Annotated in this window: 58 protein-coding genes, 1 rRNA gene, 1 other RNA gene and 1 riboswitch; of the genes, 21 read left to right on the forward strand and 39 right to left on the reverse strand. The window is 63.4% G+C overall.

Annotated elements, in window-relative coordinates; translation table 11 throughout:
- Positions 1–281: 281 nt before the first annotated feature.
- The 12 genes from B0T39_RS19510 to B0T39_RS19565 all read left to right on the forward strand — a co-directional run bounded on the left by B0T39_RS19510 (position 282) and on the right by B0T39_RS19565 (position 12,706).
- Complete coding sequence (locus tag B0T39_RS19510) at positions 282–1,124, forward strand: isopenicillin N synthase family dioxygenase (protein WP_081549554.1); 843 nt, start codon at positions 282–284, stop codon at positions 1,122–1,124.
- A 160-nt stretch (positions 1,125–1,284) separates the two neighbouring features.
- A complete protein-coding gene (locus tag B0T39_RS19515) occupies positions 1,285–1,515 on the forward strand; it encodes a DUF2061 domain-containing protein (RefSeq protein WP_019102374.1) in 231 nt (76 codons plus the stop codon).
- A gap of 118 nt (positions 1,516–1,633) precedes the next feature.
- Positions 1,634–2,161 (forward strand): GbsR/MarR family transcriptional regulator, encoded by a 528-nt coding sequence (locus tag B0T39_RS19520; protein ID WP_081549556.1) that lies wholly within the window; start codon positions 1,634–1,636, stop codon positions 2,159–2,161.
- Positions 2,162–2,276: 115 nt separating this feature from the next.
- Entirely contained in the window at positions 2,277–2,648 is a 372-nt protein-coding gene (locus B0T39_RS25715; RefSeq protein ID WP_081549558.1) for a hypothetical protein, read from the forward strand.
- A complete protein-coding gene (locus tag B0T39_RS19530) occupies positions 2,645–3,484 on the forward strand; it encodes an NAD-dependent epimerase/dehydratase family protein (RefSeq protein WP_081549560.1) in 840 nt (279 codons plus the stop codon). Before B0T39_RS25715 ends, B0T39_RS19530 begins: the two co-directional genes overlap by 4 nt.
- Positions 3,481–3,849 (forward strand): DoxX-like family protein, encoded by a 369-nt coding sequence (locus B0T39_RS19535; protein ID WP_081549562.1) that lies wholly within the window; start codon positions 3,481–3,483, stop codon positions 3,847–3,849. The genes B0T39_RS19530 and B0T39_RS19535 overlap by 4 nt, the downstream gene beginning before the upstream one ends.
- A complete protein-coding gene (locus tag B0T39_RS19540; RefSeq protein ID WP_081549564.1) occupies positions 3,846–4,316 on the forward strand; it encodes a DUF2269 family protein in 471 nt (156 codons plus the stop codon). Before B0T39_RS19535 ends, B0T39_RS19540 begins: the two co-directional genes overlap by 4 nt.
- A 78-nt stretch (positions 4,317–4,394) precedes the next feature.
- Positions 4,395–6,551: a UvrD-helicase domain-containing protein gene (locus B0T39_RS19545; RefSeq protein ID WP_081549566.1), complete on the forward strand. Its 2,157-nt coding sequence runs from the start codon at positions 4,395–4,397 to the stop codon at positions 6,549–6,551.
- A gap of 85 nt (positions 6,552–6,636) precedes the next feature.
- Positions 6,637–8,349 carry a tetratricopeptide repeat-containing response regulator gene (locus B0T39_RS19550; RefSeq protein WP_081549568.1) on the forward strand — a complete coding sequence of 571 codons (1,713 nt, stop codon included), beginning with the start codon at positions 6,637–6,639 and terminating at the stop codon, positions 8,347–8,349.
- Positions 8,337–9,077 (forward strand): LytR/AlgR family response regulator transcription factor, encoded by a 741-nt coding sequence (locus B0T39_RS19555; RefSeq protein ID WP_081549570.1) that lies wholly within the window; start codon positions 8,337–8,339, stop codon positions 9,075–9,077. The genes B0T39_RS19550 and B0T39_RS19555 overlap by 13 nt, the downstream gene beginning before the upstream one ends.
- Before the next feature lie 228 nt (positions 9,078–9,305).
- Positions 9,306–11,006, forward strand: coding sequence for a hydrogenase maturation protein (locus tag B0T39_RS19560; protein ID WP_081549572.1), 1,701 nt, complete (start codon positions 9,306–9,308; stop codon positions 11,004–11,006).
- A gap of 242 nt (positions 11,007–11,248) precedes the next feature.
- Positions 11,249–12,706: a sensor domain-containing diguanylate cyclase gene (locus B0T39_RS19565; protein ID WP_176219609.1), complete on the forward strand. Its 1,458-nt coding sequence runs from the start codon at positions 11,249–11,251 to the stop codon at positions 12,704–12,706.
- Positions 12,707–12,729: 23 nt separating this feature from the next.
- On the opposite strand, the gene B0T39_RS19570 is transcribed toward B0T39_RS19565, so the two are convergent.
- The 7 genes from B0T39_RS19570 to B0T39_RS19600 form a co-directional block, all read right to left on the reverse strand.
- The gene (locus B0T39_RS19570; RefSeq protein WP_081549576.1) at positions 12,730–14,085 is read right to left on the reverse strand and encodes a nucleobase:cation symporter-2 family protein; all 1,356 of its coding nucleotides are present in this window, start codon (positions 14,083–14,085) and stop codon (positions 12,730–12,732) included.
- A 111-nt stretch (positions 14,086–14,196) separates the two neighbouring features.
- On the reverse strand, positions 14,197–14,700 hold the full coding sequence (locus tag B0T39_RS19575; protein ID WP_081549578.1) for an ureidoglycolate lyase: 504 nt from the start codon (positions 14,698–14,700) through the stop codon (positions 14,197–14,199).
- 42 nt (positions 14,701–14,742) lie between these two features.
- Positions 14,743–15,783: an allantoicase gene (gene alc, locus B0T39_RS19580; RefSeq protein WP_081549580.1), complete on the reverse strand. Its 1,041-nt coding sequence runs from the start codon at positions 15,781–15,783 to the stop codon at positions 14,743–14,745.
- Positions 15,784–15,841: 58 nt separating this feature from the next.
- Positions 15,842–16,459, reverse strand: coding sequence for a LysE family translocator (locus B0T39_RS19585; protein WP_081549582.1), 618 nt, complete (start codon positions 16,457–16,459; stop codon positions 15,842–15,844).
- A 24-nt stretch (positions 16,460–16,483) separates the two neighbouring features.
- The gene (gene uraD / locus B0T39_RS19590; protein WP_081549584.1) at positions 16,484–16,996 is read right to left on the reverse strand and encodes a 2-oxo-4-hydroxy-4-carboxy-5-ureidoimidazoline decarboxylase; all 513 of its coding nucleotides are present in this window, start codon (positions 16,994–16,996) and stop codon (positions 16,484–16,486) included.
- Entirely contained in the window at positions 16,987–17,925 is a 939-nt protein-coding gene (gene puuE, locus B0T39_RS19595; RefSeq protein ID WP_254894606.1) for an allantoinase PuuE, read from the reverse strand. The genes uraD and puuE overlap by 10 nt, the downstream gene beginning before the upstream one ends.
- Before the next feature lie 17 nt (positions 17,926–17,942).
- A complete protein-coding gene (locus B0T39_RS19600; protein ID WP_081549588.1) occupies positions 17,943–18,686 on the reverse strand; it encodes a GntR family transcriptional regulator in 744 nt (247 codons plus the stop codon).
- Between the two features lie 177 nt (positions 18,687–18,863).
- Here B0T39_RS19600 and uraH point away from each other — a divergent pair, with 177 nt between their 5' ends.
- The 3 genes from uraH (at position 18,864) to B0T39_RS19620 (ending at position 21,866) form a co-directional block, all read left to right on the forward strand.
- Positions 18,864–19,217: a hydroxyisourate hydrolase gene (gene uraH, locus B0T39_RS19605; protein WP_081549590.1), complete on the forward strand. Its 354-nt coding sequence runs from the start codon at positions 18,864–18,866 to the stop codon at positions 19,215–19,217.
- Between the two features lie 33 nt (positions 19,218–19,250).
- Positions 19,251–20,501, forward strand: a complete 1,251-nt coding sequence (locus B0T39_RS19610) for a urate hydroxylase PuuD (RefSeq protein ID WP_081549592.1) — start codon at positions 19,251–19,253, stop codon at positions 20,499–20,501.
- Positions 20,502–21,416: 915 nt separating this feature from the next.
- Positions 21,417–21,866 (forward strand): hypothetical protein, encoded by a 450-nt coding sequence (locus B0T39_RS19620; RefSeq protein ID WP_081549596.1) that lies wholly within the window; start codon positions 21,417–21,419, stop codon positions 21,864–21,866.
- A 151-nt stretch (positions 21,867–22,017) separates the two neighbouring features.
- Here the strand turns inward: B0T39_RS19620 and B0T39_RS19625 are convergent, their stop codons facing one another.
- The 3 genes from B0T39_RS19625 to B0T39_RS19635 all read right to left on the reverse strand — a co-directional run bounded on the left by B0T39_RS19625 (position 22,018) and on the right by B0T39_RS19635 (position 25,245).
- Complete coding sequence (locus B0T39_RS19625; RefSeq protein WP_081549598.1) at positions 22,018–22,644, reverse strand: hypothetical protein; 627 nt, start codon at positions 22,642–22,644, stop codon at positions 22,018–22,020.
- A gap of 185 nt (positions 22,645–22,829) precedes the next feature.
- A complete protein-coding gene (locus tag B0T39_RS19630; RefSeq protein ID WP_081549600.1) occupies positions 22,830–23,291 on the reverse strand; it encodes a YiiD C-terminal domain-containing protein in 462 nt (153 codons plus the stop codon).
- Entirely contained in the window at positions 23,272–25,245 is a 1,974-nt protein-coding gene (locus B0T39_RS19635) for a S9 family peptidase (RefSeq protein WP_217806294.1), read from the reverse strand. Before B0T39_RS19635 ends, B0T39_RS19630 begins: the two co-directional genes overlap by 20 nt.
- Positions 25,246–25,482: 237 nt before the next feature.
- On the opposite strand from B0T39_RS19635, the gene B0T39_RS19640 reads away from it, so the two are divergent.
- Complete coding sequence (locus B0T39_RS19640; RefSeq protein ID WP_081549602.1) at positions 25,483–25,998, forward strand: YcnI family copper-binding membrane protein; 516 nt, start codon at positions 25,483–25,485, stop codon at positions 25,996–25,998.
- 217 nt (positions 25,999–26,215) lie between these two features.
- Here B0T39_RS19640 and B0T39_RS19645 read toward each other — a convergent pair whose 3' ends face one another.
- The 8 genes from B0T39_RS19645 to B0T39_RS19680 all read right to left on the reverse strand — a co-directional run bounded on the left by B0T39_RS19645 (position 26,216) and on the right by B0T39_RS19680 (position 33,783).
- Complete coding sequence (locus B0T39_RS19645; RefSeq protein ID WP_254894607.1) at positions 26,216–26,719, reverse strand: YidB family protein; 504 nt, start codon at positions 26,717–26,719, stop codon at positions 26,216–26,218.
- A complete protein-coding gene (holA, locus tag B0T39_RS19650; RefSeq protein WP_081549606.1) occupies positions 26,629–27,633 on the reverse strand; it encodes a DNA polymerase III subunit delta in 1,005 nt (334 codons plus the stop codon). The genes B0T39_RS19645 and holA overlap by 91 nt, the downstream gene beginning before the upstream one ends.
- The gene (locus B0T39_RS19655) at positions 27,614–28,033 is read right to left on the reverse strand and encodes an LPS-assembly lipoprotein LptE (RefSeq protein WP_439896897.1); all 420 of its coding nucleotides are present in this window, start codon (positions 28,031–28,033) and stop codon (positions 27,614–27,616) included. The genes holA and B0T39_RS19655 overlap by 20 nt, the downstream gene beginning before the upstream one ends.
- Positions 28,034–28,250: 217 nt before the next feature.
- A complete protein-coding gene (gene leuS, locus B0T39_RS19660; RefSeq protein ID WP_081549610.1) occupies positions 28,251–30,869 on the reverse strand; it encodes a leucine--tRNA ligase in 2,619 nt (872 codons plus the stop codon).
- Positions 30,870–31,061: 192 nt separating this feature from the next.
- Positions 31,062–31,451 carry a hypothetical protein gene (locus B0T39_RS19665; protein WP_141111317.1) on the reverse strand — a complete coding sequence of 130 codons (390 nt, stop codon included), beginning with the start codon at positions 31,449–31,451 and terminating at the stop codon, positions 31,062–31,064.
- A gap of 71 nt (positions 31,452–31,522) precedes the next feature.
- Positions 31,523–32,476 (reverse strand): prolyl aminopeptidase, encoded by a 954-nt coding sequence (gene pip / locus B0T39_RS19670; RefSeq protein ID WP_081549614.1) that lies wholly within the window; start codon positions 32,474–32,476, stop codon positions 31,523–31,525.
- Positions 32,477–32,515: 39 nt separating this feature from the next.
- Complete coding sequence (locus B0T39_RS19675; RefSeq protein WP_081549616.1) at positions 32,516–33,325, reverse strand: sulfite exporter TauE/SafE family protein; 810 nt, start codon at positions 33,323–33,325, stop codon at positions 32,516–32,518.
- Positions 33,319–33,783, reverse strand: a complete 465-nt coding sequence (locus B0T39_RS19680) for an EVE domain-containing protein (protein WP_081549618.1) — start codon at positions 33,781–33,783, stop codon at positions 33,319–33,321. The genes B0T39_RS19675 and B0T39_RS19680 overlap by 7 nt, the downstream gene beginning before the upstream one ends.
- Before the next feature lie 128 nt (positions 33,784–33,911).
- Here B0T39_RS19680 and B0T39_RS25720 point away from each other — a divergent pair, with 128 nt between their 5' ends.
- Positions 33,912–34,085: a hypothetical protein gene (locus tag B0T39_RS25720; RefSeq protein ID WP_162835138.1), complete on the forward strand. Its 174-nt coding sequence runs from the start codon at positions 33,912–33,914 to the stop codon at positions 34,083–34,085.
- 4 nt (positions 34,086–34,089) lie between these two features.
- Here B0T39_RS25720 and B0T39_RS19685 read toward each other — a convergent pair whose 3' ends face one another.
- The 8 genes from B0T39_RS19685 to B0T39_RS19720 all read right to left on the reverse strand — a co-directional run bounded on the left by B0T39_RS19685 (position 34,090) and on the right by B0T39_RS19720 (position 39,069).
- On the reverse strand, positions 34,090–34,422 hold the full coding sequence (locus B0T39_RS19685) for a DUF1294 domain-containing protein (protein ID WP_081549620.1): 333 nt from the start codon (positions 34,420–34,422) through the stop codon (positions 34,090–34,092).
- The gene (locus B0T39_RS19690) at positions 34,413–35,039 is read right to left on the reverse strand and encodes a 5-formyltetrahydrofolate cyclo-ligase (protein WP_081549622.1); all 627 of its coding nucleotides are present in this window, start codon (positions 35,037–35,039) and stop codon (positions 34,413–34,415) included. The genes B0T39_RS19685 and B0T39_RS19690 overlap by 10 nt, the downstream gene beginning before the upstream one ends.
- Positions 35,040–35,049: 10 nt before the next feature.
- Positions 35,050–35,233, reverse strand: a non-coding RNA gene (ssrS, locus tag B0T39_RS19695) — 6S RNA.
- Between the two features lie 31 nt (positions 35,234–35,264).
- Entirely contained in the window at positions 35,265–35,576 is a 312-nt protein-coding gene (locus tag B0T39_RS19700; protein WP_019101793.1) for a cell division protein ZapA, read from the reverse strand.
- Positions 35,573–35,782, reverse strand: coding sequence for a hypothetical protein (locus B0T39_RS19705; RefSeq protein ID WP_019101794.1), 210 nt, complete (start codon positions 35,780–35,782; stop codon positions 35,573–35,575). Before B0T39_RS19705 ends, B0T39_RS19700 begins: the two co-directional genes overlap by 4 nt.
- Positions 35,783–35,803: 21 nt before the next feature.
- Entirely contained in the window at positions 35,804–36,676 is an 873-nt protein-coding gene (locus B0T39_RS19710; RefSeq protein ID WP_081549624.1) for a cobalamin-binding protein, read from the reverse strand.
- Positions 36,673–37,206: a bifunctional adenosylcobinamide kinase/adenosylcobinamide-phosphate guanylyltransferase gene (cobU, locus tag B0T39_RS19715; RefSeq protein WP_081549626.1), complete on the reverse strand. Its 534-nt coding sequence runs from the start codon at positions 37,204–37,206 to the stop codon at positions 36,673–36,675. Before cobU ends, B0T39_RS19710 begins: the two co-directional genes overlap by 4 nt.
- 12 nt (positions 37,207–37,218) lie before the next feature.
- Positions 37,219–39,069 (reverse strand): TonB-dependent receptor domain-containing protein, encoded by a 1,851-nt coding sequence (locus B0T39_RS19720; protein ID WP_176219610.1) that lies wholly within the window; start codon positions 39,067–39,069, stop codon positions 37,219–37,221.
- 181 nt (positions 39,070–39,250) lie between these two features.
- Positions 39,251–39,494: riboswitch (cobalamin riboswitch) on the reverse strand.
- A gap of 149 nt (positions 39,495–39,643) precedes the next feature.
- Here B0T39_RS19720 and cobT point away from each other — a divergent pair.
- From cobT to B0T39_RS19740, 4 genes are all read left to right on the forward strand, one after another.
- On the forward strand, positions 39,644–40,687 hold the full coding sequence (cobT, locus tag B0T39_RS19725) for a nicotinate-nucleotide--dimethylbenzimidazole phosphoribosyltransferase (RefSeq protein WP_081549630.1): 1,044 nt from the start codon (positions 39,644–39,646) through the stop codon (positions 40,685–40,687).
- The gene (locus B0T39_RS19730) at positions 40,684–41,286 is read left to right on the forward strand and encodes a histidine phosphatase family protein (protein ID WP_081549632.1); all 603 of its coding nucleotides are present in this window, start codon (positions 40,684–40,686) and stop codon (positions 41,284–41,286) included. The genes cobT and B0T39_RS19730 overlap by 4 nt, the downstream gene beginning before the upstream one ends.
- The gene (gene cobS / locus B0T39_RS19735) at positions 41,274–42,002 is read left to right on the forward strand and encodes an adenosylcobinamide-GDP ribazoletransferase (protein WP_081549634.1); all 729 of its coding nucleotides are present in this window, start codon (positions 41,274–41,276) and stop codon (positions 42,000–42,002) included. The genes B0T39_RS19730 and cobS overlap by 13 nt, the downstream gene beginning before the upstream one ends.
- An 89-nt stretch (positions 42,003–42,091) precedes the next feature.
- Positions 42,092–42,556 carry a GNAT family N-acetyltransferase gene (locus B0T39_RS19740; RefSeq protein WP_081549636.1) on the forward strand — a complete coding sequence of 155 codons (465 nt, stop codon included), beginning with the start codon at positions 42,092–42,094 and terminating at the stop codon, positions 42,554–42,556.
- A 31-nt stretch (positions 42,557–42,587) separates the two neighbouring features.
- Here B0T39_RS19740 and speB read toward each other — a convergent pair whose 3' ends face one another.
- From speB to rrf, 13 genes are all read right to left on the reverse strand, one after another.
- Positions 42,588–43,553 (reverse strand): agmatinase, encoded by a 966-nt coding sequence (gene speB / locus B0T39_RS19745; RefSeq protein WP_081549638.1) that lies wholly within the window; start codon positions 43,551–43,553, stop codon positions 42,588–42,590.
- A gap of 146 nt (positions 43,554–43,699) precedes the next feature.
- Complete coding sequence (locus B0T39_RS19750; RefSeq protein ID WP_019100843.1) at positions 43,700–44,479, reverse strand: YoaK family protein; 780 nt, start codon at positions 44,477–44,479, stop codon at positions 43,700–43,702.
- A 146-nt stretch (positions 44,480–44,625) separates the two neighbouring features.
- A complete protein-coding gene (locus B0T39_RS19755) occupies positions 44,626–45,441 on the reverse strand; it encodes an SPOR domain-containing protein (RefSeq protein ID WP_081549640.1) in 816 nt (271 codons plus the stop codon).
- The gene (locus B0T39_RS19760) at positions 45,438–46,154 is read right to left on the reverse strand and encodes a type III pantothenate kinase (protein ID WP_081549642.1); all 717 of its coding nucleotides are present in this window, start codon (positions 46,152–46,154) and stop codon (positions 45,438–45,440) included. Before B0T39_RS19760 ends, B0T39_RS19755 begins: the two co-directional genes overlap by 4 nt.
- A complete protein-coding gene (locus B0T39_RS19765) occupies positions 46,151–47,116 on the reverse strand; it encodes a biotin--[acetyl-CoA-carboxylase] ligase (RefSeq protein ID WP_254894608.1) in 966 nt (321 codons plus the stop codon). The genes B0T39_RS19760 and B0T39_RS19765 overlap by 4 nt, the downstream gene beginning before the upstream one ends.
- Positions 47,113–47,613 carry a D-glycero-beta-D-manno-heptose 1-phosphate adenylyltransferase gene (gene rfaE2 / locus B0T39_RS19770; RefSeq protein WP_081549644.1) on the reverse strand — a complete coding sequence of 167 codons (501 nt, stop codon included), beginning with the start codon at positions 47,611–47,613 and terminating at the stop codon, positions 47,113–47,115. The genes B0T39_RS19765 and rfaE2 overlap by 4 nt, the downstream gene beginning before the upstream one ends.
- A gap of 137 nt (positions 47,614–47,750) precedes the next feature.
- Positions 47,751–48,152 (reverse strand): type IV pilin protein, encoded by a 402-nt coding sequence (locus B0T39_RS19775; RefSeq protein WP_303245586.1) that lies wholly within the window; start codon positions 48,150–48,152, stop codon positions 47,751–47,753.
- 57 nt (positions 48,153–48,209) lie between these two features.
- On the reverse strand, positions 48,210–52,583 hold the full coding sequence (locus tag B0T39_RS19780; RefSeq protein ID WP_081549648.1) for a pilus assembly protein: 4,374 nt from the start codon (positions 52,581–52,583) through the stop codon (positions 48,210–48,212).
- Positions 52,584–52,594: 11 nt separating this feature from the next.
- Entirely contained in the window at positions 52,595–53,002 is a 408-nt protein-coding gene (locus tag B0T39_RS19785; protein WP_081549650.1) for a pilus assembly PilX family protein, read from the reverse strand.
- Positions 52,999–53,760, reverse strand: a complete 762-nt coding sequence (locus tag B0T39_RS19790; protein WP_081549652.1) for a PilW family protein — start codon at positions 53,758–53,760, stop codon at positions 52,999–53,001. Before B0T39_RS19790 ends, B0T39_RS19785 begins: the two co-directional genes overlap by 4 nt.
- On the reverse strand, positions 53,757–54,326 hold the full coding sequence (gene pilV, locus B0T39_RS19795) for a type IV pilus modification protein PilV (protein ID WP_052052115.1): 570 nt from the start codon (positions 54,324–54,326) through the stop codon (positions 53,757–53,759). The genes B0T39_RS19790 and pilV overlap by 4 nt, the downstream gene beginning before the upstream one ends.
- A gap of 2 nt (positions 54,327–54,328) precedes the next feature.
- Complete coding sequence (locus tag B0T39_RS19800; RefSeq protein WP_081549654.1) at positions 54,329–54,850, reverse strand: GspH/FimT family pseudopilin; 522 nt, start codon at positions 54,848–54,850, stop codon at positions 54,329–54,331.
- A 195-nt stretch (positions 54,851–55,045) separates the two neighbouring features.
- Positions 55,046–55,160 (reverse strand): 5S ribosomal RNA (gene rrf / locus B0T39_RS19805).
- Positions 55,161–55,168 lie beyond the last annotated feature (8 nt).

Consider the following 55,168-nt stretch of genomic DNA (forward strand, 5'->3'; position numbering starts at 1 on the left):
TTGCGCAGGCTTTCCAATAGCGGTCTGATCTGTTCGAACTGTTCACGACTTACGTCGCTTGGATAATGGCTTCTTCGCATTCGGCAATTATCTCAGGACGAAAAGATCGTGAACAGGCTCTAAGAACGGGCTCCGAGGCGGCGTTGCCACGACGCGACACCCGCCCCTAAGGACGACGGCTCGCGCTTGGTGATGCCGGAAGGCGCGGGTAGAATCCCAGCCCTCGGCGCCTGCCCCGCCATTGAATGGCAGCGTCCTGCAATCCTCAGGAACCCCACCCCATGAATGTCAGAGTTGTCGACTACCACGCGCCGGACGCGGCGGAACAATTCACCTGCTCGCTGCACGAAACCGGCTTCGGCGTGCTGGTCAATCATCCGGTACCCCAGAACCTGGTCGAAAAAATCTACGCGGACTGGCTCGCCTTCTTCAACAGCCAGGCCAAATACGACTATGCCTTCTCCATGGAGCGCCAGGACGGCTGGTTCTCGCCGGAAGTGTCGGAAACCGCCAAGGGCGCAACCCTGAAGGACATCAAGGAATACTTCCACATCTACCCGTGGGGCCGCGTGCCGCCGCAGCTCAAGGCCGACACCGACCGCTACTACGCCATCGCCAACCAGCTGGCGCAGGAACTGCTGTCCTGGGTGCAGCAATACACCCCAGCCCACATCGCCGCCCACTATACCGAGCCGCTATCGCACATGATCGCGGACAGCCAGAAAACCCTGCTGCGCGTGCTGCGCTACCCGCCGCTGACCGGCCGGGAACCCGCCGGCTCTTTGCGTGCCGCCGCCCACGGCGACATCAACCTGCTAACCATCCTGCCCGCCGCCAACGAGCCCGGCCTGCAAGTGCAGGACAAGCAAGGCGAATGGCTGGACGTGCCCTGTGATTTCGGCACCCTGGTGGTCAATATCGGCGACATGCTGCAAGAAGCCTCGGACGGCTACTATCCGTCCACCCAACACCGCGTGGTCAACCCCAGCGGCGAAGGCGCGACCAAGAGCCGCATCTCGCTGCCGCTGTTCCTGCATCCGCGACCGGAAGTGGTGCTGTCCGAACGCTACACCGCGGACAGCTACCTGAACGAGCGCCTGCGCGAATTAGGCGTCAAACAGTAAGCCCCCGTCGGCGGCAGCCTCCGCGCTGCCGCTGCCCACCTGTCACAATCAAGACAACTAGCTCATTAGCACTACGCTATCGTCCTGAGCGAAAGAATCAACTGGCACACACAAATGATAATGACTATCATTCAGTAAATTCTCACCGTGGAGCCCAGCCATGCTCAAGACCATCACCTTCGCCATCTGCCATTTCACCGTCGCTTTCAGCGTGGCCTATCTACTGACCGGCAATATCGGCGTTTCCAGCCTGCTGGCCCTGGTGGAGCCACTGGTCAACACCGTGGCTTATTACTTCCACGAAAAAGTCTGGGACCGCATCCGCGGCCGCAAGGCCCAAGCCGCCGAAACCGGCGCCGCCGGACACAACGCCCTGTTCCATCAGCACTGACTTCTTCAACACCGTGCTCGCTCTCCGGGCACGGCGCTTTCCTTGCCGCTCCCTCTCGCTATCATGCCAATGAATTTCTGTATTGACAGAAATTTCGGAAACAAATATTGTTAAGCCCATGGAACTGACACCTGTATCTCAACGTTTCGTGCTGCACTGGGGCGAAATGGGCACCCGCTGGGGCGTGAACCGCACCGTTGCGCAAATACACGCGCTGCTGTTCATCACCGGCCGCCCGCTGAACGCCGAGGAACTGGCCGACACCCTCACTGTGGCCCGCTCCAACATCAGCAACAGCCTGAAAGAGCTGCAGAACTGGCAGCTGATCCGCACTGTGCACGTGCTGGGCGACCGCCGCGACCACTTCGAAACCTCCGGCGACGTCTGGGAGCTGTTCCGCATCATCGTGGCGGAGCGACAGCGCCGCGAAATCGAACCCACGCTGCTGGTGCTGAAGGAATGCATGGACAGCCCTGACTTCCAGCAGGAGAGCCCGCTGGCGCAGGAGCGTATTCGCAGCACTTGGCAGTTCATGGACACCTTCACCTCTTGGACTCGGGAAATGCTGCGCTTGTCCACCGCCACGCTGAGCCGGGTGCTGAAGATGGGCGCCAGCATTCAGAAGCTGTTGGGGCGGGATAAATAAGTTCGCCGCGCACGCGGGCGGCGCCGGGCGGCCTTGCGCCGCCGGAAGCCCCGCGAATTTTTTTTGCCATTGCATTTCTGTTTTGACAGAAATTTCAGAAACAAAGGAGAACACCATGAGCGGATTCATCATCAGCATGATTATCGTGCCCCTGTTGTGCAGCCTGCTGTGCTGGTGGCTGTTGGCCAATCCCTTGCGGCAAGTGACCCAGGCGCTGTGCGAACACGGCGCCGGCGGACCCTTCTGGCAACGCGCCTTCTTGATCCTGATCCTGGCCGGACCGCTGCTGGCCGTGCTGCTGTTCGCCCCGGATGCGCCCTCCGCCTCCTTATGGCTGGACATCCGCGGCATCCTGATGTGGGCGCTGCTGGGTGTGGTGGCCCAGTTGCTGGTGCTGCTGCGCCTGGTCTGGCGGCAGGTGGCGCCGCGCCCCATCGCGCAGCAGGCCCAGTCCTTGCCTGCCACACCCCCGGGGGCCGCGCAATGAAGATCCTGCTCTTGGGCGGCAGCGGTTTCATCGGCCGGCCGTTGCGTCAGCTCCTGGAACGAGACGGTCACCACGTTAGCGCGCCAAGCCGCCGCCAGTTGGACCTGCGCCAGCCGCGCGCCGACTGGCGTCACTGGCTGGAAAACGTCGACGTGGTGGTCAACGCCGCCGGCCAACTACTGGACCGGCCGGCCGGCGCGCTGGAAGCCATTCATCACCTGGGACCACTGCAGCTGGCCAGCATGGCCTATCAGGCCGATGTGCGCCGCTGGGGGCAGTTGTCGGCCCTCGGCGCGGATCCGCAAGCGGACACTCTGTTCCTGGCCGGCAAGGGCTGCGGCGACGCCGCCCTGCTGGCCAGCGGCCTGGAGGCGCGCATCGCGCGCCCCTCGCTGATCTACGGTCCACAAGGCGCCAGCAGCCGTCTGCTGCTGCAACTGGCGCGGCTGCCGCTGTGGCTGCTGCCCGATGGCGGCAGCCAATGGGTGCAGCCGGTAGCGCGCGACGACGTGATCGACGGCCTGGCGAGGCTGACCGCGGCCGACGAAGCGCCGGAGGGCGTCGTCGATTTCGTCGGCGCCGAGGCGCTGACGCTGGCCGACTATCTGCGCCAGCTGCGCCAACTGCAAGGCCTGTCCTCGCCCGCCTACATCCTCAACCTGCCGTCTCAAGCCAGCCGGGCGCTGGCGACGCTGGCCGAACGCTGGCCGACCAGCCTGATCAGCCGCGATACCCTGGCCATGCTGAACCGAGGCAGCTGCGGCGACCCGGCCGCCCTCGGCGCGCTGCTGCAACGCGCCCCGCTGGCCAGCGGCCAATTCCGGGAAGCGCCATGACGCCCTCCACGCGCAACATCGAATACGCGCTGGCGGCGCTGTGGCTGTGGAGCGGCCTACAGCCGCCGCTCAGCGCCTGGGACGCGTCCATCGTCATGCTGCAACGCTTGCCGCTACCCGCCGGCTGGGCCGCGCCGCTCTTCCTCGCCGCCTGCGGCCTGGACCTCGCCTTCGGTCTACTGACCCTACTACGCCCCTGCCGCGCCTTGTGGCGGACCCAGGCCGCCGTGGTCGCCGGTTACAGCCTGACGCTGGTGATCTGGCTGCCGGAAAACTGGCTGCATCCGTTCGCCCCCTTAGTGAAAAATCTGCCCATCCTGGCCATGCTGCTGTGGCTGGGCGCTCGCCGGGAGACTTCCTCATGAACGCCTATCTCGTGGTCAAAACCCTGCACATCCTATCCGCCACCCTGATGGTGGGCACTGGCTTCGGCTCCGCCTTCTATCTGTTCTTCGCCAACCGCGGCCGCCAGAGCGCGGCCCAGGCCGAAGTGGCGCGGCTGGTGGTGCGCGCCGACTGGTGGTTCACCACGCCGGCGGTGATTTTTCAGCCTCTGTCCGGCCTGTGGCTGGCGCGGCAGGCCGATTGGCCTCTCGCCAGCGGCTGGCTGCTCGCCTCCATCGGCCTGTTCCTGTTCGCCGGCCTGTGCTGGCTGCCGGTGCTGCGGCTGCAAACCCGCATGGCGGCGATGGCGCGCGCCGCCATCGCCGCCGGCCAGTCGCTGCCGGCGCGCTACTGGCGCTACGCCCGCTATTGGGAATGCCTGGGCTATCCGGCGTTTTGCGCGATGCTGGCGGTGTATTTCCTGATGGTGCTGAAGCCGACGATGTAAGCAACGGCGCGCCAAAACCGCCACGCCGCACGCCTAGTGTAAAATGGCGTTTTGCCTGAACCAGATAGACACCTCGCCATGACAGATCTCCTCGCCGGCCTCAATCCAGAACAACTGCGCGCCGTCACCTGGCCCGACAAGAGCGCGCTGGTGCTGGCCGGCGCGGGCAGCGGCAAAACCCGGGTGCTGACCACCCGCATCGCCTGGCTGTTGTCCACCGGGCAAACCAGCCCCAGCGGCGTTCTGGCAGTGACCTTCACTAACAAGGCCGCGCGCGAGATGCAGACCCGGCTGGCGAGCATGGTGCCGGTCAACGTGCGCACCATGTGGATAGGCACCTTCCACGGCCTGTGCAACCGCTTCCTGCGCTCCCACTACCGCGACGCCGGCCTGCCGCAGACCTTCCAGATACTGGACTCTGCCGACCAACAGGCGGCGATCAAGCGCCTGCTGAAAAGCCTGGAACTGTCCGACGAGAAATTCCCGCCGCGCGCGGTGCAAAGCTTCATCAACGGCAGCAAGGAAGCCGGCCTGCGCGCCGACAAGCTGCCGCCGGCGCTCAATCCCTACGAAGCCAAGCTGGTGGAGCTGTACGCCGCCTACGACGCCCAATGCCGCCGCGAAGGCGTGGTGGACTTCGCCGAGCTACTGTTGCGCAGTTACGAACTGCTGAGCGCCAACCAGGCGCTGCGCCAGCACTATTGCAGCCGCTTCCGCCACATCCTGGTGGACGAGTTCCAGGACACCAACCGCCTGCAATACGCCTGGCTCAAGCTCTTGGCCGGCGACGGCGGCTCCTTGTTCGCCGTCGGCGACGACGACCAGAGCATCTACGCCTTCCGCGGCGCGGAAGTGGGCAATATGCGCTCCCTGCTGAACGATTTCTCGGTCAGCGAGCCGGTGCGCCTGGAGCAGAACTACCGCTCGATGGGCAATATCCTCAACGCCGCCAACGCGCTGATCGAGCAGAACGACGGCCGGCTGGGCAAGAATCTGTGGACCGACGCCGGCGAGGGCGAAAAGATCCGCCTGTTCGAAGCCTATTCCGACGGCGAGGAAGCCGAATTCATCAGCGACGAGGTGCGCAGCCTCAAGCGGGACGGCTTCAACCTGTCCGACATGGCCATTCTCTACCGCTCCAACGCCCAGTCGCGCTTGCTGGAGCATGTGCTGGTCAACGCCCAGATTCCCTACCGCATCTACGGCGGCCTGCGCTTCTTCGAACGCCAGGAAGTCAAGCACGCGCTGGCTTATCTGCGCCTGATCGCCAACCCGGAAGACGACAACGCGCTGCTGCGCGTGATCAATGTGCCGGCGCGCGGCATCGGCGCGCGCACGGTGGAAGGCCTGCAAGCGGTCAGCCGCGAGCAGGGTGTCACCCTGTGGCAGGCCGCCTGCGCCTCCGGCGGCGGCCGCACCGCGGCCAAACTGGGCGAGTTCGTGCTGCTGGTGGAACGCATGCGCGAACGGGGCCGCGAGCTGCCGCTGGCCGAAGCCGTCAGCCTGGCCATAGACGACTCCGGCCTGCGCGCGATGTACGAGCAGGACAAGAAGGAAGGCGAAGAACGGCTGGCCAACCTGGACGAATTGATCAACGCCGCCGCGGGCTTCATGCCGGACGAGCCGGCGCAGGCGCTGACCGAATTCCTCAGCGCCGCCAGCCTGGAAGCCGGCGAACACCAGGCCGAAGCCGGCAGCGACGCGTTGCAACTGATGACGGTGCACGCCGCCAAGGGCCTGGAATTCGACGCCGTCTTCGTCTCCGGCCTGGAAGAAGGCCTGTTCCCGCACGAAAACAGCATGAACGACGGCAAGGGTCTGCAGGAAGAACGCCGGCTGATGTACGTAGCCATCACCCGCGCCCGCCAGCGGCTCTATCTGTCCAACGCGCAAAGCCGCATGCTGCACGGCCAGAGCCGCTATCCAATACGCTCGCGCTTCGTCGACGAAATCCCGACGGAGCTCACCCACGACCTATCTGCTAAAGTGAAAGCGCCGGCCAAGACAAATGCATCGGCAAACGCATCCTGGCGCACGGTCCCCAAGGTGGGCCGCGTGGCCGCAGACAACAGCCAGGGCTTCCGCATCGGCCAATCCGTCGAGCACGCCAAGTTCGGCAGCGGCGTGGTGATCAACGCCGAAGGCGGCGGCGAGGATGTGCGCCTGCAAATCAACTTCGCCGAACACGGTGTGAAGTGGCTGGATCTGCGCTACGCCAAGCTGAGCGCCGGCTAAGCCTCTCGCCGCGGCGACGGCCGCTTGAGCGATTTTTGTAAGTCGCACTGATGACAGTTTGCGGAGAATCGTCAAAGATAGCGAGATGAGCACAGCCAACACCAACTCGACCACCTTCCAAAGCGTTGCCGCCGCCAAAACCGGCGCCTCGCCGCGGAAGAACTACGACGACCCGTACAGCAAGCGCCTGTTCCTGATCATCGACAGCCTGCCGGAAATGCAGCGTGCGCTGGCGATGACTCTATCCTCCTTCGGCGCCGACAAGGTGGAGTACGCCAGCAAGGCCGGCGACGCGCTGGCCAAGATGGGTAAATACGAGTTCGACGTAGTGCTGTGCGACTACGATCTGGGCAACGGCTACGACGGCCTCTACCTGTTCGAGGAAGTCAAAGAACGCAATCTGATCAAACAATCCTGCGTGTTCATGATCGTCACCGGCGAGCGCCGTTCCCAGCGCGTGATCTCCGCCGCGGAGTTGGGGCCGGACGACTACCTGCTCAAACCCTTCACCGGCGAAGTGTTGCGCGAGCGGCTGGAGAAGGCGATGCGCCGCCGCGAAGCCTTCCGCCTCGTGGACGAGGCCATCATGCGCCACGAATACCTGAGCGCTATCGAAGTCTGCTCGCGTCTGATCAGCGAGCGCGGCGAGTTCACGCTGGACTTCATGAAACTCAAGGGCTCGCTGGCGCTGAAGATAGGCGACTTCGACAGCGCGCGTTCCTTGTACATGGACGTGTTGCGCATCAAGCCAGTGCCCTGGGCCAAAATGGGCCTGGCCAAATCGCTGACCGGCCTGAAAGCCTATGACGAGGCGCGGCTGCTGTTCGAAGAAGTCCTCACCGACAACGACCGGGTGATGGAAGCCTACGACTGGCTGGCCAAACTCTACCGCAGCAACCACAACCTGGACGAAGCCCAGGCCACCTTGAAGCAAGCCACCGACATCTCCCCGGTAGTTTTCCGCCGTCAGCAACAGCTGGCGGAAGTGGCCCTGCTCAACAATCAGTTGGAGGTGGCGGAAAACGCCTGCCAAACCACGCTGGACATCGCCAAATACACCTGGCACCGCAGCCCCACTCACTACGCCGCGCTGGCGCGGGTGCAACTGGCGCGCGGCGACACCGCCAACGTCGGCCGCACCCTGTCCAATCTGCGCCGCGACTATCGCTACAACGAAGAAGGCGAGTGGATGGCTTCCGTGGTGGACAGCCAGCTGCAAAGCAAGAAAGGCAACCGCGACAAGGCACGCCAGTTATTTGGCGACGCCGAAGCCAAGTTCCGCCAGCTGGCGCCCAAGCTCAGCAGCGACGCGCAGATGGAGTTCGCCCGTGCCTGCTACGCTCAGGGCCACAAGGACGCCGGCAACAACGTGATGCGCGATCTGGTGCGCAACCATCACGACGACGAGGAACTGCTCGCGCGCTTTGGGGACATGTTCGAAGAAGTGGGCCTGGGCGAAGACGGCCGCCAGCTGATCGCGGACAACGTGCAATCGGTGCTGGAGCTCAACAACCAGGCGGTGCGCGAAGCCCAGGCCGGGCAATTCGACTCCGCCATCGAACGCTTCGTCAAAGCCCACGAGGAAATGCCGCAAAACATCCAGGTCATGCTCAACCTGATCAACGCCACCATGGCCTACGTCCACCGTCAGGGCTGGCATGAAAGCCATATGCGCCGCGCCCACGACATGCTGAGCAAGGTGCGCGACATCGCCCCCACCAACAACAAGTTCCAGAAAATCCTTCAAGCCTGGCGCATGCTGGTGGAGAAGCTGGGCAAACCGCAATGGGTGCTGTAAACCCCTGGCAAGACTGGCGCGCGCTGGTGGTGGACGACGAGCCGCTGGCCTGTGAACGACTGCGCCAGCTCTTGCGCGAACAGGGGCTGCAACACGTCGACTGCCTGACCGATAGCCGCCAGGCCATGGCCTGGCTGACGCAGAACCTAGCCGACATCGTGCTGGCCGACATCTCCATGCCCGGCGTTTCCGGCCTGGAACTGGCCCAGCAGCTGCGCCGCCAGCCGTTGGCGCCGCAGCTGATCTTCACCACCGCCCATGAACAGTACGCGGTCAACGCCTTTGAACTGGAAGCCATAGACTACCTGCTCAAACCGGTGCGCCGCGAACGGCTGCGCCAGGCGCTGGAGCGCGCCTGCCGCCAGCGCGGCGATGCGCCGCAGCCGGAAGCCAGCTTCACCGTGCGCCAACGCGACCGCCTGCTGCCCATCCCTTTCTCCCAAGCCCGTTATCTCAAAGCCGAACTCAAATACGTCACCCTGGTGACCCCGGACGCGGAATACCTGCTGGACGAAACCCTGATCGCACTGGAACAACGCCTGGGCGACGCCGCCGTGCGCATCCACCGCAATTGCCTGGTGATGCGTCACGCGCTGCGCGAACTGTTCCGCGCCAACATCGACGGCGAGGAACAATGGCAAGTACGCTTGGCCGACATCGGCCAGCCGCTGCCGGTCAGCCGGCGGCAGCTGGCCGGCATCAAGCAATGCCTGCACCAGCAGGACTAGGCTCGCCCTCCCCACCCCGCGCGCCGTCGCCATATATACAGATCACAAAACCAAAGCATCTGTAATCATTGATGGCAGAAAGCTGCGTTCTGATTTTCAATCGCATCAAGCTTGACTTTAGTCATTTGTCATTATCAGAACTAAAACTATCATCCTCGCCCATGCGCACGGTTCGCGCGGCAGCGTCCCGCCGCCGGCCATGCATTCATTTTTGGGCAAGGAGCGGTCATGCGGTCATTGAAAATCATCTTGTTGTCGTCGGCGTTCAACGGTCTCACCCAACGCGCCTGGCTGGAATTGCGCCAGTCCGGCCACCAAGTCAGCGTGCAGCTGTTCACCAACGAGCAGGAAGTCGGCGCCAACATCCAGCAATCCGGCGCCGATCTCGTCATCTGCCCCTTCCTCAAGGACCGGGTGCCGGAAACCCTGTGGCGCGACGCCAGCCGGCCGGTGGTCATCATCCATCCCGGCATCGTCGGCGACCGCGGCGCCTCGGCGCTGGATTGGGCCATCACCCTGCGAGCAAAACGCTGGGGCGTCACCGCGCTGCAAGCGGTGGAGGAAATGGACGCCGGCCCGATCTGGTCCAGCTGCGAATTCGACATGCCGCCGGACGTGCGCAAATCCGAGCTCTACAACGGCCCGGTCAGCGACGCCGCCATGTATTGCATCCGCGACGTGGTGGAGAAGTTCGGCACCGGCTTCGCGCCCGCGCCGCTGGACTACGGCCAAGCGCATGTGCGCGGCCGGCTGCAGCCCAATATGAAACAAAGCGACCGCGCCTTCCTGTGGCAACAGCCCGCCGTAGAGATCAAGCGCCGCATCGACGCCGCCGACGGCCAGCCCGGCGTGCTGACGCAACTGGCCGGCGGAGACTACTACGTCTACGACGCCCATCTGGACTATCGCGCCGGCCAGCCGGGGCAGCTGCTGGCAGTGCACGACGACGCCGTGCTGGTGGGCGCCGGCGAGCACAGCCTGTGGCTGGGCGCGCTGCGCCGCAAACCGGAGGCCGGCGAGGAAACCTTCAAGCGCCCGGCGCGACATGTGCTGGCCGGCTTGCTGGACGGCGTGCCGCGGCTGGACTGGTCCATCAACACCCACCCGCACTGCGAAGAAAGCTACCAGCCTATCCGCTACCGCGAATACGGCCGCGTCGGCGAACTCACCTTCGAGTTCTACAACGGCGCGATGAGTACCGAACAATGCCAACGGCTGAGCGAGGCGCTGCGCTGGGCCAAAGCTCAGGACACCAGCGTGCTGCTGGTGCGCGGTGGCCGCGGCAGCTTCAGCAACGGCGTCCACCTCAACGTGATCCAGGCCGCGCCGGAGCCAGGTTTGGAGGCATGGGCCAATATCCAGGCCATCGACGACGTCTGCCAGGAAATGCTGACCGCGCGCCAACTGGTGGTGTCAGGCTTGACCGGCAACGCCGGCGCCGGCGGCGTGATGCTGGCCTTGGCAGCCGATCTGGTCTTCGCCCGCGGCGGCGTGGTGCTTAACCCTCATTACAAGACCATGGGCCTGTACGGCTCGGAATACTGGACCTACAGCCTGCCGCGCGCGGTGGGCGAAGAACAGGCCCGGCAGCTGACCGACGCCTGCCTACCGCTGAGCGCGCGCGAAGCCTGGCGTCTGGGCATGGTTCACGACATCGGCCCGCACGACCCGCACGACTTCGGCGTCTGGTTGCGGCAAGCCGCCGGGCTGGCGCTGAATGACGACCGTTTCCGCCCGCAGCGCGCGCGCAAGGCTGAGCTGGACTTGGAGCGGATGGAGCGCTGCCGCCAGGCCGAGCTGCTGGAGATGCGCCAGGACATGGTGGAAAACCGCGGCCAGTTTTTGGAGAAATGCCGCAATTTTGTGTTCAAGCGCAAAGCCTGCGGTACGCCGCAACGCTTGGTCGCCGATTGGGCTCAAGCACGCTAAGAACCTGTCACACTGTTCTCTTCCTCAAACGGCCCGCCTTCGCGGGCCGTTTGATTTCAATTTCATGACGAAAAACAACAGTATTGTTTTACGTACAACTACTTAAAACCCGCTTTTTCATCAGCCAAAGCTAAAAAATAACCGCGCCTTCTTATAAAATCTATCATCTCCTCTTTCCCCCTTCCTACGGTTGCTACATGCGGACACGGCTGGTTTATGCAGGATGCATCGCGATATGGCTGGTGCTGAGTGCGCTAGTCGCCCTGTCGATCGCCAGTCACGCGCTGCTGGGCGCTGAGCAACAATTCAATCGCGACGCCCTGCTGCTCTCCGAACAGCTCAATCAAAAGCTGCAAAGTCATGAAACCGTGCTGGACAGCTACGCCACATTCAGCGCGCTGGACCGCCGCAGCGATCTGCCGTCCGAAAAAAGGCTGGCCCGACAACTGCTGCGCCGCTATCCGCCAATCCAGTGGCTGGGTCATATAGAACGCATCAGCCCCGACCAGTTGCCGATATTCGGCCAACGCCTGAAGCAACTGTACGGCCAAGCGCTGCCCATGCCCGCCGCCAGCGGCGACGGTTGGGGAGGCCGCTTTGGCCTGTTTCCACTCGTCTTCATCGAACCCATGCCCCAGTCCAGCCTGCTGGCCGCGGACCTGGGCCGGCTGCAAGCCGCGCGCCAAGCTCTGCAGAATGCGCTGGAAAGCGGCCGGATGGAAATCTCCAGTCAGATCAAACTGCCCGGTCTCCCGGCCGGCTACCTGCTCATCCGCGCCATGGACGACATGCTGAGCAAACCGCTGGCCGCCTCTCTGGCGCCGGCGCACTTCGCCGCCATGGCAATACGCGCCGACAGCCTGCTGCCCAGCCCGCTGTCGCTGCGGGAAGGCGTGGAAGTTCGCCTGTTCCACCGCAACGATCCGCCGCCCGGCCCACCCGCCCTGCTGCGCGGTCCCGAACGCGCCAGCGCCTTGGAAACCCTGCTGTTCCCGCGCTTGGAAGCCCGCCACCCGCTGGGCGGCGCGAACCAGCCGCTCTTGCTCACCATCAACCAGCAACTGGGCTGGCGGCAGATCGGCACGTTCGAATGGGGCATGCTGCTGGTCCTGTCGCTGGCTTTGCTGACCGGCCTGCTGTTGGTGTCCCATCACTACCTGCAATTGGCGCACGGCCGCCGCCAGCGTGAAAACCAGCTGTTCTATCTGGCCAACCACGACCGCCTGACAGGACTGGCCAACCGCAACTTGTTCTACGACCGGCTGCAGCACGCCATCTCGCGCGTGGATCGCAGCGGCAAACGGCTGGCCCTGCTGTTTCTGGACTTGGACCGCTTCAAACCGGTCAACGACACCTACGGCCACATCACCGGCGACCGCATCCTGCAACTGATCGCAGCCCGCATCAAGGAAGAATTGCGCGGCGAAGACACGGTGGCGCGGCTGGGCGGCGATGAATTCGTGGTGTTGATGGAAGACATCGAATCCAACCGCGAAGCGGACAAAATCGTCAATCGCCTGAAGCAAGTGATTCATCAACCCTACGAGGTCAACGATCATTTGATTTCGGTGGGCGTCAGCATCGGCATCGCCTATTACCCGGAGGACGGCTTGTTGATCGACGAGTTGCTGACGGTGGCGGACCGGAAGATGTACGGGAATAAGCGCGAGATCGCGGCAGCGGGCGCCGAAACCGCCTGATCCCGGCCGCCGCAATCCCCCCTCTAATGCGCCGCCTCCCCAAGCGCGACGCCGGACGACGCCGTTTCCCGCGGCCGCGCCAAGCCGTTGAACCAGACATTCAGCGCCACCGCGCTAACCGTGGCCAGCAAGATGCCGCTATGCAACAAGGGCGCCAGCACTTCCGGCAATTGCCGGAAAAAGCCGGGCGACACCGTCGGAATCATGCCCAGGCCCAGGCTGATGGCCACCACCAGCAGATTGTGCCGCTGCGTCTGATAATCCACCTTGCCCAGAATCTTGATCCCGGTGGCCAGCACCATGCCAAACATCACCAGGCCGGCTCCGCCCAACACAAAGGGCGGAATAGACGCCACGATCAGCGACATCTTGGGCACCAGGCCAAACACCACGAGAATGCCGCCGGCCATCACACACACCCAGCGGCTGCTGACCCCGGTGACGCCCACCAGGCCGACATTCTGGGAAAACGAGGTATGGGGGAAGGAGTTGAACAGGCCGCCTATCACCGTGCCCAGCGCATCCACCCGCAGGCCTCTCACCAAGGCGGCCCTGTCCACCGGACGCTCCACAATCTCTCCCAGCGCCAGGAACATGCCCATGGATTCCACAAAAATGATCAGCATCACCACGGTCAACGTCAGGATGGACCACAGTTCAAAACGCGGCATGCCGAAACGGAAGGGCGCGATGGGCGCGAACCAAGCCGCCTCCCCCAAGCCGCCCAAGTTGACCTTGCCCAGCAGCAAGGCTAGGGCAAAGCCGAACAACAAACCCAGCAATACCGCGATATTGCAGAAGAAACCTTTCAGATAACGGGTAACCAGAAGAATGAACACCAGCACCGCCACCGATACCCCCAGATAGAGCGGATGGCCATAGTCCGGGTTGCCTCTGCCGCCGGCGGCCCAGTCGATGCCAACCCGGATGATGGACAGGCCGATGGAGGTGATCACCACCCCGGTGACCAGCGGTGGAAACAAGCCGATCAATCGCCCCATCAGCGGCACCATCAACAAGCTGAGCACCCCGGCGCCGATGGTGGCCCCGAAAATGCCGGGCAAACCCAGCGCCGGATTGCCGCCAATCGCCACCATCGGCCCCACCGCGGCGAAAGTCACCGCCATGATGACCGGCAGCCGGATGCCCAGACCGCGAACGCCCAAGCACTGCAATAAGGTCACCACCCCGCAACAGAACAGGTCCGCGCTGATCAAGAACGCGATTTGCTCCTTGGGCAAGCCCAGAGAACTGCCGATGATCAGCGGCACAGCCACCGCACCGGCGTACATCACCAACACATGTTGCAGGCCCAGAGTGAACAGCTTGCCCAAGGGCAGGCGTTGATCCACCGGGTGCACCGACAGCTTGGAATCCATGCACGTCTCCTTTGTAGATGCCGGGCCGCTTTTTCAAACGCCGCCGCCCTGACGACTTGCGGGTATTACACAACCGACTCCTTGACCGCTAAAAAAGGAGGCCGACGCAGGCTAACCAGCGCCGACCGATTGGATGAGATAAGACTGCGACAGCATCGCCTCGTCGCAATTGTCGCCGGCGCCGATGCGGTCCAGCAGGATGAAATCGCCGGCCCGCTCCAGACAGGTCAGCGGGTGGTGCCAGGTGCCGCGGTGGTAGTTGACGCCCTGATCGCCGCGCGCCAGAAAGGCGCGGACCCGGCTTTCGTCCGGCCGGTCGCCGACGCCAGCCGGCGCCACCACCACCACGCAAGCGACGCCGTTGCAAGGGATGAAAGCCTGGCTGCCCAGCGGATGCCGTTCCAGCATGCGGATCTCCAGCGGCAGGCGATGCGCGTCGCCGCGCGCCATGCTGATGCCGGGCTGGCCGCCGCCGGCCTCCACCAGGCCCAGCCGGTGATAGCGGCGAGTGCTGCCCTGATTGATAGGAAACCAATCGCTGCCGTCGATTTCGATCACATCGCCAAACGGGGCGAACGCCTGTTTGGTCAACGGTTCCAAGCTTAGAATCCTCATGCCTCGCTCCTCAACAGAACACCATTGGCAAGGGCGAGCGGCTCAATCCGCCAGCCGTCCCCAAATCCGCAGCCGGCTGACCCCGCCGTCCGGGAAGATGTTCAGCCGCACATGGGTGACCGCGCCCAGATCGCGCAGCATGGTCTTGTCGTAAAAATGCTGCCGGTCCATCTCGGTTTTCTGCTCCGGCAGCAGAGCGTCCCAAAACATGGCCTGGGTCACGATGGACTGATCGGTGCCATGGCGGACATAGGCGGCCTGTACCGAAATCCGGTCCGGGTAATTGCCCTTGAAGTGGGCGGTGTCCACTTCGATGCTGTCCACCCACGCCGCATGCCCCAGCTCGACGATGCACCAATCGTTGCCCGGCTCCCGCCGACGGCGGGTTTCCCAGCCGTCGCCCATATTGACGCCGCGCCCCGGCATGATCAGCCGGAAGGGCACGCCGAAATGGGCGTCGTTATAAGCGACGATGCGGCCGCCCTTCGTCAGCGCCGACACCTCATGCAGCGCGGCCGGGTCCTGCCGCGCCCAGTCGCAAACCGGCTGGCCGTAGACCCGAAAGCGCGCCACGCCGCCATCCGGATAGATATTCAGGCGCAGATGAGTCCAGCAGCTCGCATCGTCGATGGCGATGAAATGATGGCCGCTGGGGCCCAAGGACGCGGCCGGCAGGATCTCCACCCACTCGGTCCGCTCGTCCGGATCTCCGGCCGAGCGGCAAGCCTCCACCGAGGCCGCCGGCGGATAGTTGCCGCTAAAGTGGCTGGTATCGATGTCCAGCCCTTTGATCACGCCGGGCAGGCCCAGCTTGATCACCGCGTGGTCGTAGCCTCCGTTGCGGCGACGGCGGGTTTCCCAGCCATCCATCCATTTGCCGTGATCGTCGAACTCGCCGACGATGAACACCGGCTCGGACGCTTGCAGCATCCGCTCCGCCGCGGCGAACCACTGATCGGAACAGGCCAGAACTCTGGCGCCGAAATCGGCGGCGGCCAGGTTGGCGTAACGCCGGGCGAACTCCGGCACCTCGACCGCCGGAGCGTGCAGCACCGTTCCCGCCGGGTGATTGACAAGCGCCATCAGACTTTCTCCTTATCAATGACGTCGGCGCGCGCCATCTGGCCGCGCCGTCCGCCGTTCACGCCGTCAGCCGGCCCCAGATCAGCGCCAGCCCCAAGGCGAGGAAAAACAAGGCCGAAGCCTTGAGAAACACGATGCGCAACACCGCCAGACGCAGGAAGAACAACTGCGCCAGCAAGCCGTAAGCGGTCTTGCACGATAAATCGATTACCGCCCAGCCGGCCGCCATCCAGCCCAATTGCAGCGCCAGCGGCGCATGGGCGTCGATGAACTGCGGCAATAGCGCCACGAAAAAGGCGATGCCCTTGGGGTTGCTGATGCCCAGCAGAAAGGCATGGGAAAACCATTGCGTCGGAGCGCCGCCCCGGCCGTCCTGCGCGCCCGCGGCCCGGCCGGCGCCGCGCCAGGTCTTGAAACCCAGCCACAGCAGATAGCCTGCCCCCAGCGTCTGCAGGATGGAGAACAGACCGGGAGAGGCCAGGATCAGCGCGCCCACGCCCAAGGCGGACAAAAGCAGCAGCGACAAAGACGCCAGCACGCCGCCGGCAAACGCCGGCCAGGCGCGCAACAGGCCATGCTCGGCGCTGGTGGTCACCATGAACAGCGACAGGGGGCCGGGCACGGCGATCACCACCAGGATGGAAAACAAGTACATGACGAGAATCTGGCTGGACATGGCGGCTCCGGTCTAGTCGCGGGATCAGGAAGAAATCAGTTCGGCCAAGCGCAGGCCGGCGATCCGATAGATTTGCTGCAAACAGGCCAGCCGTTCCGCCTCCGGCTCGGCGGCCAGCCGCCGTTGAAATTCGGCGATGATGTCGGCGCGCTGATAACCCCGCACCGCCAGGATGAAGGGGAAACCGAAGCACGCCCGGTAGTCCGCGTTCAAGCGCCGCAACAGTTCCAGCTCCTGCGGCGAGCACTGGTCCAAACCGGCGCCGCCTTGCTCGGCGGCGGATTCGGTGGTCAAGTCCCCGCGCAGCGCCGCCTTCCCGGCCAACTCCGGGTGGGCGCGGATCAAGCGCAATTGCGCCTCCGCGCCCGCCTCCTCCACCTGTCGCCGCATGCAGTCGTGTAAGTCAGCCATGCTGGCGAATGGCCGCTGATCGGCTGCCTGCGCCGCCACCCAGGGCGAATGCTCGAAAATGCCGCCCAGCGCGACGACGAACTGCTCCGTCGACAAGGCGTTCAACTGCGCCAGCGTCAAGGACATGATCCGTCTCCGCTGAAAGGATGCGTCTCCCGCCAATGCCGGGCGATGTCCACCCGCCGGCACACCCACACTCGCGGATGCCGCTCCAGATAATCGAGAAAGCGGCACAGGCCGGCAAAGCGGCCGGGCCGGCCGATGAGACGGCAATGCAGCCCCACCGACAGCATGCGCGGTTTGTCGGCGCCCTCGGCGTAGAGCACATCGAAAGCGTCTTTCAGATAGCTGAAAAAATGCTCGCCGGTATTGAAGCCCTGCGCGGTGGCGAAGCGCATATCGTTGGTGTCCAGCGCGTAAGGCACGATCAGATGCGGCTGCTCGCCCCCGTCGCTGCGCCGCACCAGGGTCCAGAACGGCAGATCATCGCCGTAGTAGTCGGAGTCATAGAGAAAGCCGCCGTCGTCCGCCACCAGCCGGCGCGTATTGGGGCTGTCGCGGCCGGTGTACCAGCCGGACGGACGTTGGCCGGTCAGGCGGCGGATCGCCTCCACGCAACGCCGCATATGCTCGCGTTCCACCGCTTCGTCCACCTGCTGATAATGAATCCAGCGATAACCGTGGCCGGCCACCTCATGGCCCAACTCCGCCAGCGCGCTGGCCAGCTCCGGATGCCGCTCCAAAGCCATGCCGACGCCGAACACCGTCAGTGGCAGGCCGCGCCGCTCAAACTCGCGCAGAATGCGCCACACCCCGGCGCGCGAGCCGTACTCGTAAATCGACTCCATCGACAGATGCCGCGCTGGGTAGGCCTCCGCGCCGATGATTTCCGACAAGAACTGCTCGGAGCCGGCATCGCCGTGCAACACGCAACTCTCGCCGCCTTCCTCGTAATTGAGCACGAACTGCACGGCGATGCGCGCCGCCCCCGGCCAATTGGCCTCGGGCAGCTCGCGGCCGTAGCCGATCAAATCGCGTGGATAATCCGCCTGCATGGCCATCCTTCCCGCTGTCAGCGCTTAAGGTTGAATACCGTCCACGGGTCCAGACGGCTGGGAGCTTCCACCTTCATCCGCCGCTCGCAGTCCTCCAGATGATGGTGCATCGCCGCCGCTGCGCCGGCGCGATCTCCGGCTTCCAGCCGCGCCAGGATCGCCTCATGCTCGTCGAAGGAGCAGGCGCTGCGGCCCGGCACATCGTATAAGGCGATGATCAGCGAAGTGCGCGAACACAGGCCGTGCATCAATTCGGTCAACACCTCGTTGTCGGCCAGGCGCGCCAACTGCACATGAAAGGCGTTGGACAGACGGATCCAGCTGACCCGGTCGCCGCGTTCGAAAGCCGCGCGCTCGTCAGCCACCATGCGCCGCATCGGCGGCAAACGCTCGGCCAGATCGGGCAAGGCCAGCAGCTTGTCCAGAATCGCCGCCTCAACCATGCGCCGCGCCTCGAACACATCGCGGGTTTCCTTCTCGTCCGGCTTGGCGACGAAGGCCCCGCGGTTAGGCTGGATGTCCACAATCTTGTCATGCGCCAACTGGGCCAGCGCGCTGCGGGCGCTGCTGCGCGAACACTGGAAGGCGTCGCACAACACCGCCTCAGTCAGCTTGACCCCCGGCAATAGCCGCTGGTCTATCACCGCGTCGAAGATTTCCCAGTACAAGCGGTCGGCGTCATTGCTCGGCGCGCCGTCGCCCGCCAGGGTGGACGCCCTGGGCGCGGCGGCGGCCTGGGTTCCGTTAGCGGAATGCAACATGTCTCCTCCCGGTATTTCCATATCCCGCTCTATGCTTTCAGAATTTTGTTGACAATTATTGTCGTGAGCAAACACTATCGTCAACACAAATTGTCGACAATTTTAAATCACCATCGCGAACAACAAGATCGACAACAGGTCCGCCAGATCGGGCCGCACAACAAAGGAGAAACAACCGTGGGCAAATTGACCACCCATGTGCTGGACACCATGCACGGCAAGCCGGCGGCGGGCGTGCGCTGCCAGTTATACCGGCTGGACGGAGAACAACGTCTGTTGCTGGCCGAGGCAGCGACCAACCGCGACGGCCGATGCGAACGCCCGCTGCTGGAAGGCGAGCAGCTACGCGCAGGCGTGTACGAACTGCTGTTCCATGCCGGCGACTACTTCGCCGCCCAAGGCGTGAAGCTGCCGGAACCGCGCTTCCTCGACCACGTCGCATTGCGCTTCGGCGTCGCCAAGGCGGACGAAAACTACCATGTGCCGCTGGTCCTCACGCCTTGGAGCTACTCCACCTACCGCGGCAGTTGACGCTGTTCCCGTCCCCCACCCGGAAACCTCGCCATGGAAAACTACCTGCTGGAGCTGGGCAACCTGCTGCTGCGCTGGTTGCACGTGATCGCCGCCATCGCCTGGATAGGCGAATCGATTTACTTCGTCATGCTGGACAACAGCCTGTCGCCGCCCTCCGCCGCCGATACCCGGCGCGGCCTGCACGGAGAGATGTTCGCCGTGCACGGCGGCGGCTTTTACCACAACCATAAATACCTGGGCCAGCCGCCCTTCCCGCTGGACGACAAGCTGCACTGGTCGTTCTGGAAATCCTACACCACCTGGCTGTCCGGCTTCGGCCTGTTCTCCTTGCTCTACCTGTTCAACGCCTCCTTCTACCTGGTCAACTCCGGCAGCCCCTGGGCCTGGGCGGCGGCCTTGTCCGGCGGCCAGGCCGCGGTGATCGCCACCGCCTTCCTGCTGGGCGGCTGGCTGGCCTACGACCAACTCTGCCGCCGCATCAGCCCGGACATGAACCACGACGGCGCGCTCAGCCTGGCCGTGGCGCTGCTGATGGCGCTGGTGGCCTACGTCAGCAGCCAAATCTTCCAGGGCCGCGCCGCCTTCCTGATCACCGGCGCGGTGATGGCCACCTGCATGTCGGCCAATGTGCTGTTCTGGATCATCCCCGGCCAGCGCCGCATGGTGCGCGCCATCCGGGCCGGCGACAAACCCAACCCGCTGGACGGCCTGCGCGGCAAGCAACGCTCGGTGCACAACACCTATTTCACGCTGCCGGTGGTGTTCCTGATGATCAGCAACCACTACTCCTTCACCTATGGCAACCGCCACGCCTGGCTGATCATGGTGCTGTTCATCCTGTCCGGCGCGCTGATCCGTCAATACTTCGTGCTACGTCACTCCGGCCGCAAGCGGCCGCTGCTGCCGGCGTTGGGCGGCCTGTTGCTGGCCGGCGTGGGCTTATTGGCCGCGCCGCCGCCTACCATCACGCCAACCGCACCGCAAGCCGCGGCGGATTCGCTGGCGGCGTCGACGGCGCAAAAAACAGCCGACAGCCTGCGTCAGATTCACGCCATCATTCAAAACCGCTGTCTGTCCTGTCACTCGGCCACGCCCAGCCAGGCCGGCTTCGTGGCGCCGCCGGCCGGTTTGAAGTTTGACGATGCGCAGGAAATCCTCATCAACGCCCACAGAATCAAGCAGGCGGTAGCGTCCAAATACATGCCGCTGGCCAATTTGACTCAGATGACTCAAGAGGAGCGAGAGATTCTGGCGAAATGGGGGCCGACGTCCAGCCGCTAGCGCAAGCAGCACTATTGCCAGTGCATCAGCTTGTATCCGCTGCGCGGATGATGATTTTCATTGCCGGGGCTGCCCGGCGGGCAGGAAGGGGAATTTGCTCGGCCAAATTCCCCTTCACCCCAAAGGCCGCCCTGCAAGCCTGGCCTGCGGCTTCCCGCCGGGGCCCGTCAGGCCCGAGGCGCGGCTGAACTCGCACCGCGCTAACGTCGCGGTGCTCGAACAGGCAGCCGCTTAAGACCTCGGGCCTGCCACCCGACGGCAGGCTTGAAGGGACCCAGGGGCGCGTCGAATACATGGTTTCCTTTAGGGAACAAGACTTACCCACAGACAAGGGTAGTGAAGCAAAGTTACCCACAAAGCGGCCTAGGCAGCGAATCAACCATCCCCTATCTAGAAAATTGACCACCTCGTGTAGTGACCATGTGTCCCCTCGGGGCGCGCTCCGGGTTTCGCGTCCTGGGGGACGAGGGGGATGGAAGGGGACGGCGGCCCGCCCCCTCCCCGTCTTATTTCCTCGCGACGCTGCGCTTGCCTCGCTCGGTCAGCGCGGAAAGCGGCACCTAAATTAATATCCGCATAGCGGATTCAAAACCAGAGCACCGAATCAATAAACGACACTCAAGCAAACCAACCACCCAACCTTGACCCAAGGCCCACCCTCGGCAACAATCCCCACGTTGCCGCTAAAACAAGCGGCACACGGGATTGGCGTCCCGTAATCACTGTTAACTTGCTTGCGCAGAATTCTGCGCAAGCGGCTTTTCCATGGTCGTGCCATTCGGCAGGTGCATGGTGGGAGAGTGCTATGCACTCACCGGGTTAACAGTGTCCGGTACGCCAATCCTGCCACGCGCCTGCCTCACCTCAGCTTCTCTCGGCAGGTGGTTTATCTTGTGTCACAGCAGGAGAAACACCATGCAACAGCCTCACAACTTCCCCCGTCGTCGTCGCTACAAACTGCACTCGCTGGAGCAGCAGGAAGCCTTGCTCCCCTTTGTTCGTTTCTGCCCCGGCCGCACCTATCGGCATTACTGGCAAATGCCCACGCCCCGTAAGGATTACCCCGCCGACAGCGCCTACGGCCGCGAATGCGCAGCCCACCTGTTGCAATGGATGAAGGACAACCGCGAATACGTCGGCAAAGGCCTGCTCAGCCGCGTGGCGCGCGACATCGATTTTGACGACCGCGACGGACGCGGCCAGTGGATGGGTTTCTTCAACTATCTGGAAATCATGATGCTGTTGGGCGCTGATCGGGTACGCGTCTATCGCCATGTGGACAGCCAACACCAGCTCTACCTGGCGCTGGGGCAGCGGCTCAGCCTGGAAGCGCGTTTCCGCCGAATCCGCCTGAGCAATCGCTGACCTCAGCGGGTGGGTGGAGCCGACAGGCGATACCCACCAAGCCCCGCCGGGGATTAGCCTCGCCGCCTTGCCTTGCGCGTCACGGTTAAGGATTTTGTGGATCGACGGCTACCGCAATCAAGAGCCGGAATGAAAACGCGCGTCCTGTCTTTCAGGACGCGCTACCCTGCCAACAGACGCCGCCGAGCAGCGGTTCCGCCCAGAAAGACGGCCGGGTTCCCTCATCCGAGACTTTGGCCATTTCCACCCAGGCCTCCTGTTTGCTCCACTCATACAAGACGCCGGGCTGGATCAGATGCAGGTAGACGCGCTCGAATGCCGACGACTCTAGCAAATCATGGGTGGCGGCGGTCAGCGCCGCTTCCTGGATAAAGGCGGGAAACAGGGTGGTGGCGGCCACGCCGCCGAACTGCGGGATATTGGCCGCCAGCAGCAGGCTCAATTCATAGCCCGGCTTGGCCGCGTAACGCTTCACGCATTTGGCTTGAATCCGGTATTTGATCGCGGCGATGGGGGCGTTGGGCACGCTGATCGGCACATCCTCGCCCTGCTGCGCCTGACGCACTTCGAGCGCGCGCAGACAGCCTTTGCCGCCGCCGAAAAGATGCTCGTCCGCATGAACTTCCGTCACTTCAAAAGCGATCCGCCGACCGTCGCTGAGGGTGGCGCCGACATCCGGCAGCGGCGGCGGCCAGGACTGCCGGTCCACCGCGTGCAAACCCTTGCGCTGCAATAGACGCAGCACCAGTTCCAGCTCCTTCTGCGCTTTTAACGCCATTGGCCTCCCCCAGCGCACGCCCGCCGGCGTTGCGGCGCGGCTGTGGCCGGAACGCCGAGACGCGGTTATTTTGGCTATCGCTCAACCCAACCCGGCACAAGATATTTCTTTTTAGCACAAAAAATGAGCTATTCAGATTGGATTTAAAGTTTGATAAGCGATGCTGCACCACCGCGGGGCCTGCTTCAGAGTGGGGAATCACCTTCGCCGGGCAGCACCACGAACTCGCCGTCCAGGCCGCCCACCGCTTCGCCGTCGCATTCCAGCGTCACCGCCAGCCGCAGCCGTCCCATGCGTCCGCGCCGCAAGGCGCGCTCCAGTTTGTCCCAGGCGGCCGGCTCCGGCGCGGTCGCTCGTGCCAGAAAGCTGGCGGCGATGGGCTTGTCGTAACGCATGCTGTTGCCGTGGATGATGACGCGGCCAGGCAAGCCGCGCTCGCGCAGGCGCATGAACACCAGGCTCCAGGCGGCGAGGATGGCCACCGCCGAGGCGCTGCCGCCAAACACGGTGGCGCGGTGATTGATATTGGGCGCCAACGGCGCGTTCAGGATCACGCGCTCGCCGCTGGCCTCGTCCACGCTGACCGCCATCGCGGCGGACAGCGGGATGTGTTGGTGGAGGTAGTCTTCAAGCGCCTTTGGACTCATGTTTTTCTCCCGGTTCGGCGCGGCCGGCTTCGGCGGCGCCGCCTCCATTCTGCCCCAAGAGGTGGCGCTGGAAAAACCACAGGCTATGACCCAGTTGCAGCACCTGGTTTTCGCGCTTGGCCGCGCCGTGGCCTTCGTCCGGGAACAGGATCAGGCCGCCGTCCACGCCCTCGCCGGCCATGGCGCGATACATTTGCAGCGCTTCGCCCACCGGCACCCGCGGGTCGCTGACGCCCTGGATGATCAGCAGCGGATCGCGCAGCTTGTCGATGTGATTGATGGGCGACAGTTGCTCCAGCGCGGCGCGGTCGCGTTCCAGATCGCCGTATTCGGCGGCGCGCAGCGCTCGGCGGTAGGGCGCGGTGTTTTGCAGGAAGCTGACCAGATTGGCGATGCCGACATTGGACACGCCGGCGTCATAGGCTCCGGCGAAGATGGTCATCGCCGCCAGCGTGGAATAGCCCCCGTAGCTGCCGCCCATTACGCCGATCTTGGGCGCCGCGCCGTTCGCGCCCCACTGGCTGCGGATGTAACGCGCGGCGTCTTCAATATCAGACAGCACTTGCAGCCGGCGCGGGCCGTTGTCGCTGTCCAGCCAGCTCTTACCGTAGCCGACGGAGCCGCGCACATTGGGCTGCACATAGATGAAGCCGGCGTCGACGAATAACTGGGCCTGCGGCGAGAAGCCGGCGCGGCTCTGCCCTTCCGGGCCGCCATGGAAGTTGACCACCACCGGGCAGGGCGTGGCCGCGCAGCGGGTCGGCCGGCGCACGAACATCGGAATCGGCGTGCCGTCGCGCGCGGGATAGCTTTCCAGGCTGGCCTTGGCGAAACCGCGGGTGTCCAGTTCCGGCGCGGACGGCAACAGCCATTGACCGAGCTTGCCGCGCTTGCTGTCCCAAACGTGGCTGCTGGCCGGCGCGGTGTCGGTTTCCACGCTGAAATTGACGTAGCGGCCGTCGCGGCTGAGATTCACCACATTAACTTGGGCCGCGCCGGGGAAGGCCGGCAGCTTCAGCGCACGATAGCCGCGGCGGCCGTCCAAGGCCAGCGCCTTGCTGTAGCCGTCCTGGCTCAGCGTGTAGTAAACGCGGCCTTGCTTGCGGTCGATGGTGAGGTTTTCCACATCGCCGCGCGCCTCCGGCGTCAATGGCTTGAATACGCCGGCGCGCCACAGATAGAGACGGTGGTATTCGCCGAACTTATTGCTGCGCACCAGGTATTCGCCGTCGCGCAGGCCGAAGTCCATCCGGTAGTCGACGGTCTCGCCCTTACCCAGCAGCGGCTGCAAGGGTTTGCCGTCCGGCGTCCACAGATAGAATTCCGCGCTGGCGTTGCTCAGCGTCTTTTGCAGCAGCAGACGGCCGTCGTCGCGATGGCCGGCGATACTCCAGGCGCCGCGCTCGCCGAACAAGCGCTCGCGGCGGCCATCAGCCAGCCGGTAGCGGTATAGGGTATAGCTGTCGGCCCGCTCGTCGTTGCTGCGGTAGTACAGCCATTGGCCGTCCTTGCTGAGAAACTGGAACTGGGTTTGCACGCCGGGCTTGTGCTGTACTTCCCGCAGCGCGCCGCCGCTGGCGGCTTGCAGATAGAGGCCGGGGTTTTCCTCGCCCTTGCGGTCGCGGCTGAGTACCAGCCAGTGCCCATCCGGGCTGACGTCCTGAATCAGGGTGGCGTCTTCGCCGCCGGTCAGTTGCACCGGGAAGCGCTGCGGACCATCCAGCTTCCAGACCTGCGGCACGCCGGTGACGCGCCAGCTGAAATACAAGGCCTTGCCGTCCGGAGCCAGCACGCCGGCGCCGGGCGCGCGCAGGTCCAGCATATTCTGCACTTTGCGGCTCAGTTCCGCCGGCAGCGGCGCGGCGCGGTAGCGCGCCACGTCCTCCGCGCTGACGCTGGCGGCGCCGAGGCCGCTGTAGCCGCCGGCGGCCCAGCCATGAGTGGAAAGCATCATTAGCGTTGCCGTGGATAAAGCACGAACCATCATGACTGCTCCTGAGCGATTGGGCGGGCCGACCAGTATAGCGGCCATGACAATGACGTTACAAATGCATTGTTCTCATACGAACTATGCGACACTTTGTCGCATGCGGAAGGAATGAGCAGGCGCTAAACTGATGCGGTCAATCCTCATTCGCATTTGCCGCCCCTGGCCGGCAACGGTGCTAACCTTGATCCGCAAATAGCTTCCATGAAAAAACTCGCCCTGCTGGCCTTGCTGGCCACCTCCGGTTCCGCCCTCGCCCACGTCACCCTGGAAACCCCCACCGCCGCCAGCGGCGGTTATTACAAGGGCGTGCTGAAAATCGGCCATGGCTGCAATGGCAGCCCCACCACCGCCATCAGCGTGGAAATGCCGGAAGGCGTGCGCCTGGCGCAGCCGATGCCGAAAGCCGGCTGGGAGGTGGAGGTGAGCAAGAGCGCGGTCAAGCCTTTCGACAACTACGGCCGCAAGGTAAGCGAGGATGTGAGCCGCATTACCTGGAAGGGCGGCAAGCTGCCGTCCAATTTCTACGATGAGTTCGTGTTCCAGGCCAAGATCGCCACCCAGCCGGGCAAGCTCTACTTCAAGGTAAAGCAGCAATGCGAGCAGGGCGAAACCAACTGGGCGGAGATTCCGGCCGCCGGCCAGGACGCGCATGAGCTGAAGAGCCCGGCGGCGGAGTTGACGGTGACGGCGGCAGGCGCGGCCGGCCATCATCATTAAGCCTTCTCCCTAGCTCCCATGAAAAACGCCGACGGCGAGTCTCTCGCGGCCGGCGTTGTTGCATGGATGGGTGGGGCCAGAGCCTATTTACGATCTTGCGAGCTAGAGCGAGACAAGGCGAAAACCGCTGAGAAAGCGGAATGTACATACGGTACATGAGCATTTCGAAGGGGTTTTCAACGCCGTATCGCCGACGCGCAGCAGATCGTAAACAGGGTCAGCTGCGGAACAAGCCCTTGAGCAGGTCCGTCCCCTGGGACAACAGATCCTCTCCCTGCGGCAACTGGCCGTTGGGGGTCAGCTTGTCCACCAGACCGGGCAAGTGCTCAGCCACCAGCTGCGACAGCTGGCCCTGCTCCAGGCCAAACTTCTCGGCCAGGCCGGACAACTGCTCCGAGCCCAGCACTTGCTGAATCTGCTCGGCGGACACCGGCAAATTGCCGCCCTGTCCTACCCAGGACGACACCAGCTCGCCCAAACCGCCTTGCTGTTGCAGCAGGGCCTGCAAGGCTCCGCCGGCGCCGCCTTCCGCGCCGCCGGACAGCAAACCGCTCAAGGAATCGAATATAGCCATGGTGCTCTCCTGTTTGCCGCGCACGGGGCGCGAATCTTGGTGAATGTCCCGCCGGCTCAAGCGGCCAGCAAGCCCGCCAGCCCGCGCATGGTCTGCCAGGGATCGCCGGTTTCCACGCCTTTGATCTGACGGTCTATGCGCGCGCATTCGTCCAGCGCGGTCATCAGCTTGCGCGGGCCGATGCGGCGCAAGGCCGGTTCGGCCAGACGCTGCTTGTCGCCCCACAAACGCAGTTCGCGCGCCATGTCGCGCGCGTTGCGTCCGTCCTTCAGGCCCTGGCGCAGGCGCAGCAACATGCGCACGTCTTCGGTCAGCGACCACAACACCAGCACCGGCGCCTCGCCTTCGGCCATCAGGCCGTCCAGCATGCGCAGCACCCGCGGCACATCGCCGGCCAGCCAGGATTCGGACAAACGGAACACGTCGAAGCGGGCCACATTAGCCACCGCGGCGCGCAGTTGCTCCAGCGTCAATTCTCCGGCCGGGTACAGCAGGGCCAGCTTGTCCACTTCCTGGCGCGCGGCTAGCAAATTGCCTTCGACGCGATCAACAAAGAAAGCCAGCGCCTCGCCGCCCAGCACTTGGCCTTGAGCCTTGAGGCGGCGCGTGATCCAGCTTGGCAGCTCGGCGCGCCCCACCAATCGGGCCTCCACCGTCACCGCCAGCTTTTCCAGCGCCTGGAACCACTTGGACTGCTGCTGCGCGCGCTCCAGCTTGGGCAGGGTGATCAGGGTCACCGTGTCCTGCGGCGGCTGAGCCGCCAGCTGTTGCAGCGCCTCGGCGCCTTCGGTACCGGGCTTGCCGTTGGGAATGCGGATTTCCAGCAGCTTTTGCTCGGCGAACAGCGAAACGCTGCTCATCGCGTCGCGCAGCTGCGACCAGTCGAACCCCGCCTCCACTGTCAACACTTCGCGCTCCTGATAGCCTTGATCGCGCGCCGCTTGGCGCAGCGCGTCGGCGGCCTCCAAGGCCAGCAGCGCTTCCTCGCCATGGATCAGGTACAGCGGCGCCAGACCCTTGCCCAGCGCCGCGATCAGCGCGTCAGGGCTTAGGCTGGGCATCGGCGGGCTTCAGGCTTTGCGGGCCGGTCAGCGGCGCGGCGGCCGGCTTTTTCAGGTAAGCCAGCCGGCGCACGATCTGCTCGGCCGCGTCGCGGCGGGCGTCGGCCCAGATCAGGGCTTCTTCCTGCTCCTTGCCGAGGATGGCGCTATCCGAGTAGTTCATGCTGCGGCGCACGACCACGGTCATGTCCGGTTCCACCTGCACGCCGAACAGCACGGTGCGCACCACGGCGGTATAGGTCAGCTGGTACTCGTTGATCTTGCCGCCCACGTTCAGGGTCAGGATGTCCTTGGACTGGTTTTCGCTGAGGATGGTCACCACCGCCTCGGCCTGCTTGGGATTGTCCAGCACTTGCAGGCGCGGGTCGCGCGCCAGCACGGTGCGCACATCGCCGGCCACCGCGGTGCCGCCGCCGTCGAAATACAGCGAGGCGAACGGCAGCGGCTTCATCGGGCCGCCCAGGCCGCGCAGGTGAAAGCCGCAGGCGCTCAGCGTGACGGCCAGCAGCGCCAGCCACAACCATTGCAGGGAAAGTCTCATTCACGATTCCTTATCGGGAAACAATGCTGGCCCGGTCCGGCGCGCAGGCCGCGCCCAGGACCGGAGCCACGTCGGTTTACACCACGATGTTGACCAGGCGGCCCGGCACCACGATGATTTTCTTGGCCGGCTTGCCTTCCATGAACTTCTGCACGTTTTCATGCGCCAGCGCCGCGGCTTCGATCACCTCCTTGGCCGCGTCCGCGGCCACGGTGACGCTGCCGCGCAGCTTGCCGCCCACCTGCACCATCAGTTCGATCTCGCTCTTGATCAGCGCGCTCTCGTCCACTTTCGGCCAGGCTTGTTGCAGCAGTTCGCTGCCCGGGCGCAAGGCGCTCCACAACGCGTCGCAGATATGCGGCACGATGGGGGACAGCAGCAGCACTACGGTTTCCAGCGTTTCCTGCGCCACCGCGCGGCCGGCGTTGCCGGAGGTGTCGGTCTTGTCGTAGGTGTTCAGCAGTTCCATCACCGCGGCGATGGCGGTGTTGAATTGCTGGCGGCGACCGTAGTCGTCGGCCACTTTCTGGATGGTGGCGTGCAGCTTGAAGCGCAGATCCTTCAGGCCGGCGGACAGTTCGCCGCCGCTGTAGGCCGGCGCCAGGCCGGCGGCTACATGCTCGTTAGTCACTTTCCACAAGCGCTTGAGAAAGCGGAACGCGCCTTCCACGCCGGCGTCCGACCATTCCAGGCTCTGTTCCGGCGGCGCGGCGAACATCATGAACAAGCGGGCGGTGTCCGCGCCGTAGTTTTCAATGAATTCCTGCGGGTCCACGCCGTTGTTCTTGGACTTGGACATCTTCTCGATGCCGCCCACCACCACCGGCAGGCCGTCAACGCGATGCTTGGCAGCCACGATCTTGCCCTTGGCGTCGCGCTCCAGCACCACGTCCTGCGGCGCGATCCAATCGGTGGCGCCGTTGGGCAGTTCGCGGTAGAAGGTTTCGCACACCACCATGCCCTGGGTCAGCAGGCTCTTGAACGGCTCGTCGCTGGACACCAGGCCTTCGTCGCGCATCAGCTTGTGGAAGAAGCGCGCGTACAGCAGGTGCAAGATGGCGTGTTCGATGCCGCCCACGTACTGGTCCACTTGCAACCAGTAGTCAGCCGCCTTCTTGTCCACCATCGCGGTGTCGCACTTGGGCGAGGCGTAGCGCGCGTAGTACCAGCTGGACTCGACGAAGGTGTCCATGGTGTCGGTTTCGCGCTTGGCCGCGCCGCCGCATTTCGGGCAGCTGGTTTCGTAGAATTCAGGCATCTTGGCCAGCGGGGAGCCGGCGCCGTCCGGAATCACGTTCTCCGGCAGCGTCACCGGCAAGTCTTTTTCCGGCACCGGCACATCGCCGCAGCTCTGGCAGTGAATGATGGGGATAGGGCAGCCCCAGTAGCGCTGACGCGAAATGCCCCAGTCGCGCAGACGGTACTGGGTTTTCTTCTGGCCGGCGGCCTTGGCTTCCAGATCGCCGACGATGGCGTCGAAGGCGGCGGCGAAGTTCAGACCGTCGTATTTGCCGCTGCCCACGGTGCGGATGCTGTCGTCCTTGGCCGCGTACCAGTCCTGCCAAACGGCGGCGTCGAAGTTGTCGTCGCCGCTGGCCGGCGCGTAGACCTGCTGGATCGGCAGCTGGTATTTGTTGGCGAACTCGAAGTCGCGCTCGTCATGCGCCGGCACCGCCATCACCGCGCCTTCGCCGTAGCCCCACAGCACGTAGTTGGCTACCCATACCGGCAGCTTGGCGCCGGTCAGCGGGTGGACGACGAACAGACCGGTGTCCATGCCCTTCTTTTCCATCTTGGCCACGTCGGCCTCGGCCACGGAGCCGGCCTTGCATTCGGCGATGAAGGCTTGCAGCTCCGGCTTGCCCGCCGCGGCCTGAGTGGCCAGCGGGTGTTCTGCGGCCACGGCCACATAGGTGGCGCCCATCAAGGTGTCCGGACGGGTGGTGTAGACCTTGAGTTGGCCTGCATGGCCGATGCTGGCTTCATCGTAGGCGAAGGCCACGTCGGAGCCGAAGCTCTTGCCTATCCAGTTGCGCTGCATGGTCTTGACCTGTTCCGGCCAGCCGTCCAGCTTGTCCAGATCCGCCAGCAGCTGCTCGGCGTAGTCGGTAATGCGGAAGTAGTACATCGGGATTTCGCGCTTTTCCACCAGCGCGCCGGAGCGCCAGCCGCGGCCGTCCACTACTTGTTCGTTGGCCAGCACGGTCTGATCCACCGGGTCCCAGTTGACCACGCCGTTTTTCTTATAGATCACGCCTTTTTCAAACAAACGCGTAAACAGCCACTGCTCCCAGCGATAGTAGTCCGGCTTGCAGGTGGCCAGCTCGCGCTCCCAGTCCAGCGCGAAACCCAGGCTGTCCAGTTGCTGCTTCATATACTCGATGTTGGCATAGGTCCAGGCAGCCGGCGCGCCGCCATTTTTCATCGCGGCGTTCTCGGCCGGCAGGCCGAAGGCGTCCCAGCCCATCGGCTGCAGCACGTTGAAGCCTTGCAGGCGCTTGAAACGGGCCAGCACGTCGGTGATGGTGTAGTTGCGCACATGGCCCATGTGCAGCTTGCCGGACGGATACGGGAACATCGACAAGGCGTAGTACTTGGGACGCGACGCGTCTTCCACGGCTTTGAAGGCGGCAGTCTTCTGCCATTTCTGCTGGGCGGCGGCTTCAACCGCGCGCGGACTGTATTGTTCTTGCATGGCGATCTTTGTCTGGACTCTGAAATTCAAAAGGCGGAAATACAAAAGGCGGGCTGCCCGGAGGCGCTAGTGATGAGTCGCGCTCCGGATAGCCCGTCCGCAAAAAGGTTGCCCCCATTATAACGGCGTCTTCGCTCCCGCGATAAGACCCCAAAAAAACAAATGCTTGGCCGGCTACTCAGCCTAGCGCAATCACGGGCAGAGCTTGACGCCCCAACCTTTGCGGCCGCGCCAGCAGGAGAAGTCCTCCTTCACTGCGCGTATGGTCCAAACATTGTCCTCGCGGCTAAGCTGGAAGCGCTGGCGCGTGCCCTTGACGCTGTCGTCCATCAGGCCTTCGCGCAGCAAGGCGATGCTGGCTTTGTCGAACGCTTCCGGCTGGCTGATCTGTATCACTTTCAGGCTGCGGTATTCGAACTGACCGTCCTCGCCCAGGCGGTTCTTGGCAAAGCGCAGCACCACCTCAAGCGGCAGTTCGCCCGGCTGGCCGGCAAACGGTAAGCGCGCTTCATCGCTGTAGGCGGAGGCGGCGGCGGGGATCGCGGCCAAGGCGGCCACGGCGCAGAGCATTATTGCTTTCATGTCCATCCTTGTATCCGGTTGGAGTGGAAAGCTGGGTTCGACCCTCCCCGCGGTTGATTAGTTGCCCAGGTTCAAACCCGGCCGGCCAGATGGGCGTCGCGGAAACGCTCCAGTTGCCGCAGCAGCGCGTCCAGGATGTCCGGCTCCCACAGAGAATGGCCGGCGGCTTCCACCAGTTCGTAGTGGGCTTGAGGCCAGGCCTGGACCAGCCGCAGCGCGGTGATCGGCGGGCAGACGACGTCGTAACGGCCTTGCACGATGGCGGCGGGGATATGGCGAATGCGCGCCAGCCCGGCCAGCAAGGCGCCCTCCGGCAGAAAAACGCGGTTGAAGAAGTAATGGGCCTCCAGCCGCGCCAGCGACAACGCCACGTATTCGCTGCTGGCGCGTTCGGCGGCGTCGGCGTTGGGGCGCAGCGCGACGCAAGCGCCCTCGTAACGCCCCCAGGCGCGACAAGCCGGCAGGTGCACCGCCGGGTCGGGATCGGTCAGGCGCCGGTAGTACGCGGCCAGCAAATCGCCGCGTTCGGCCTCTGGGATAGGCGCGACGAAACGCTGCCATTCTTCGGGAAAGAACTGGCCCATGCCGTGCAGGAACCAGTCGATCTCGCTGCGCTCGCCCAGGAAAATGCCGCGCAGGATCAGGCCGCTGACGCGTTCCGGATGCGCCTGGGCGTAAGCCAGCGCCAGCGTGCTGCCCCAGGAGCCTCCGAACACCAGCCAACGCTCAATGCCCAGGTGCTCGCGCAGCCGTTCGATGTCCGCCACCAGATGGGCGGTGCTGTTGTCGCGCAGCTCGCCGCGCGGCGTCGAACGGCCGCTGCCGCGCTGATCGAACAGCACCGCGCGGTAAAAGCCGGGGTCGAACAGCTGGCGGCAGGCCGGCACGCAGCCGTCGCCCGGCCCGCCGTGAAGATAGAGCGCCGGATAGCCCTGTGGCAAACCGCATTGCTCCCAGTACATCGCATGCAAGCCGTCCAGCGGCAACATGCCGCTGGCGAACGGTGCTATCGGCGGATACAACATGGCCTCTCCATCGGGGGAACAAGGGAAAACGCGCCGCGCTCAACCTCGCAGCAGGTTGTATAGCATCTCGCTGGCCATCGCCGTCATCAAGGCGGCGAACACCTGCTTCAAGCGGGCCACCGGCAGCTTGTGCGCGGCGCGCGCGCCCAAGGGGGCCATCAACACCGTCATCAGCATCAGCGCCAGCATGGCCGGCAGGTAGACGAAGCCCAAGGCGCCGGCCGGCAAGCCGGCAGCACCCCAGCCGCTATAAAGGTAGCCGACGGCGCCGGATACGGCGATGGGCCAGCCCAGCGCCGCGCTGGTGGCGATGGCGGTGTGCACCGGCACATTGCACCAGCTCATGAAAGGCACGCTCATTGAGCCGCCGCCTATGCCCACCCAGCTGGAGATCATGCCGATCAGCCCGCCGGCGCCCCATTGCCCGGCCTGACCAGGCATTCCGCGGCTGGCTTGCGGCTTGAGGTTGAAGAACATCTGCACGGCGACCAGGTAGGCATAGCCGACGAAGAACCATTTCAGCGCCAGCCCGGAGATCGCGCCGGCCACCAGGCTGCCCAGCAAGGTGCCGACCACCATCGCCGGCGCCATCGCCCTCACGATGCGCCAATCCACCGCGCCCTTCTTATGGTGAGCGCGTACGCTGGACAGGCTGGTAAACACCATGACCGCCAGCGAAGTGCCCACCGCCAAATGTTGGGCATGATCGCCGCCCAACTGCGCGGCGGACAAAACGCCCAAAACCACCGGCACGATGACCAAGCCACCGCCGACGCCGAGCAATCCGGCCAGGAAGCCGGCCACCGCGCCGCAGGCCAGCAGCGTCAGAATCAGCGGAACGCTCAGCATGCCAGCAACTGTTCAGTAATGTAGCGCCATTCGTCCTCGCTCAGCGGGGTGATGGACAGCCGATTGCCGCGCTTGAGCACCGTCATTTCCGCTAGAGGCGGGTGTTGACGCAGCTCCGCTGGCGACAGCAGCCGAGTCTTGCGCAGGAAGCGCACGTCCACCGCCAGCCAACGCGGCGCGTCGGGAGAAGACTTGGGGTCGTAGTAAGGGCTTTCCGGATCAAACTGACTGGAGTCCGGATGAGCGGCGGCGGCGATTTCCGCCAGGCCCGCCACCCCCGGCTCCGGGCAGGACGAATGCCAGAACAGCAGCCGGTCCCCCTCTTGCATGCCGTCGCGCATGAAATTGCGCGCCTGGTAATTGCGCACGCCGGTCCACTCGAACAAGCGTTCGGGCTCGGCGGCGAGATCGTCGATCGAAGTATCGTCCGGTTCGGACTTCATCAGCCAGTATCGCATGGGCAATGTCTGTTAATTAGTCAGGGAAAGGGTTAACGCTTGCTCAATCTTACTGGAAAGATTGCCGTTTATGCTGACATCGGCATCCCAAGGGGATATAGCGATAACTGAAGAAAAGGATGAAGACGATGAATACCCGTGCCAAACAATGTCTGCTGGGACTGGCGCTGGCCGCCGGCTTAAGCGCTTGCGTAGTGGAGCCGCCCAGGGTGGCGGTCAGGCCGGTGGTGGTCAGGCCGGCCCCGGTGGTGGTGACGCCGGTTTACGGCTATTACTACGGCGGCCGCCACGACTGGCGCTGATCGCTCAGTTTGCCCGCAGGTACAACCAGCCGCTCAGCGCGGCCAGATTCAAGGCCGCGCCGCACCAGAACAGCAGCCGGAACGGCTGCTTGACGGTTTTATGGCGGAACAGCCTGCGCGCCATCAGCCCGCCGGGCCAGCCGCACAACACGCCCAGCCACAGCAACCTGGCTTCAGGCGTACGCGGCCCGCCGCGCTCCGCCGCCCGCTTGTCCCGCCAGTACAAAACGAAGCACAGCAGGCTCAGGCTCAAATACAACCACGTCACTGCCCATTCCAAACGCCCCAGCAGGGCCAAGGCCGGCAAAACGGCCAGGAAGACAACGGCTAGCGGCATAAGGGGCTCAAGGGCAGCCGGCGCAGGCCGGATTCGGTCAACAAATAATCGAGCCGGACGTCCCACGCTTCGCGCGGCACGCACTCGACGCGCTGGCAATCGTAGGCCACGCCCACCAGCAAGGGTTTGCCGAACTGACGCGCGCGTTGGCGGAAGGCCAGCGTGGTGTCGTAAAAGCCTCCGCCCTGGCCCATGCGATAGCCATCGTCGTCAATGGCCAGCAGCGGCACGAACAACACGTCCAGCCGTTCGGCGCGCAGCGCCGGGCCGTCGTATTCGGCGATTCGATAACGCGGATGCAGATACCAGCGGTCCGCCGCGCCCAAACGGCTGAACCATAGCCGGCGGCCACGCCGCGGGATCTGCGGCAGATAGACTTCCGCGCCGCGCCACAGCGCTGCGCTCATCAGGACTTCCAGATTCAGCTCCGAGCCGGCGGCCAGATAAGCGCCCACGCGCTTGCCGCGCTTGAGCAGCCGCGAGGCGTGACGCGCGATCGCCCGCATTGCCTGCAAGCGATAGCTAGTGCTCAGCGCCTGGCGCGCACGGCGAATCCGCCTGCGCAATGCGGGCTTGTCTAGGGAAACCGGATCGGAAACAAAGGAAAGTGCGGTCATGGCAGAGGGGGGAGCCCCCGCGAGTGTCGTTCGGGCAAAATTCGCTTGTACCCTGTTTCCAGGGAGGGCCGCCTGCCAGTCATTTCGGGCGCATCCTCAAGAGGACGCGGCACGCCCATGACTCACGCTGGCAGCCTGAAGCGAACGCATTGGTACAAAGGAATTGTGTGCCTTCACAAACACCGCAGGGGGTACTGACCTTGGTGTTCGCCAGCTGCTCTGCGTTTAAAACAGCGCTTGCTGGCTTTCGCGAAGCGCTTGGTCGGCGGCTTCGCTCATACTGCGTATTTTACGCTGAAACGCCGCCATCTCCAAGCCCTCTCCCACTTTTGTCTTCAACAAATCGTGGGCGATGTTCAGCGCGGCCATGATGGCGATCTTGTCGGCGTCCATTACCTTGCCGTGCTGCTGAATCATTTCGATCTTGCCGGCCAGCAAGCGCACCGCCTCTTGCAACGTTTCCTTTTCTTCCGCCGGGGTGCCGATGGTGAAGGAACGCCCCAGCAGTTCGATTTCAACCTGAGCCACGTCGCTCATTCTGCATCCTCCGACGCCTTGGGCAGGCGCTCGACCAGAGCCGCCACCCGCGCGCGGGTTTCGTTGACTTTGAAGTTCAGCTCCGCATTGTCGCGCAGCGCTTCGGACAGCGCTTCGGCAAAACGGCCGTTTTGTGTTTCAAGTTCGCGAATGCGCGCCACCAACGCCGTCACCCGCGACTCGAGATATTCCAGTTCCTTGTCCATGGCGGCGAGGATAGCCGGCGCTCACTTGGCCGTCAAACCCAGCCGCTGCCGCGCTGTGTCCAGCGCGAGACACAAGGCCTCCGCGCCATCCACCAGCCGCGGACCGGGCACGACCATGGCGTCGCCCGGCAGGGCGAACAGCGCGTTTTTGGCCACCGCCGGCAGCGTTTGCCAACGACGCCACATCCGCAGGCTGGCTTCGTCTCCGGCCAGAATCGCCTGCGGACGCGCCGCCACCACAGTGGCGGCGGACACTTGCGGCGCCGGTTGCCGGACATCGCCAAACACATTGACGCCGCCGCACAGGCGAATCAACGGCCCCATGAAGCTTTGGTCGCTGACGGTGAAGATGGGCGTCTGGCTGACTTGGTAGAACACCCTCACCGGCGCGCGCGCGCCGTAACGCTGGCGTAGGTCCGCCAAGCGCTGGCGATAGCCTGCCGCCGCCTTGGCGGAGCTCCCATCCGCGCCGGCCAGCCGCCCCAGCGCCAGCATTTCCTTGGCCACGTCGTCCGGCTGCAAAGGGTGACTCAGATAAACGGGAATGCCCAGGCCGCGCAAACGCTCCAGTTCACGCGGCGCGCCGCCGTCGCGCCAGGCCACCACCAGGTCCGGCCGCTGGCGCATGACTTCCTCCAGACTGAAGCCGGTGAAGCTGCCCACCCGCGGCAAGCGCTTGGCGGCGTCCGGGTGGTCGCTATACTCCACCGTGGCCACCAGCTTGTCGCCGGCGCCGATCGCGTACAACATTTCCGTGGCATGCGGCACCAGGGTCAAAATCCTTTGCGCCGGCTGAGCCAGCGTGATGGTCTGTCCGCTGCCGTCCTGAACGCTGACCGCCGCCGTCGCCGGCAGCGCGCTCAACAGCAGCGTCAAACCCAACAACCGTCTCATGCCTCGCCTTTCAACACCAGCGGCAAGCCGCAGGCCACCAATGTCACCCGCCGGCAAACCGCTGCCGCTTGCTGGTTCAAACGCCCCAACTCGTCAACGAAGCAACGAGTCTGGGCGCTGGCCGACACCACGCCCCAGCCGATTTCATTGCTGACCAGCAGCACCTCGCCCCTCGCCCGCTCTAGCGCAGCCAGCAGCGCGGCGCACTCCTGCTCGAAACCGGCTGCGTCGAAACCGCCGTCCTCGTCGAAAAAGCGCATCAACCACATGCCCAGGCAATCTATCAGCAGCAGGCCGCCAGCCACGTCGCGGTGGCACAGCTCATCAGCCAGCCCACGACCGGCCTCCGCCAGCGACCACTCAGCCGGACGCCGCCGGCGATGGTGCTCGACGCGGGCGGCGAACTCGGCGTCGCCGCCGCGCAGCTCCGCCGTGGCCAGATAGCAAACCGGGCCGGGATGAGCCAGGGCCAGGGATTCGGCGTAGCGGCTCTTGCCGCTGCGCGCGCCGCCGGTGATTAGGTGAGTCATGGGGATGATTCCTTACTGACTGAAACGAACCCCAAGGAAAACACCCAGTCCGCCGGTGTTGTACCCATAAGCGGTTTCATATTCACGATTGAACAGATTGTCCGCTCGAGCCGTGGCAGTCCAATTTTTGGCAAAACGATAATTGGCAAAAATATTGGTCACGCCGTAACCATGCAGCGCTTTGGCCTCCGAATTAGTCGCATCTCCTGCTCGACGCGACGCGACTTGCTGCTCCGCTCCCAGCGTCCATTTTTCCCACTGCTTGGCGGCGGAGACGCTGGCACTCTGGCGCGGCCGATTTGCCAACCAATTGCCTGTCTTATCGTCTCGCGCATCCATCAACGTCAAGTTACCTTGCCAATCGATACTGAGCCATTGGGCCGCCGCCTCCAATGACAGCCCCCGGATCGTTGCGCGATCCACATTACTCGGGCGCCATGAATTGAAATCCGTGGGGTCGGTTTGCGCCCACTGAATCAACTGCTCCACTTTGTTCTGAAATAAGGTCAAGCTAGCCGAACGGCCATCTTTTCGGTATTGCAGGGCCAATTCTGTATTCTTTGAACTCTCCGGCTTTAGATTGGGGTTGCCACTGCCCGGATAGTACAGATCGTTAAAGGACGGTGCTTTATACCCTGTGCCATAACCTACACGCGCCAACCAAGCATCAGCGAAACGATAGCCGTAACCGGCTTTTCCAGTTGTCTTCCCTCCAAATTGATCATCATGATCGTTTCGAAGGCTGGCTTGGAGAAGATGTTTGCCCAACTCCAACTGGTAGCTCACGAATCCGGCATTGGTGGTGCGGGTGTTTTTGGTATAGATACCATCGCTAGCGATTTTCTGGTCCAAATGGGACGTGCCCAGAATAAAAACGCCAATCTTGGTATTCAGATCATTCTGCCACTGCCATTCGTTCTGCGTAGTCTGGAAAAAGCTGGCGCGGCGATCGAAATCATCGTTATGGAACTCCTCGGACTTGTCTTGACTGCGAGCAAAACGCAAAGTGCTTGTCCAGACGTCATTGAAACGATTTTTTGATTCAACGCTCTGTCCGGTCAGGCGCGACTTGGAGCGATCTTGCCCCTTCCACGCATTGGTATAGTCAATGTCAGTCTCAGCGAAGGTCTGGAATAGACGCACGGTCAAGTCATGGCCAGGCAACAAGGTCTGCGTCAAGCTAGCGGTGTAACTATCATTGCGATACCCGTCGTTATCCGGGTTGTAGTAACCCGTATTGCGTGGATTGGTCGCCGAAAAACCATCAGATTGAGCATGCGACAACTGCAGGCTATAAGCGGTATTTCCCGACTTCCCCGCTACACCGGCGCTTAGCTTGCCAGTACCTCGACTGCCAAATTCCGCCCCTGCGTTCCAGCGCGGCTCACCCTCGCCTTTCCGAGTGAAAATCTGAATCACCCCGCCGATTGCATCGGCACCGTATAAGCTGGACGCGGGTCCCCGCAGAATTTCAATTCGCTCGATCTGCGCCAAGGGAATATTCTGGATCATCGTAGTGCCAAGCGTTGCGGAGTAAATCCGCACACCGTCCACCAGCACCACCGTATGACTATCCTTGTTGCCGCGGATATAGATGCTGCTGGCGCTGCCAGGGCCCCCGTTGCTGGCAATCGAGATAGCCGCCTGGCGCGACAGCACTTGCTGCAGAGTTTGCGCTCCGCTTTCTTCGATTTCCTCGCGCGTGACCACAGTAGCATCGGCCAGTGTACGCGACAGCGGTTGCGCAACTCGGCTCGCCGTCACCACCACCGGATCGCCGGCAAACTCGGGCACATTGGCGGCGTAGGCCTGGCCGGCGCAAGCTAGCGAGACCAGCAACGCGCATTGTTGGGGCTTGAACATGAAACACACTCCACTTTTATGATCTGGCCGCCGTGGCGGCATTGATAGGGAGAGTGCGAAGAAGGCATGAAAAGGGGGACGCCACGGCAGAGCGCCGGGCCGTCTGTCGGATCGCCTCCCCGCGATACTCCAGTGCGGTCGCCTTCCGGGCGGCCATTGCGCGCGCGAGTGTTGTTTCCATGATCGCGCATGCCAGCAGGCCGGTCTCCGGGCTGGGCCTTGGGGCGATGCGCCTTCCCATCCCATGGACAGTGGCAGTTGCATCGCCTGGGCGTTTAGCCTCAAAAGCTCGCGAGTCAACGCGACGCTGTTGAACAGCTCCTACACGCCAGGCCTTACCGTTGCGGGGGCAGCGCCGGTTTCTCACCGGCTTCCCGTTTCATCCGCGACATTGAGACGCGGACACCTGCTAGGCTCTGGATTATACCGGAGAGCATCCCGACGGGATGGTGCCAAAAGAAATATGTTTAGTTAGGATCAAATTGTCCATCGACTGCGGGTTGCCCCCGTGCAGGGCTATCGCTTAAAGTCGCCGCTGAATCACTCTCTCACCCAGGCTGGAGCTGGCCATCTCATGACATTCACCGACACCTTTCGCTCACCCGACTTCGCCGCCTATCAAGCCGCCCGCGCCCGCCAGGCCACACTGACCAAGCCGGCGGGCAGCCTGGGCAGGCTGGAAGAGCTGGCCTGCCGCTTCGCCGCCTGGCAGGGCAAGACCTGCCCGGACGCGCTGCGGCCGGCCATCACGGTGTTCGCCGGCGATCACGGCGTGACGGCGGAAGGCGTGTCCGCCTATCCATCGGTGGTCACCGGCGAGATGGTGCGCAATTTTGCCAATGGCGGCGCGGCCATCTGCGTGCTGGCGCAAAGTCTGGACGCGCGCTTGGAGGTGGTGGACGCCGGTGTGCTCAGCGACGTCTCCGCGCTGCCCATCGTCCATGCAAAAGTGCGGGCCGGCACCGGCAATCTGGCCAGGGAAGCCGCGATGACGCCGGCGCAGGCGGAGGCCGCGCTGGAAGTGGGCCGCCAGGCCGCGCGCCGCGCCTTGGCCAGCGGCGCCAATCTGCTGATCGCCGGCGACATGGGCATAGGCAACACCACCGCGTCCGCCACGCTGATCTGCCGGCTCGCCGGCTTGTCGCCGGAACGCATCGTCGGCCGCGGCACCGGCCTGAACGAGGCCGGCCTGGAAACCAAGCGCCAAGTGGTGCGCGTCGCGCTGGCCCGCGTCGCCAGTCGCGAATTGTCCGCCCTGGAAACCCTCGCCGAGCTGGGCGGCCTGGAAATCGCCGCCATGGCCGGCTTCTATCTGGAAAGCGCCGCACAAGGCGCGCCGGCGCTGGTGGACGGCTTCATTGCCAGCGCCGCCGCGCTGTGCGCGCTGGCGCTGGAGCCGCGCATGGGGGATTGGTTGCTGGCCAGTCACCGCTCGGAGGAAACCGGCCATCTGTTGGCGCTACACGCGCTGAAGCTGGAGCCGGTGCTGGATCTGGGCATGCATCTGGGCGAAGGCTCCGGCGCTGCGCTGTGCGTGCCCTTGCTGCAAATGGCCATCCGCCTGCACAACGAGATGGCCACCTTCGCCGAGGCGGGCATCACCGGAAAAGCGGAATGAACCCCTACACGCTGACCCTGCTGCGCCACGGCGAAATCGACCATGACGGCCGCTTGATCGGCAGCAGCGATTTGCCACTGAACGCCACGGGGCACGTACAAATGGCGCAAAGCTGGCAGCGCATTTGCGCGCTGGCGCCGGTAACGGCGATGGCCAGTTCGCCCTTGCAGCGCTGTCGCGAGTTCTCGGTCCGGCACGCCTTGCATGGCTCGCTGACGCTGAAAGTGGACCCGCGGTTCGCTGAAATGGACTTCGGCGACTGGGACGGCATGGACGTACAGGTTCTGGCGCAACGCTATCCGGACTGGCGCGCCAAGCTGGCCGCCGGCGAACTGACGCCTCCCGGCGGCGAGCCCTACGAAGCTTTCCGCACTCGGGTGCTGACCGGCCTGTCCGAATGGATGACCACGGCCAACGGCAGCCACCGGGTGCTCGTCACCCACGGCGGCGTCATCACCACCTTGCTGGCGGAGCTGCTTGGCGCGGACTTCTCGGTGGCCAAGCTGATGACGGTGCAACGCGGCGGCTTTGCCCAATTATCCATTCTAGAAGGGCACCCAGCCTATCTGATGCGTCTGGAAGCCCCGTGCGCGGACTGATTCTGGCGCTGCAATTCCTGACCCGCCTCCCCACGCCCCAGCTACGCGAATTCAAGCAGGAATGGCTGGCCGACAGCGCGCGCTGGTTCGCCGCGGTGGGCCTGATCGTCGGCGCGCTGCTGCTGGCGGCGCTAAGCCTGGGCCGCCTGAGCGATCCCTGGCTGGCGGCGCTGTTGGCGCTGTTGATGTGGACCTGGGTCACCGGCGGCCTGCACCTGGACGGTTTGGGCGATCTCGCCGACGCGCTGGGCGCGGCGCACCGCTCGCGCGAGCGTTTCTTTGAAGTGCTGAAGGACCCTCACGTCGGCAGCTTCGGCGCTCTGGCCTTGATCCTGGCCATCGTCGCCAAACTGATCTTACTGATGCTGCTGGCCAAACAGCCGACGCCGGCGTGGGGCCTGCTGCTGATTCCCGCCTGGTGCCGCTGTTTCGCGCTGTATTGGTCCGCCAGCCTGCCGGCGATCGCGCCCGGCAGCGGCGAGCGCTTTGCCTGGCGCCGCCACTGGTCCAGCCTGGCCGTCAACGCGACGCTGCTGGCGGCGCTGTCCGCCTGGCTGGCTCCGCCTTTATTGCTGGCACCGCTGGCGGCCCTGGCTTGGCGTCGTTTCCTGTTGCGCAAGCTGGGCGGCATGACCGGCGATTGCCTGGGCGCGGGCATCGAGCTGTGCGAAATCGGCCTCTTGCTACTGCTGACGGTCCGCTGGCCAACGCTCTAGCTACGCTGTAAAGATTCCGCCATTTCCCCGTCATCCGGCGGAGATACCCCGCGTGGATACTGGCGGCGTCTTCATCGCACGGAGCCGCCATGGCCCACCTGGAGATCAGCTGCGAGCACGGCCGGCTGGACCGCGACATGATTCTGCGCTTCCTGACCCAGACCCACTGGGCGCAAAACCTGACGCGGGCGCAGTTGGACAAGGCCATCGAGCACTCTCTGGTGTTCGGCGCCTACAGCGGGCTGCGGCAACTGGGCTTTGCCCGCATCGTCACCGACTACGTTAGCTTCGCCTATCTGTCCGATGTGTTCGTGCTGGCCGAAGCACGCCGTCTCGGCATCGGGCGCGCTTTGATGGAGGCGGCGCTGGCCCACCCCGAACTTCAGCAGCTGCGGCGCTTCCTGCTGGTGTCGCGCGACGCGCGCCCCTTCTACCGCCGGCTGGGCTTCGCCGAACTACGCGATGGAGAACGCTATATGGAGCTGCGGCGCGAGCCGGCGGCAGTGCCGGCGCGCGCCTGGTCCTGGTTCCGCGCAAATAAAAACGCCGCTTGATGAGAGCGGCGTTCTTGCATACGCCAACGATTTAAAGCGTGCCGGCCAGCTTCTTGTTGCGCATCAGGCACAGCATGTCACAGGCCAGATGCGCGGCGGCGATGGCCGTGACCTCGCTGTTGTCGTAAGCGGGCGCCACTTCCACCACATCCATGCCGACGATATTCAAATCACCCAGATTGCGGACGATCTTCAAGGCTTGGGCGCTGCTGAGGCCGCCTGGAACCGGAGTACCGGTGCCCGGTGCAAACGCAGGGTCCAGACAGTCGATATCGAAAGTCAGATAAACCGGGCTGTCGCCGATGACTTCCTTGATGCGCGCGATGGTGGCGTCCACGCCGTTGTCGTGCACCCAGGGTGCGTCCAGCACGTTCATGCCCATGAAGTCGTCGTTCCAAGTGCGGATACCCACTTGCACCGACTTCTTCGGATCCACCAGGCCATCTTTCACCGCCTTGTAGAACATGGTGCCGTGATTCAGGCTGTCCGGCTCATCGTCCGGCCAAGTATCGCAGTGAGCGTCGAAGTGCAGCAGCGCCAGCGGCTTGCCGTATTTCTCGGCGTGCGCGATCAGCAGCGGGTAGGTGATGAAGTGGTCGCCGCCGAAAGTCAGCATCTTGGCGCCGGAGGCCAGGATGGTGTGGGCGTGTTCGATGATGGAGGGCTTGATGGTCAGCGGATTGTGCGCGTCGAACCAGCAATCGCCGTAATCGATCACCGCCAGGTCGTCGAAGGGGTTGAAGCCCCAGGGGAAGGGGCTCAGCTCGGCCAGTTGCACGCTGGCGGCGCGGATAGCCTGCGGGCCCAGCCGCGCGCCGGAGCGGAAAGTGGTGGACAGGTCCAGCGGAATGCCGGACACCACCACGTCGGCGCCGGTCAGGTCGCGGCTGTAGTTGCGGCGCATGAAGGACAGCACGCCGGCATAGGTGTTTTCAATGGAAGAGCCGTGAAGGCCCTGACGGCGGATCGCGCCGTCGCCGAAAATGGTTTCGCTCATGAAGACTCTCCGCAAGAGAGTACGCCGGGCTCAGGCGTCCCGACGATTACCGTCTATCTTGCACAGCCGACGGCTTAAGGCTGCCGCCCCCCTTGGGGCGGAACTCTGGAGTTTGCCGCGATGCGCACGCACAAGAACCAATCTAATCAATGGCTTTCCAGCTGGATGCGCCACAGCCGGAAACGCAGCCGAACATCGTACCAGACCGGGCGCAAGCCCAACAAAAACAAGAGCAGCGCCAACGGCAGGGTGAAACTGTATCCCATATGCTTGAAGCCCAGCGCGCCCACCACGCCGCCGCCGAAAAACGACAGCAGGATCAGCAAATAAGTGCGCAGCTTGACGCGGTTGGCGCGCACGTCTTTAACCTTGGGCATGCTTTTACGGCCGTAGTAGCTGAGCTTGGCCAGTTCTATGCCGATGTCGGTGGCGATGCCGGTCATGTGGGTGCTGCGCAACAGGCCACCGGACAACTTGGTAACGATGGTGTTGTGCATGCCCATGATGAAGCAGAGCAGCATCACGGTTAACGGCGTGAAAAAGCCCTTGTGCAAAGACAGCGCGGCCCCCAGCAAGCCGAACAACAGCAGCAGGCCGGCCTCCTCCATCATGGACACGCCGTAACCCCCGCGCAGCCGCTGCCGACGCGCCCACAGTATCAGCCAGGAGCTGTGCATGGCGCCGGCGATGAAGCACAACAGCATCACCAGCAGGGACAAGCCCAAGGTGACCTCGCCCAGCGCGAATTCGTCGGCCATGCCGGACACGATGCCGGACATGTGCGAGGTGTAGCGGTGCACGGCGAGGAAGCCTCCGGCGTTAAGGGCGCCGGCGATGAAGGCCATGGACCATCCCAAATGCCGCAAGGTGTGGTCATTGAAACGACCCCGGTCCAACAGCCGGGTGATGTTGGTTCGTCTGGACATATCCTGCTGACAGAATGAACAACGGCGGCCAATGGCCGCCGCTATCTGAGAAATGAAGACACTGCGCCTGCGCCCTGCCGCGGGCGATGCTTGATAGTGCATCGCCGCGTCGGCGCTGGCAAGCAGTCAGATCAAGACTAGCCGCCTCATCCGCAGGATTTCAGGCCGATTCCCGGGGTCAGCCGCTTTTGCAGCGCCTTGAGCTTGTCGGCCTGCTGCGCGTCCAGCGTCTTGAAGCTCAGTGTGGTCTTGCTCGCCTTCTGCCCCTTCTGCTGCACCAGCGCCTTGTCGTAGCCCGCCGCCTTCAGTCGCGCGGCCAAGCCCTTGGCCGCGTCTTCCTTGCCGAACAGGCCCAGCGACAGATGGCCTTTGAAATCGTCGCTCTTGACGATGTAGTTGTCGAAGCCCTTGCCCTTCAGCTCAGACGACAGCGTCGAAGTCTCCGCCTGAGTCGCCAACGGCGGGTAGTAAACCCAGAAGCGCCCGCCGCCGGCGGTTTCTTCCTTGCTGGCCTCGCTCAGCTGGCCGGCCTTGAGTTTGAGTTGCGGCACGCCGCCCTTGACTCTGGCCAGCAGCTTCTCGTCCAGCGGCCCCCATTGCAAGCAAGCCACGGCGGTATCCGCCGGCTTGGCTGCTTCGGACTTGGCGTCCGCTTTGCCTGGTTCGGGCTTGGCGGCTTCCACTTTGGCCGCCGCCGTTTTCGGCGCGGACGCTTCCGGAGCTTTCTTGGCCGCGGCGGGCTTGTCCGCTTTGGGCCCGGAGGATTCGCGCAAAGGCTCCGCCGCCGGAGCGGAAGCGGCCGGCGCGGAGGCGGCGTTCGGCCTCCAGTTAGCCGGCAGCAGCTTGACCAACTCCGGGCTCACTTCCTGCGCCCGCACGTCCGCCGGCGGACGCTGCTTGAACGAGCCATACATCGCCACCAACAAATTCAGCACCACGACCAAGGCTAGAAACCACTTCATTTTTCGTCGGCCACTCTTAATAAGCCCAATAACACCAGATTATCCACGATCTCGACCGGCCCGGCGAGCCAAGGCGCCAAGCTCGCGGCGTCGCCGCCGGTCAGCAGCACCCGCACCGGAGCGCGTCCGGTATGCGCTTGCAATTGCCGGCGCTGCGCTTCCACCGCGCCGGTCAGCGCGAATACCGCGCCGCTGGCCAAGGCATCTTCGGTCCCTTGCGGGAACGACGTCACCACCCCGGCGGAACGGTCTAAATTGGCGGTGTTGAGCGCCAGGCTGCTCAACATCAGATTCAACCCAGGCACAATCAGCCCGCCCAGATATTCGCCCTCGGCCGTCAAGGCCTCCACGGTCAGAGCGGTGCCGGCGCAGGCGACGATTACATCGCCCTGATGCAGTTGCCTCGCGGCCAGCACCGCCAGCCAGCGGTCGGCGCCCTGCTCGGCAGGGTTGCGGTAAGCATTGCGCACATCGCCGAAGCCAGCCTCCGCGCGCACCCAGCGCAAGGGGCAAGGCGTCGCCGCCGCCAAGGCTTTCGCCACCTCCTCGCGCGCGACCGACGCGCCCCAGGCGGCCGTAATCGGCCATTGCCGCCAGGCTTCGGCCAGGCCGGCGATCTCGCCGTGCTCCACCGCGCCCCGCACCAACCAGCCGCGACCATCATGCACCGCCCATTTGACCCGGCTATTACCGGCGTCGATCAACAACTTCATGCCAGCTTCCTCAAACTGACCTCGCCGGCGTGATAGGTTTTCATCCCGCCGGCGGTGTCCACCAGCAGCTCGCCGCTCTCGGCCACGCCGCGCGCCACACCCTGTACCGGGTCGCCATGGGAAAAACTCAGACAGACCGGCGCGTCCTGATGTGCGGACAAACTCATCCACTCCTGACGCAAGGGCACGAAGCCATGCCGGTCGAAATCGCTCAGCACTCGATGCAATTCGTTCAGTAGTTCCGCCAGCAGCACGCTGCGCGCCAGCTTGACGCCGGCCTCGGCCAAACAGGCCACCGGCTGGTCCACTTCGCCCGGATCGCTCACATTCATGCCGACGCCTATCACCACCGCGGTTGGCCCCAGCGCATCGCCGGACAGCTCGATCAGGATGCCGGCCAGCTTGCGTTCGTTCAGCAGCACATCGTTCGGCCACTTCAAGGCCACCGGCGCGCCCAAGCGCCGCAACGTCCGCGCCAAGGCCACTCCCACCGCCAAGGACAGCCCGGCCAGTTGGGACAGGCCACGGTCGAAACGCCACAGCAGGGAGAAGGTCAGGCCCGAACCCAGCCGCGCCTGCCAGCGTCGCCCCAGCCGGCCCCGCCCGGCGGTTTGCAGCTCCGTCGCCAACACCAAGCCATGCAGGCCGCCGCTGGCGGCGCGCGCCAACAATTGGGAGTTGGTGGAGTCCGTACGCTCCGCCACCGCCAGCGTAAACGTGTCCGCTGCCGCTTCGTCCAGACCATCGCGGATAGCCGACACGTCCAGCCATTCAAACGGCGCCACCAAGCGATAGCCCTGGCCGCGCACGCTGAACACGGTGACGCCCAAGTCCTGCTGGATGGCGTGCACCGCTTGCCAAACCAGGGTGCGGGAACACCCCAGTTCGCCGGCGATGTCCTCGCCGGAATGGAAGCGGCCGTCGGCGAGACGACGCAGCACCGCAAAAGCATGCTCGCTCACTGCTTGGCCTCGTTGGCCCGGATCTTGTGCAGCGTAGCGGTAGTGGAAGTATCAAACAGGAAAGGTATGGAATGCACCGAACCGCCGCGCGCCAGCGTTTCAGCGCTGCCGACGATCTTGTCCGGCGTCCAGTCGCCGCCTTTGACCAGCACGTCGGGACGCACCTGCTCGATCAATTGCGCCGGGGTGTCTTCGTCGAAACAGATTACCAGGCTGACGCTTTCCAGCGCCGCCAATACCGCCGCGCGGTTGTCCTGAGGATTGATGGGCCGGTCGTCGCCCTTGCCCAGACGACGCACCGAAGCGTCGGTGTTCAAACCCAGCACCAGGCTGGCGCCCAAGGCGCGCGCCTGCGCCAGATAAGTCACATGCCCGCGATGCAGGATATCGAAGCAGCCATTGGTAAAAACGATGGGACGCGGCAAGGCGGCCAGCTTCTCCGCCAGCTGTTCCTGGGTGCAGACTTTATTTTCGAACAAAGGCGTCGGGTAGGACATCGGCTTCCTTCAAACTCGGCAATCGTCCATGGGCGGACTCGTCCCCCACGGACATCAAGTTGCGAAGGATACCACAGCCCCCCACCGCTGCCGCTAACCAAGCCACACACTCCGCGCAAGGCTGTCGCGTTTCGCCCTCAGCGCCAACAATTGCTAACGGTACCGCTGGCGGCTCCCTTGCTGCCCAGGCTGTTCAGGCTTAGCGTGCCACAGCTTTCCCCCACCTGCCCCCCTGCCGGCGCCGCCTGCAGCGAATATCCCTGACCATTGGCCAGCGTGGCGGAGGCGCTCAGGTCGCCCATGGTGATGGTGTAGCGGCTATCCTGGCTGCTGAGGCTGGAGGAGGCGTAGCCCAGCGCCGTCAGCGTGGATGCATAGCCGTTATTGAGCGTGAAGTATTTTTCCTGAGCCTGGGCAATGGCTTGCAACTCGGTCTGCGCTTCAGCCCGATAGGTGCGCTGCACGTAGTTGGTGTACGCCGGCAGGGCGATGCTGGCCAAGATGCCGACGATGGCCACCACGATGATCAGCTCTATCAAGGTGAAGCCGGAAAGCGTACTCCGTGTCCGCCTGTTGCAATATTTCATTCCCCGCCCTCAGTTATTGATCAGTTCGCGCCAGGTGACGCGCTTCCAGCTGCGTGCCAGATTCCAGCCGGTGATTGAGGTGCTCCCCGTGGTGCTGCTGGATAGCGAGAAGACCTTGCCGCTCAAGACAAAATCGGTGGTCCCCAGCGAACCGCCCATCTGCTTGCCGATGATGGGCTTGTAGTTGCCGGAAGAGTCCGTCGTTTGCGCCACGGTGTCCGCCAGCTTGGGCTTGATCCCTGCGCCGCCGTTGTCGTACTGCACCCGCAGAATATAGGCGGCGTCCTTGGGCGTGCAAATGTCGCTGGCATCCGAAGAGGGGATATAGGTCTGGTACTCCAGCGTCTTCGAATAATAGTTCAACATCCCCACCACTCGCTCACCGCTGATGTTCAAATCCTCGTACCAGCCCAGCTTGCCGGAGGAGGAGCTGATCGAGCCGTATTGTGTCGAGCAGCTCTGGTTCGCCGTCGCATTGGCCAGCGTGTAGTCTTTCCAGCTGATCGAGGTATTGGTGGCTTGCCGGTAAGTGGTGCCGCTGATCACATTGGTGGACAAGGTCTGTTGCAACAACAGGCGACGATCGCAGACCGGCGCGCCCCAGTCCCAAATGCCGTACACGCTGTGGTTGTTGGATTCCGCACTGCAACTGCTGGTTTTGTCGCAGCTTTCAATGTACTTGCCGGTGCCGAACATCACCATCCGGTTAGTGTTGCTCGCCGTTGTAGCGCCGTTGCTGACCGGCATGGTAGCCGTCACCGGTGCCAGCACGATGGGCTGCGCCACGCCGCTGCCGTCTTTCGCGCTAAACAACGGTACGCCGTTCAGTGCCACTTTCCAATTGGACGGAGTACTGGAGCTGAGGTCGAATTTCCACAAATTACCCTTCAGGTCCCCCGCGTAGATCACGTCTATCGTACCGTTGCCGTCTAGATCCACCGGCTCGATGCTGGACAGGCCATTGGGCGACACCGCGGTGCCGGACAAAGTGGAGAGCTTGTAGTAGTTGTTGTTCAGGATCCAGCTGACGCTGGGGTTCAGCGACAGAATCAGCAGAGTGGCGTCGCCGTTGGTGCTGTTGTAACCATTGTGGCTGACCACATACCACTTGCCGTCATTGAGTTTGATGATCTGAGGCGCTCCAAACACATAGCCCATATCCAGATCGTTGGTGGCGTTGAATTCCCACTTGGCGATGGAAGCGGCGCTGCTTTCGCTGAAGCTGTCCGGGCTGGTGATATCGAGCAGATACAGGCCCTTGCCGCCCGCGCCCAGGCCGCCGGCCAGGTAGCTGCCCCAAGTGGTGCCGATCTGGGCGTCGACGGCGGCCGGGGTCGAGTCGACATAAAAATTATGGGTATAGGAGTTGCTGGCCAATTGGTTCAGATTGCCGAATACCGGCGAGGGAATGTAGGCCAACAGTTCCATGCCGGTCGTGGCCTGGAAGCCATGCAACATGCCGTCGTTGGCGCCCACGTACACCATGGAGGAACGACTACCCTTGCTCCCCACGAAGGACTGGTAGCTAGGGGTATTGTAGTTGGGATCGCTGGAGCCGCTCGCCGGCGCAGGGAGGTAAGCCGGCGAGGAATTGACGATATCCCCCAGCTTGGTGGCGGGCCGCGGCCGGAACTGGGTGCTGCCGTAGCCCTCGTTCGCCGGGCTGCCCCGCAGATAGGTCAGCCGGCTTTGCGTCACCGAGCTAAGCTCGGTCAACGAAGCCCGCAAAGCCTGCTGCTGCACGGTATTCAGGCTGGACCACTGGAAGGCCTGCCCCCCGCCGATGCCGCCGCTGGAAGTGATGATCTGGCGGCCGGTGTCGCTGCTCACCTTCAGCTTAGCGTTCCACAAGGGATTGCTCAGGGACAGGCTGGTGCCGCTGACCAGAATCTTGCGGGCACTCAAATCCCCGGACCAGTCCGCGCTGTTGACCGAGGCTTCGTAGTAATAGGTGTCGCCGCTGATCGTGGACTTGCTGCCCACGCCTGCCGAACCCGAACCATTTTGGTTACTGATGTTCTGAAAAGCCTGATCCAGCTGGGCATTCAATTTGGAGGGATTGCTGACCAGCGAGTAATTATCCGGGTTGCCGTCGCCGTCCGCGTCCCACTGCCAGACATTATTGGGGTCGAAGGAATTAGGGTTGCTGGGATTGGTCTTGTTGTCCGTGAAGCCACCATACTTCGCCATATACCATAGCGGGCTCTCAAACAAGGTGGTCGAGCCCTTGGTGGGATCCAGTGTGAAAGTGGCGGAGAAGGTCAACGGCAGTACTTTGCAGCTAGCACTGCTGAGGCCGTAGTTCAGCGGGTTATAACCGGACTGCCCGCTGCTAGTACCGATGCATTGAGTAGCACTGCTTGTTTCATTCTCGCGTACCACCAGATAAGCGCCAGCCTTGTTCTCGGCAGAGGCTCCGGCCAGGGGCTGCACGCCGGAAATGATGAACCCCAGGTGGTTAGCGTAGCCACTGGCCGCATAAGTGGAGTTGACCGTCACTTGCACCTGGTTACTACCTACCTTGGTAATCTGATAAGTTGCGATCGCGTCCAAGTCGTAGTCGCTGCCGAACTCGCTATCGTCGAAGTTCACCTGGAAAGAATAGGAACTGCCATCGCTGGCGGCGCTGGTCAGGAAGAAGTTGGTGATGGTTAAGGTGTTGCTTGCGCCGATAACCACCTTGCCGAAGGGCACCAGCGTGACCGCGCCGCCGGTCAAGGGCACGGTGATCTTGGGCAAGGGCGACGACAACCCCACCGCGAAAGTGCGCACCGGCGCCAGGGTGGCGCCGCTGGGCGGGCTGGTCGGCGTTACCAGGATATTGGTCCGCGCATAATAGGCGGCCATCGCCGCGTAAAAACTACCCTGACGCGTCGGCTCCTCCGGCGACAAGCCGCGGACGTCGAAGTTGGAGGCGGACTTGCTGGTCGGCAAACCGTCGGCGGTGCCGCCGGACACCTCGCCTATCATCACGTTTTTGCTACCGCTGCCAAACTGGTAGCTCCACAGCGTGTTGCCCAGCTGGCTGACGTTCATCCCACTCAAATCATTGCTGTAGGAGAAGCCCCAGGGCGAACCCGGCATCTGGCTGTCGTAAGAGGTCAAGGCCTCGCTGATCACGGTGACGAAGGGCTTGGTGCACCAGGCCCTGCCGTTATAGGGATTGGTCCAACTGCTGATCTTGGGCAGGCCCAAAGTACTGGTATCGATTGAGGTGGAGCCGGTAATGAATTTGGGCCCGCTCTTGCCCGCCAGATAACGCAGGCCCTCGTAATACATAGTGGCCACAGGGTTGCCCCAGTTGCCGCTGCCGCTGGTGGAAGTGTCGTAGCTAGAGCTGGGCTTGTTGATCCTGAGACGATCGATCGTATCCGCAATGCCTCCCGCCTTGAAAGTGCCGTCGCTGTTCAACTCGTTGCCAAACTTGCCGATGGCGTCGCGCAGTACCCCGCCCAGCTGCGGCGAGTCGTAAGAGCCGGTCAACAAGCCAAACTCCATATTGCTGCTGATGCCGTACTTGTGCAACAGACCGGTAGGCAGGTAATTACTGCCGTACTGGTTGCAGTTGCTCTCCAGCAAGCCCGCCACGCAAACCCGCACTTGCAGGGTCAGGGCGGTGAAGTTCTGCGAGAGCTTGCCGTTGCTCTCGGTGCTAACCCAGTCCGTCATCACGTTCTTGGTGGGATCCATCGCCGCGATCCGCAGCACCGGCGTACCGGGATAGCTGCCGTTGTCCATGTTCACCATGACAATGTTGCGGCCCGCCGACAGCATGCTGGCTATGGTGCTGGTGGAGGTGCCTGCGCCGTTTTCATACTTGGACACGCCCAGCGTGGTATCGACGTAGGAGGCCAAGGACACCGTGGGGCTGGTCGAGATGACGCTGCCGAAAGACTTTCCCCACACATGGGCGTCCAGCGGGATATTGGAGCGAATCAGCGTGGCTGGAGAGGCGCTGATCCGCTTGCCTCCATACAGCGATTTGCGCAGCACATCGATGCGCGACATGGTGACGTAGTTGAGGAAGTCCCCGCTCCAGTGCGAGCCGTCGCAGGTTTTGTCGCTGGTCGTGGCGTAAGGGATAAAGGCCCCGCTGGACGAGCTGTAGGTGTAACACTTGAAGGAGTCGAAATAGCCGTAATAGTCGATGGACTTGGGCTTGTAGCCAATATCCGGCATCCCGACTCCGTCCAGGTCCGTATAATCATTGTAAGCCGCGACAAACAGATTATGGCTCTTGCCCATCACCAGCAGATTGATCGGGTTCACTTGCAAAGTGTTTTGCAAAAGGGGCTGGGTCGGAATGGTCAACGCCCAGGCCAGGCTTCCCTGGGTCAGGGCCAAGATCAGACTCAAGAAACCTCGCAACATGATGCGCGCCATATTCCGTCTCCTTACTGCTCCACCCAGACGACGGACTCCAATTGCGTCTGGGTTGTGTTCAACAGGGTCTTGCGACCGCCGTAGCCTGTCGCCAGCAGGCGGTAGTAATCGCGCCCCCCGTTGGTGCTGACATAGCTGATGGTATAGGTGGCGGACGCGGCCGAATTGGGCACGGCGACAGTGCCGCTCGCCGTGGTGCCGCTCGCCGGCAGATTGTCGGCCGTGGCGATATAAGTCTCGGCCTGACGCATCGCCACTTCCGCCGCCATGAAGGCGATGGCCCGCTCGCGATTGTTGCCGCCCAGTTTTTCTTCCATCAGCGCCGAACGCACCGCCCCGAAACCGAGCATCGCCAACACGGTCAGAAAAATCAGGGCCACCAGTAATGAAAAACCCTGTTGTCGCGTCTTGGCCGTCATGACAGATTGTTCCGCAAGAAAATAGACGTCCGGAAGGTGCGCGCCAACTTGCCGTTATTGGACACCCCGGCGGCCGGATAAGCGTTGCCATTGCAATCGGTTACCGAGTAGCCGCTGGGCGCGGTGTACTGGGTGTCCGACTCCACCAGAATACACACCTGCACCACATGTACATTCATCCAATTGGCAACATTCCCAGCAGAGCGGTATATATCAGGAACATTGTCTGCCGGGGTACTAAGATCCTCCCCGTACATCAGCACCAACTGCTTCACCCCGCTCAGCACCGTGCTGGTGCTGCCCGTCGAGGTGCAGGTCATCACATCGCTGGCGGTACGGGCAATCGCGAAATTATAAGCCGTCGACGCGCTGGCCACCGGACTGCCCTGGCAATCTATGATCTGATTATCGTTATTTCCGTAAAAGCGGTAGTTCAAAGTGCCGCTCGCCTCTAGCAACACCGTGCCCGCGCTCGTGAATGTCGTGCCGCTGGCGGGGAAATTGACGGCCAGGCCATTGGCCAACCTGGTGGTGTCCACATAGCCGGCCTGACGCACTTGTTCCGATATCCAGCGAATGGCGAAACGCCCCTTCTCCTGCACCTCGGCCTGCGCCGCCTGGCTGCGAAACACGGTCTTGTTGGAATAGAACACTTGGCCGACCAGCAGCACCACCATCAAGCCCAGCGTCAACGCCACCATCAGCTCGATCAAGGTCATGCCGCGTTCATGGCGGCTGCGCATCGCCAAGGTTTTCATCGGAATCGGTACTCGAAGGTCTGGGTTTGCATGGGCGTGGTGCCGCTCGCCGCTTTTTCCTGCCAACTGACGCTGACTGAAACCTGGCAGGCCGTGCCTGTGCCGGAAGCGCCGGCCAGGCTATAACTGCAAGCGCTTAAGGTGCTGGCCGTCGTGCCGTCCGTTTTTTTCAACAGAACTTGCACAGAGCCAGAGCCGAACATGCTGGTAGTCGCTGAGGCGAAATAGGCGGTATCAGACGCCGCGATGTTCTGAATGGAAGCGATGTTGCTCGTACACTCCGACGTCGCCACCCCGGAGGCGTAGCATCCCAGCGCGCTATTCAAATCCATCTGATTGCTGGCGGAGTTCAAGGCATAAATCTGATCGCCGGTCGCCGCTCTCACCCGCTCAGCCGCCTCCACCGCCAACTCCGAGGCCAGGCTGCGCATATAAGCATCATGCGAATCGCGGATAGACTTCAGCTGCATGCCGGCCATGGCCAATAAGCCCAGCGCCACGACCAGCACTGAGATCAGCACCTCCAGCAAGGAAAACCCGGCCTCCGCTTTCTTCCCTGTTCGCATATTCAATTCCCGCTGATCAAGCCGTACGGCGCTACCTGCACCGTACTGCTGGCCGTAGTGGTCTGGCTTTGAAACTGAATCTGCAACGTGGTGGTCAGGCGCGTGCCGCTAGCCGTCGCTCCCCTTGCCTCGCCGCTAGGCGCAAAACGAAAACCGGCCACCGTGCTAGAAGCAACCGCTGCGCCTCCAGGATTATGCACTGACAGAATTTCACTGCTCGAAGGCGAGCCGCTGCCGTCGAGATCGGCGAAAACCAACCAACCCACCGACCAATTGCTGGCCGTATTGGAACAACTGCTGCCATCGGTGGATGCGCACACACCTACTGGCACGCCGCGGCGAATCGCTTCGGCGCGGGCATTGGTCATGTCCGCCACCAAAGCGCGCGACAGCGCCTGGTAACGATTCGTGTCGATGAATTGGTTGAACGCCGGCACCGCCAATGCCAGGCCAATCCCCACCACCGCAATGGCCACCAATAGCTCAACCATGGTGAAGCCCCCCAACGTCGCTCGCCGGCCCATTCCATTCCCGTTGCTTAAGCTATTTTTCAGGATTGTATAGAGAAGCGGATGCAGGCAAGTTCGGCTGGACAAGCGGCAACTAAATCAAGACAGAAGGGAAAGACAAGCGGCAGAAATGGGAAAAAACAAGGCTTCGCGCCATGCCGTACAAATGCATAAAGCCCAGCTCGTGTGAGCTGGGCTTCGCAATGGGGCGTCTGGCGGTGTCCTACTTTCACATGGCGAATGCCACACTATCATCGGCGCTAAGGCGTTTCACGGTCCTGTTCGGGATGGGAAGGCGTGGGACCACCTCGCTATGGCCACCAGACATAAACT

The sequence above is a fragment of the Chromobacterium haemolyticum genome (assembly GCF_002081825.1).
GTDB lineage: Bacteria > Pseudomonadota > Gammaproteobacteria > Burkholderiales > Chromobacteriaceae > Chromobacterium > Chromobacterium fluminis.

Excerpts from the sequence above, each read along its gene's own strand:
- B0T39_RS19510 (WP_081549554.1), top strand. The coding sequence starts at position 282 with ATGAATGTCAGAGTTGTCGACTACCACGCGCCGGACGCGGCGGAACAA.
- B0T39_RS19515 (WP_019102374.1), top strand. The coding sequence starts at position 1,285 with ATGCTCAAGACCATCACCTTCGCCATCTGCCATTTCACCGTCGCTTTC.
- B0T39_RS19520 (WP_081549556.1), top strand. The coding sequence starts at position 1,634 with ATGGAACTGACACCTGTATCTCAACGTTTCGTGCTGCACTGGGGCGAA.
- B0T39_RS25715 (WP_081549558.1), top strand. The coding sequence starts at position 2,277 with ATGAGCGGATTCATCATCAGCATGATTATCGTGCCCCTGTTGTGCAGC.
- B0T39_RS19530 (WP_081549560.1), top strand. The coding sequence starts at position 2,645 with ATGAAGATCCTGCTCTTGGGCGGCAGCGGTTTCATCGGCCGGCCGTTG.
- B0T39_RS19535 (WP_081549562.1), top strand. The coding sequence starts at position 3,481 with ATGACGCCCTCCACGCGCAACATCGAATACGCGCTGGCGGCGCTGTGG.
- B0T39_RS19540 (WP_081549564.1), top strand. The coding sequence starts at position 3,846 with ATGAACGCCTATCTCGTGGTCAAAACCCTGCACATCCTATCCGCCACC.
- B0T39_RS19545 (WP_081549566.1), top strand. The coding sequence starts at position 4,395 with ATGACAGATCTCCTCGCCGGCCTCAATCCAGAACAACTGCGCGCCGTC.
- B0T39_RS19550 (WP_081549568.1), top strand. The coding sequence starts at position 6,637 with ATGAGCACAGCCAACACCAACTCGACCACCTTCCAAAGCGTTGCCGCC.
- B0T39_RS19555 (WP_081549570.1), top strand. The coding sequence starts at position 8,337 with ATGGGTGCTGTAAACCCCTGGCAAGACTGGCGCGCGCTGGTGGTGGAC.
- B0T39_RS19560 (WP_081549572.1), top strand. The coding sequence starts at position 9,306 with ATGCGGTCATTGAAAATCATCTTGTTGTCGTCGGCGTTCAACGGTCTC.
- B0T39_RS19570 (WP_081549576.1), bottom strand. The coding sequence starts at position 14,085 with ATGGATTCCAAGCTGTCGGTGCACCCGGTGGATCAACGCCTGCCCTTG.
- B0T39_RS19575 (WP_081549578.1), bottom strand. The coding sequence starts at position 14,700 with ATGAGGATTCTAAGCTTGGAACCGTTGACCAAACAGGCGTTCGCCCCG.
- alc (WP_081549580.1), bottom strand. The coding sequence starts at position 15,783 with ATGGCGCTTGTCAATCACCCGGCGGGAACGGTGCTGCACGCTCCGGCG.
- B0T39_RS19585 (WP_081549582.1), bottom strand. The coding sequence starts at position 16,459 with ATGTCCAGCCAGATTCTCGTCATGTACTTGTTTTCCATCCTGGTGGTG.
- uraD (WP_081549584.1), bottom strand. The coding sequence starts at position 16,996 with ATGTCCTTGACGCTGGCGCAGTTGAACGCCTTGTCGACGGAGCAGTTC.
- puuE (WP_254894606.1), bottom strand. The coding sequence starts at position 17,925 with ATGCAGGCGGATTATCCACGCGATTTGATCGGCTACGGCCGCGAGCTG.
- B0T39_RS19600 (WP_081549588.1), bottom strand. The coding sequence starts at position 18,686 with ATGTTGCATTCCGCTAACGGAACCCAGGCCGCCGCCGCGCCCAGGGCG.
- B0T39_RS19610 (WP_081549592.1), top strand. The coding sequence starts at position 19,251 with ATGGAAAACTACCTGCTGGAGCTGGGCAACCTGCTGCTGCGCTGGTTG.
- B0T39_RS19620 (WP_081549596.1), top strand. The coding sequence starts at position 21,417 with ATGCAACAGCCTCACAACTTCCCCCGTCGTCGTCGCTACAAACTGCAC.
- B0T39_RS19625 (WP_081549598.1), bottom strand. The coding sequence starts at position 22,644 with ATGGCGTTAAAAGCGCAGAAGGAGCTGGAACTGGTGCTGCGTCTATTG.
- B0T39_RS19630 (WP_081549600.1), bottom strand. The coding sequence starts at position 23,291 with ATGAGTCCAAAGGCGCTTGAAGACTACCTCCACCAACACATCCCGCTG.
- B0T39_RS19635 (WP_217806294.1), bottom strand. The coding sequence starts at position 25,245 with ATGATGCTTTCCACTCATGGCTGGGCCGCCGGCGGCTACAGCGGCCTC.
- B0T39_RS19640 (WP_081549602.1), top strand. The coding sequence starts at position 25,483 with ATGAAAAAACTCGCCCTGCTGGCCTTGCTGGCCACCTCCGGTTCCGCC.
- B0T39_RS19645 (WP_254894607.1), bottom strand. The coding sequence starts at position 26,719 with ATGCGCGCGCATAGACCGTCAGATCAAAGGCGTGGAAACCGGCGATCC.
- holA (WP_081549606.1), bottom strand. The coding sequence starts at position 27,633 with ATGCCCAGCCTAAGCCCTGACGCGCTGATCGCGGCGCTGGGCAAGGGT.
- leuS (WP_081549610.1), bottom strand. The coding sequence starts at position 30,869 with ATGCAAGAACAATACAGTCCGCGCGCGGTTGAAGCCGCCGCCCAGCAG.
- B0T39_RS19665 (WP_141111317.1), bottom strand. The coding sequence starts at position 31,451 with ATGAAAGCAATAATGCTCTGCGCCGTGGCCGCCTTGGCCGCGATCCCC.
- pip (WP_081549614.1), bottom strand. The coding sequence starts at position 32,476 with ATGTTGTATCCGCCGATAGCACCGTTCGCCAGCGGCATGTTGCCGCTG.
- B0T39_RS19675 (WP_081549616.1), bottom strand. The coding sequence starts at position 33,325 with ATGCTGAGCGTTCCGCTGATTCTGACGCTGCTGGCCTGCGGCGCGGTG.
- B0T39_RS19680 (WP_081549618.1), bottom strand. The coding sequence starts at position 33,783 with ATGCGATACTGGCTGATGAAGTCCGAACCGGACGATACTTCGATCGAC.
- B0T39_RS25720 (WP_162835138.1), top strand. The coding sequence starts at position 33,912 with ATGAATACCCGTGCCAAACAATGTCTGCTGGGACTGGCGCTGGCCGCC.
- B0T39_RS19685 (WP_081549620.1), bottom strand. The coding sequence starts at position 34,422 with ATGCCGCTAGCCGTTGTCTTCCTGGCCGTTTTGCCGGCCTTGGCCCTG.
- B0T39_RS19690 (WP_081549622.1), bottom strand. The coding sequence starts at position 35,039 with ATGACCGCACTTTCCTTTGTTTCCGATCCGGTTTCCCTAGACAAGCCC.
- B0T39_RS19700 (WP_019101793.1), bottom strand. The coding sequence starts at position 35,576 with ATGAGCGACGTGGCTCAGGTTGAAATCGAACTGCTGGGGCGTTCCTTC.
- B0T39_RS19705 (WP_019101794.1), bottom strand. The coding sequence starts at position 35,782 with ATGGACAAGGAACTGGAATATCTCGAGTCGCGGGTGACGGCGTTGGTG.
- B0T39_RS19710 (WP_081549624.1), bottom strand. The coding sequence starts at position 36,676 with ATGAGACGGTTGTTGGGTTTGACGCTGCTGTTGAGCGCGCTGCCGGCG.
- cobU (WP_081549626.1), bottom strand. The coding sequence starts at position 37,206 with ATGACTCACCTAATCACCGGCGGCGCGCGCAGCGGCAAGAGCCGCTAC.
- B0T39_RS19720 (WP_176219610.1), bottom strand. The coding sequence starts at position 39,069 with ATGTTCAAGCCCCAACAATGCGCGTTGCTGGTCTCGCTAGCTTGCGCC.
- cobT (WP_081549630.1), top strand. The coding sequence starts at position 39,644 with ATGACATTCACCGACACCTTTCGCTCACCCGACTTCGCCGCCTATCAA.
- B0T39_RS19730 (WP_081549632.1), top strand. The coding sequence starts at position 40,684 with ATGAACCCCTACACGCTGACCCTGCTGCGCCACGGCGAAATCGACCAT.
- B0T39_RS19740 (WP_081549636.1), top strand. The coding sequence starts at position 42,092 with ATGGCCCACCTGGAGATCAGCTGCGAGCACGGCCGGCTGGACCGCGAC.
- speB (WP_081549638.1), bottom strand. The coding sequence starts at position 43,553 with ATGAGCGAAACCATTTTCGGCGACGGCGCGATCCGCCGTCAGGGCCTT.
- B0T39_RS19750 (WP_019100843.1), bottom strand. The coding sequence starts at position 44,479 with ATGTCCAGACGAACCAACATCACCCGGCTGTTGGACCGGGGTCGTTTC.
- B0T39_RS19755 (WP_081549640.1), bottom strand. The coding sequence starts at position 45,441 with ATGAAGTGGTTTCTAGCCTTGGTCGTGGTGCTGAATTTGTTGGTGGCG.
- B0T39_RS19760 (WP_081549642.1), bottom strand. The coding sequence starts at position 46,154 with ATGAAGTTGTTGATCGACGCCGGTAATAGCCGGGTCAAATGGGCGGTG.
- rfaE2 (WP_081549644.1), bottom strand. The coding sequence starts at position 47,613 with ATGTCCTACCCGACGCCTTTGTTCGAAAATAAAGTCTGCACCCAGGAA.
- B0T39_RS19780 (WP_081549648.1), bottom strand. The coding sequence starts at position 52,583 with ATGGCGCGCATCATGTTGCGAGGTTTCTTGAGTCTGATCTTGGCCCTG.
- B0T39_RS19785 (WP_081549650.1), bottom strand. The coding sequence starts at position 53,002 with ATGACGGCCAAGACGCGACAACAGGGTTTTTCATTACTGGTGGCCCTG.
- B0T39_RS19790 (WP_081549652.1), bottom strand. The coding sequence starts at position 53,760 with ATGAAAACCTTGGCGATGCGCAGCCGCCATGAACGCGGCATGACCTTG.
- pilV (WP_052052115.1), bottom strand. The coding sequence starts at position 54,326 with ATGCGAACAGGGAAGAAAGCGGAGGCCGGGTTTTCCTTGCTGGAGGTG.
- B0T39_RS19800 (WP_081549654.1), bottom strand. The coding sequence starts at position 54,850 with ATGGGCCGGCGAGCGACGTTGGGGGGCTTCACCATGGTTGAGCTATTG.